Annotated in this window: 46 protein-coding genes, 1 tRNA gene, 1 other RNA gene and 5 pseudogenes (1 of these 53 running past the window's edge); 24 read left to right on the forward strand and 29 right to left on the reverse strand. The window is 66.8% G+C overall.

The window, feature by feature from the left end; translation table 11 throughout:
* The 4 genes in view from GSQ95_RS07415 to GSQ95_RS07430 are tightly spaced (at most 43 nt apart) and all read left to right on the forward strand, a layout consistent with a single transcriptional unit that may run on beyond the window.
* Positions 1–28: the 3' portion of a putative 2-dehydropantoate 2-reductase gene (locus GSQ95_RS07415; protein WP_158889434.1), read on the forward strand. It extends 887 nt beyond the left edge of the window; 28 of the gene's 915 nt are visible here — the last part of the coding sequence; its start codon lies beyond the left edge, outside the window; the stop codon is at positions 26–28.
* Between the two features lie 43 nt (positions 29–71).
* Positions 72–2,093, forward strand: a complete 2,022-nt coding sequence (locus GSQ95_RS07420) for a HAMP domain-containing sensor histidine kinase (RefSeq protein WP_158889432.1) — start codon at positions 72–74, stop codon at positions 2,091–2,093.
* A gap of 21 nt (positions 2,094–2,114) precedes the next feature.
* Positions 2,115–2,675: a cob(I)yrinic acid a,c-diamide adenosyltransferase gene (locus GSQ95_RS07425; protein ID WP_158889430.1), complete on the forward strand. Its 561-nt coding sequence runs from the start codon at positions 2,115–2,117 to the stop codon at positions 2,673–2,675.
* Positions 2,672–3,736 (forward strand): ion transporter, encoded by a 1,065-nt coding sequence (locus GSQ95_RS07430; RefSeq protein WP_158889428.1) that lies wholly within the window; start codon positions 2,672–2,674, stop codon positions 3,734–3,736. The genes GSQ95_RS07425 and GSQ95_RS07430 overlap by 4 nt, the downstream gene beginning before the upstream one ends.
* Here the strand turns inward: GSQ95_RS07430 and GSQ95_RS07435 are convergent.
* The 3 genes from GSQ95_RS07435 to GSQ95_RS07445 form a co-directional block, all read right to left on the reverse strand.
* Positions 3,717–4,571: an ATPase gene (locus GSQ95_RS07435; RefSeq protein WP_158889426.1), complete on the reverse strand. Its 855-nt coding sequence runs from the start codon at positions 4,569–4,571 to the stop codon at positions 3,717–3,719. The two genes, GSQ95_RS07430 and GSQ95_RS07435, sit on opposite strands and share 20 nt — an antisense overlap.
* A 173-nt stretch (positions 4,572–4,744) precedes the next feature.
* Complete coding sequence (locus tag GSQ95_RS07440; RefSeq protein WP_158889424.1) at positions 4,745–5,689, reverse strand: NAD(P)-dependent oxidoreductase; 945 nt, start codon at positions 5,687–5,689, stop codon at positions 4,745–4,747.
* Positions 5,690–5,770: 81 nt separating this feature from the next.
* Positions 5,771–6,658 carry a LysR family transcriptional regulator ArgP gene (locus GSQ95_RS07445; protein WP_158889422.1) on the reverse strand — a complete coding sequence of 296 codons (888 nt, stop codon included), beginning with the start codon at positions 6,656–6,658 and terminating at the stop codon, positions 5,771–5,773.
* 99 nt (positions 6,659–6,757) lie between these two features.
* On the opposite strand from GSQ95_RS07445, the gene GSQ95_RS07450 reads away from it, so the two are divergent.
* Positions 6,758–7,357, forward strand: coding sequence for a LysE/ArgO family amino acid transporter (locus GSQ95_RS07450; RefSeq protein WP_158889420.1), 600 nt, complete (start codon positions 6,758–6,760; stop codon positions 7,355–7,357).
* Between the two features lie 62 nt (positions 7,358–7,419).
* Complete coding sequence (locus GSQ95_RS07455; RefSeq protein WP_158889418.1) at positions 7,420–8,385, forward strand: HAMP domain-containing protein; 966 nt, start codon at positions 7,420–7,422, stop codon at positions 8,383–8,385.
* A gap of 9 nt (positions 8,386–8,394) precedes the next feature.
* On the opposite strand, the gene GSQ95_RS07460 is transcribed toward GSQ95_RS07455, so the two are convergent.
* Positions 8,395–9,009, reverse strand: a complete 615-nt coding sequence (locus tag GSQ95_RS07460) for a pseudouridine synthase (RefSeq protein WP_158889416.1) — start codon at positions 9,007–9,009, stop codon at positions 8,395–8,397.
* Positions 9,010–9,245: 236 nt separating this feature from the next.
* Between GSQ95_RS07460 and GSQ95_RS07465 the strand changes: the two genes are divergently transcribed.
* Complete coding sequence (locus tag GSQ95_RS07465) at positions 9,246–10,277, forward strand: MBL fold metallo-hydrolase (protein WP_158889414.1); 1,032 nt, start codon at positions 9,246–9,248, stop codon at positions 10,275–10,277.
* 2 nt (positions 10,278–10,279) lie between these two features.
* Here GSQ95_RS07465 and GSQ95_RS07470 read toward each other — a convergent pair whose 3' ends face one another.
* From GSQ95_RS07470 to GSQ95_RS07485, 4 genes are all read right to left on the reverse strand, one after another.
* A complete protein-coding gene (locus tag GSQ95_RS07470) occupies positions 10,280–10,741 on the reverse strand; it encodes a hypothetical protein (protein WP_158889412.1) in 462 nt (153 codons plus the stop codon).
* A complete protein-coding gene (locus GSQ95_RS07475) occupies positions 10,738–11,412 on the reverse strand; it encodes a SatD family protein (protein WP_256664495.1) in 675 nt (224 codons plus the stop codon). Before GSQ95_RS07475 ends, GSQ95_RS07470 begins: the two co-directional genes overlap by 4 nt.
* Before the next feature lie 163 nt (positions 11,413–11,575).
* Positions 11,576–11,911: a protealysin inhibitor emfourin gene (locus GSQ95_RS07480; RefSeq protein WP_158889410.1), complete on the reverse strand. Its 336-nt coding sequence runs from the start codon at positions 11,909–11,911 to the stop codon at positions 11,576–11,578.
* 12 nt (positions 11,912–11,923) lie between these two features.
* Positions 11,924–12,985: a M4 family metallopeptidase gene (locus GSQ95_RS07485; RefSeq protein ID WP_158889408.1), complete on the reverse strand. Its 1,062-nt coding sequence runs from the start codon at positions 12,983–12,985 to the stop codon at positions 11,924–11,926.
* Positions 12,986–13,119: 134 nt separating this feature from the next.
* Here GSQ95_RS07485 and GSQ95_RS07490 point away from each other — a divergent pair.
* Positions 13,120–13,193, forward strand: a tRNA-Gly gene (locus GSQ95_RS07490).
* Positions 13,194–13,287: 94 nt separating this feature from the next.
* Here GSQ95_RS07490 and GSQ95_RS07495 read toward each other — a convergent pair.
* Together GSQ95_RS07495 and GSQ95_RS27080 are read right to left on the reverse strand one after the other, a co-directional pair.
* A pseudogene (locus GSQ95_RS07495) lies at positions 13,288–14,976 on the reverse strand (ATP-binding protein); the annotation flags it as partial.
* Positions 14,977–15,054: 78 nt separating this feature from the next.
* Positions 15,055–15,372, reverse strand: a pseudogene (locus GSQ95_RS27080) (PAS domain-containing protein); the annotation flags it as partial.
* Between the two features lie 338 nt (positions 15,373–15,710).
* Between GSQ95_RS27080 and cycA the strand changes: the two are divergent.
* Positions 15,711–17,093 (forward strand): D-serine/D-alanine/glycine transporter, encoded by a 1,383-nt coding sequence (cycA, locus tag GSQ95_RS07500; RefSeq protein WP_158889404.1) that lies wholly within the window; start codon positions 15,711–15,713, stop codon positions 17,091–17,093.
* 15 nt (positions 17,094–17,108) lie between these two features.
* Here the strand turns inward: cycA and GSQ95_RS07505 are convergent.
* From GSQ95_RS07505 to GSQ95_RS27095, 5 genes and pseudogenes are all read right to left on the reverse strand, one after another.
* Positions 17,109–18,379, reverse strand: a pseudogene (locus tag GSQ95_RS07505) (Y-family DNA polymerase).
* Positions 18,372–18,803: a LexA family transcriptional regulator gene (locus GSQ95_RS07510; protein WP_158889402.1), complete on the reverse strand. Its 432-nt coding sequence runs from the start codon at positions 18,801–18,803 to the stop codon at positions 18,372–18,374. The pseudogene GSQ95_RS07505 and the gene GSQ95_RS07510 overlap by 8 nt, the downstream one beginning before the upstream one ends.
* Positions 18,804–18,899: 96 nt before the next feature.
* Complete coding sequence (locus tag GSQ95_RS27085; protein WP_372241634.1) at positions 18,900–19,769, reverse strand: methyl-accepting chemotaxis protein; 870 nt, start codon at positions 19,767–19,769, stop codon at positions 18,900–18,902.
* Positions 19,770–19,892, reverse strand: a pseudogene (locus GSQ95_RS27090) (HAMP domain-containing protein); the annotation flags it as partial.
* Between the two features lie 6 nt (positions 19,893–19,898).
* Positions 19,899–20,918 (reverse strand): hypothetical protein, encoded by a 1,020-nt coding sequence (locus GSQ95_RS27095; protein WP_372240032.1) that lies wholly within the window; start codon positions 20,916–20,918, stop codon positions 19,899–19,901.
* Between the two features lie 175 nt (positions 20,919–21,093).
* Between GSQ95_RS27095 and GSQ95_RS07520 the strand changes: the two genes are divergently transcribed.
* From GSQ95_RS07520 to GSQ95_RS07555, 8 genes are all read left to right on the forward strand, one after another.
* Positions 21,094–22,557 (forward strand): amidohydrolase family protein, encoded by a 1,464-nt coding sequence (locus GSQ95_RS07520; RefSeq protein ID WP_158889400.1) that lies wholly within the window; start codon positions 21,094–21,096, stop codon positions 22,555–22,557.
* Between the two features lie 265 nt (positions 22,558–22,822).
* Positions 22,823–23,602 (forward strand): transporter substrate-binding domain-containing protein, encoded by a 780-nt coding sequence (locus tag GSQ95_RS07525; protein WP_236712125.1) that lies wholly within the window; start codon positions 22,823–22,825, stop codon positions 23,600–23,602.
* Between the two features lie 48 nt (positions 23,603–23,650).
* On the forward strand, positions 23,651–24,313 hold the full coding sequence (locus tag GSQ95_RS07530) for an amino acid ABC transporter permease (RefSeq protein ID WP_133862070.1): 663 nt from the start codon (positions 23,651–23,653) through the stop codon (positions 24,311–24,313).
* Between the two features lie 10 nt (positions 24,314–24,323).
* Positions 24,324–24,986: an amino acid ABC transporter permease gene (locus GSQ95_RS07535; RefSeq protein WP_133862071.1), complete on the forward strand. Its 663-nt coding sequence runs from the start codon at positions 24,324–24,326 to the stop codon at positions 24,984–24,986.
* Positions 24,983–25,759: an amino acid ABC transporter ATP-binding protein gene (locus tag GSQ95_RS07540; RefSeq protein ID WP_158889395.1), complete on the forward strand. Its 777-nt coding sequence runs from the start codon at positions 24,983–24,985 to the stop codon at positions 25,757–25,759. The genes GSQ95_RS07535 and GSQ95_RS07540 overlap by 4 nt, the downstream gene beginning before the upstream one ends.
* A 28-nt stretch (positions 25,760–25,787) precedes the next feature.
* Positions 25,788–26,174, forward strand: a complete 387-nt coding sequence (locus tag GSQ95_RS07545; RefSeq protein WP_158889393.1) for a RidA family protein — start codon at positions 25,788–25,790, stop codon at positions 26,172–26,174.
* 14 nt (positions 26,175–26,188) lie between these two features.
* Positions 26,189–26,962, forward strand: coding sequence for an IclR family transcriptional regulator (locus GSQ95_RS07550; RefSeq protein WP_158889392.1), 774 nt, complete (start codon positions 26,189–26,191; stop codon positions 26,960–26,962).
* Complete coding sequence (locus GSQ95_RS07555) at positions 26,959–28,167, forward strand: amino acid deaminase (protein WP_158889390.1); 1,209 nt, start codon at positions 26,959–26,961, stop codon at positions 28,165–28,167. Before GSQ95_RS07550 ends, GSQ95_RS07555 begins: the two co-directional genes overlap by 4 nt.
* 4 nt (positions 28,168–28,171) lie before the next feature.
* Here GSQ95_RS07555 and GSQ95_RS07560 read toward each other — a convergent pair whose 3' ends face one another.
* The 3 genes from GSQ95_RS07560 to GSQ95_RS07570 form a co-directional block, all read right to left on the reverse strand.
* Entirely contained in the window at positions 28,172–28,600 is a 429-nt protein-coding gene (locus GSQ95_RS07560; RefSeq protein WP_158889388.1) for a pyridoxamine 5'-phosphate oxidase family protein, read from the reverse strand.
* A 112-nt stretch (positions 28,601–28,712) separates the two neighbouring features.
* Complete coding sequence (locus GSQ95_RS07565; protein WP_158889386.1) at positions 28,713–29,651, reverse strand: AraC family transcriptional regulator; 939 nt, start codon at positions 29,649–29,651, stop codon at positions 28,713–28,715.
* A gap of 12 nt (positions 29,652–29,663) precedes the next feature.
* Positions 29,664–30,494 carry an oxidoreductase gene (locus tag GSQ95_RS07570; protein WP_158889384.1) on the reverse strand — a complete coding sequence of 277 codons (831 nt, stop codon included), beginning with the start codon at positions 30,492–30,494 and terminating at the stop codon, positions 29,664–29,666.
* Positions 30,495–30,842: 348 nt separating this feature from the next.
* Here GSQ95_RS07570 and GSQ95_RS07575 point away from each other — a divergent pair, with 348 nt between their 5' ends.
* Positions 30,843–31,583, forward strand: coding sequence for an NPP1 family protein (locus GSQ95_RS07575; protein WP_158889382.1), 741 nt, complete (start codon positions 30,843–30,845; stop codon positions 31,581–31,583).
* Between the two features lie 83 nt (positions 31,584–31,666).
* On the opposite strand, the gene GSQ95_RS07580 is transcribed toward GSQ95_RS07575, so the two are convergent.
* A complete protein-coding gene (locus GSQ95_RS07580; RefSeq protein ID WP_158889380.1) occupies positions 31,667–32,602 on the reverse strand; it encodes a DMT family transporter in 936 nt (311 codons plus the stop codon).
* A gap of 138 nt (positions 32,603–32,740) precedes the next feature.
* Here GSQ95_RS07580 and GSQ95_RS07585 point away from each other — a divergent pair, with 138 nt between their 5' ends.
* Positions 32,741–33,244, forward strand: coding sequence for an Lrp/AsnC family transcriptional regulator (locus GSQ95_RS07585; RefSeq protein WP_133862081.1), 504 nt, complete (start codon positions 32,741–32,743; stop codon positions 33,242–33,244).
* 65 nt (positions 33,245–33,309) lie between these two features.
* Here the strand turns inward: GSQ95_RS07585 and hrpB are convergent, their stop codons facing one another.
* The gene (gene hrpB, locus GSQ95_RS07590) at positions 33,310–35,814 is read right to left on the reverse strand and encodes an ATP-dependent helicase HrpB (protein ID WP_158889378.1); all 2,505 of its coding nucleotides are present in this window, start codon (positions 35,812–35,814) and stop codon (positions 33,310–33,312) included.
* A 43-nt stretch (positions 35,815–35,857) separates the two neighbouring features.
* Positions 35,858–35,949, reverse strand: a non-coding RNA gene (locus GSQ95_RS07595) — sX9 sRNA.
* A 127-nt stretch (positions 35,950–36,076) separates the two neighbouring features.
* On the opposite strand from GSQ95_RS07595, the gene GSQ95_RS07600 reads away from it, so the two are divergent.
* From GSQ95_RS07600 to GSQ95_RS07610, 3 genes are all read left to right on the forward strand, one after another.
* Positions 36,077–36,502: a hypothetical protein gene (locus tag GSQ95_RS07600; protein WP_017639149.1), complete on the forward strand. Its 426-nt coding sequence runs from the start codon at positions 36,077–36,079 to the stop codon at positions 36,500–36,502.
* Positions 36,502–37,416, forward strand: a complete 915-nt coding sequence (locus GSQ95_RS07605; protein ID WP_158889376.1) for a cation diffusion facilitator family transporter — start codon at positions 36,502–36,504, stop codon at positions 37,414–37,416. Before GSQ95_RS07600 ends, GSQ95_RS07605 begins: the two co-directional genes overlap by 1 nt.
* A gap of 81 nt (positions 37,417–37,497) precedes the next feature.
* Positions 37,498–39,027 (forward strand): apoptosis inducing factor family protein, encoded by a 1,530-nt coding sequence (locus GSQ95_RS07610; RefSeq protein WP_158889374.1) that lies wholly within the window; start codon positions 37,498–37,500, stop codon positions 39,025–39,027.
* A gap of 58 nt (positions 39,028–39,085) precedes the next feature.
* Here GSQ95_RS07610 and GSQ95_RS07615 read toward each other — a convergent pair.
* Positions 39,086–39,331 (reverse strand): annotated as a pseudogene (locus GSQ95_RS07615) (glycine betaine ABC transporter substrate-binding protein); the annotation flags it as partial.
* A gap of 189 nt (positions 39,332–39,520) precedes the next feature.
* On the opposite strand from GSQ95_RS07615, the gene GSQ95_RS07620 reads away from it, so the two are divergent.
* Both GSQ95_RS07620 and GSQ95_RS07625 read left to right on the forward strand, forming a co-directional pair.
* The gene (locus GSQ95_RS07620; RefSeq protein WP_158889372.1) at positions 39,521–40,012 is read left to right on the forward strand and encodes a metallophosphoesterase family protein; all 492 of its coding nucleotides are present in this window, start codon (positions 39,521–39,523) and stop codon (positions 40,010–40,012) included.
* Positions 40,013–40,022: 10 nt separating this feature from the next.
* Positions 40,023–40,643, forward strand: coding sequence for a flavin reductase family protein (locus GSQ95_RS07625; protein ID WP_158889370.1), 621 nt, complete (start codon positions 40,023–40,025; stop codon positions 40,641–40,643).
* A 59-nt stretch (positions 40,644–40,702) separates the two neighbouring features.
* Here GSQ95_RS07625 and GSQ95_RS07630 read toward each other — a convergent pair whose 3' ends face one another.
* The 7 genes from GSQ95_RS07630 to GSQ95_RS07660 form a co-directional block, all read right to left on the reverse strand.
* The gene (locus tag GSQ95_RS07630) at positions 40,703–41,641 is read right to left on the reverse strand and encodes a glutathione S-transferase family protein (protein ID WP_158889368.1); all 939 of its coding nucleotides are present in this window, start codon (positions 41,639–41,641) and stop codon (positions 40,703–40,705) included.
* Positions 41,629–41,949: a GIY-YIG nuclease family protein gene (locus tag GSQ95_RS07635; protein ID WP_178118346.1), complete on the reverse strand. Its 321-nt coding sequence runs from the start codon at positions 41,947–41,949 to the stop codon at positions 41,629–41,631. Before GSQ95_RS07635 ends, GSQ95_RS07630 begins: the two co-directional genes overlap by 13 nt.
* 2 nt (positions 41,950–41,951) lie before the next feature.
* Complete coding sequence (pcsA, locus tag GSQ95_RS07640) at positions 41,952–42,644, reverse strand: phosphatidylcholine synthase (RefSeq protein WP_133862217.1); 693 nt, start codon at positions 42,642–42,644, stop codon at positions 41,952–41,954.
* Positions 42,645–42,908: 264 nt separating this feature from the next.
* Entirely contained in the window at positions 42,909–43,676 is a 768-nt protein-coding gene (locus GSQ95_RS07645; RefSeq protein ID WP_039976153.1) for an amino acid ABC transporter ATP-binding protein, read from the reverse strand.
* 10 nt (positions 43,677–43,686) lie between these two features.
* Complete coding sequence (locus GSQ95_RS07650; RefSeq protein WP_158889366.1) at positions 43,687–44,787, reverse strand: amino acid ABC transporter permease; 1,101 nt, start codon at positions 44,785–44,787, stop codon at positions 43,687–43,689.
* Positions 44,788–44,796: 9 nt separating this feature from the next.
* Positions 44,797–45,984 (reverse strand): amino acid ABC transporter permease, encoded by a 1,188-nt coding sequence (locus tag GSQ95_RS07655; protein ID WP_158889364.1) that lies wholly within the window; start codon positions 45,982–45,984, stop codon positions 44,797–44,799.
* 100 nt (positions 45,985–46,084) lie between these two features.
* Entirely contained in the window at positions 46,085–47,050 is a 966-nt protein-coding gene (locus GSQ95_RS07660) for an amino acid ABC transporter substrate-binding protein (RefSeq protein WP_372241633.1), read from the reverse strand.
* Positions 47,051–47,119: the final 69 nt, after the last annotated feature.

A 47,119-nucleotide genomic window follows, 5' to 3' on the forward strand; every position in this document is an offset into this window, starting at 1 on the left:
CGCGGAGCGCGGATTGCCCGAGGACTAGCTGCGGGCTACCCTGCCCGCTTCCCTGTTGCCGCGACTGCCTCATGATCCTCGCCAAACGCCTGAAGAATCTCCCGGTCGGCCGCAAGTTGCTGGCCGCCCTGCTGGTGATGATGATCGCGGTGCTGGTGGTGGCCAACGTGACCTTCATCAGTGCCGCCTACTGGATCTCCCAGGAAAGCGTGGCGCCCCAGGCGCTGCAGACCCTGGGCCGGCTGTTCGCCAGCCCGGTGCTCAGTCGCGAGGTGCTGGCCTCGCCGGAAGCGGCCCAGGTGCAGTTGCGCCAGCTGGATGGCTATGCGCCGCTGCGCCTGGCCGCGGTCTACGACAGCCAGGGCCAGCGCCTGGCCGAGTTGCACAACGGCGATCGCCTGCAGGTACCCGCGCGCTTCGAAGAGCTGCAGACCTGGCGCCTGCGGGAATTCCGTACCAACCTGCTGGTGGAACTGCCGCGCCCCGAGGGCCCGCCCGGGCATCTGCTGCTGGTGGCCAGCAGCGAACTGCCGGGCGCCTTCTACCGCGGTACCCTGACCGCCAGCCTGGCGATCCTGACCTTCAGCATCCTGCTCTGGCTGGTGGTGGCGCGGCAGATCAAGCGACTCATCACCCTGCCGATCCGCGAGCTGGAAGAACTTTCCCGCCAGGTGACCCGCGAGGAAAACTATTCGCTGCGCGCCAGCAAGGGCAGCGAGGACGAACTGGGTCGCCTGGCGGAATCCTTCAACACCATGCTCGGCCGCATCCAGGGCCGCGAGCAGCAACTCAAGCGCGCCCGCGACGACGCCCAGTACGCCGTGCTGCAGGCCCAGAGCCTGGCCGAGGAGACGCGCCGCTCCAACCGCAAGCTGGAACTGGAGGTGCAGGTCCGCGGCAAGATCGAGAAGAAGCTCACCGGCTTCCAGAACTACCTCAACAGCATCATCGACTCCATGCCCTCGGCGCTGATCGCGGTGGACGAGCAGTTCTACGTCACTCAGTGGAACCAGGAAGCCACCCACCTCTCCGGCACCCAGCTGGACGAAGCCCTGAACCAGCCGGTGTTTCTCGCCTTTCCCTCGCTCAAGCCGTTCCTGCCGCAACTGAGTCGCACCGCCGAATTGCTGCGAGTGGAAAAGGTGGAGCGGGTGACCTGGGCGCTGACCGACACCCCGCGCCACTACACCCTGACCTTCTACCCGCTGATGGGCGGCGCCGGGCGCGGCGTGGTGATCCGCATCGACGACATCACCCAGCGCCTCAACATGGAAGAGATGATGGTGCAGTCGGAAAAGATGCTCTCGGTGGGCGGCCTGGCCGCCGGCATGGCCCACGAGATCAACAATCCCCTGGGCGCCATCCTGCACAACGTGCAGAACATCCGCCGGCGGCTGTCGCCGGAGTTGCCGAAGAATCTCGAGCAGGCCGCCGAATCCGGCGTCGAGCTCAATGCGGTGAATTGCTACCTGGAAAGCCGGCAGATCCCGCGGCTGCTCGACGGCATCCACCAGGCCGGCAGCCGCGCGGCCAAGATCGTCAGCCACATGCTGGCCTTCAGCCGGCGCAGCAATCGCAAGATGGAAGCCAGCGAATTGCCGCCGCTGATCGACCAGGCCATCGAGATCGCCGGCAACGACTTCGACCTGGCCGAGGGCTTCGACTTCCGCACCCTGTCGATCATCCGCGAATTCGATCCGGCGCTGGGGCCGGTGCCGGTGATCGGCAACGAACTGGAGCAGGTGCTGCTCAACCTGCTGAAGAACGCCGCCCAAGCGATCCACCTGCGCGACGACGAGGAAGAAGGCGAATACGGCCGCATCACCTTGCGCACCAAGCTGCGCGGCGGCTGGGCGGAGATCCAGGTGGAAGACAACGGCATCGGTATCCCCGAAGACATCTGCAAGCGCATCTTCGAGCCCTTCTTTACCACCAAGGAAGTGGGCCAGGGCACCGGTCTGGGCCTGTCGGTGTCGTACTTCATCATCACCAACAACCACAAGGGGCAGATGGAGGTGCATTCCACGCCCGGCATAGGGACCTGCTTCACCCTGCGCCTGCCCCTTATCCAGGCCGACTTCGACGCGGCCTAGAACCTCATCAGGAGCTGCGCCATGGGTTTTCGCCTTACCGAGATCTACACCCGCCAGGGCGACGCCGGCGACACCGGCCTGGCCGACGGCAGCCGGGTACCCAAGGACCATCCGCGCATCGAGGCCATCGGCGCGGTCGATGAACTCAACAGTGCCCTGGGTCTGCTGCTCGCCGAGCTGGCCGAGGACGTCCGCCTGGCCGAGGTAGGCGACCTTCTGGCGCCCTGCCAGCACCGGCTGTTCGACCTCGGTGGCGAACTGGCCATGCCCAGCTATCGCGCCCTGCAGCCGGTGGAGATCGAGCGCCTGGAAGGTGCCATCGACCGCTGGAACGCCGAGCTGGGGCCGCTGGAGAATTTCATCCTGCCCGGCGGCTCGCGCGCCGTGGCCCAGGCCCATGTCTGCCGCACCCTGGCCCGCAGCGCCGAGCGGCGCTGCCGCAGCCTGCACGCGGTGGAGCCGCTGGAGGGCCAGGGCCTGCCCTATCTCAATCGGCTGTCCGATCTGCTGTTCGTCGCCGCCCGCATCGTCGCCCGGCGCCAGGGGGTGAGCGAGGTGCTCTGGCAGGCCGCACGGCCATGAGCGCGCCGGCCGCACCCGCCGCGCCACCACCGCGCCGCCACGAGGGCCTGCTGGCGCTGTGGGACGGCCTGATCCTGATCCTGGTCTGCGTGAACCTGGCGCTGATCCTGTTCGACAGCCTCTATGCCCTGGGACCGCTCAACCAGGCCCTGGCCGCCGTGCTGCCCGGCTTCCACGCCTTCTATGGCGAACGCATCCATGCCCACTTCACCCACATCGACCTGGTGTTCGTCGCCTTCTTCATCGCCGATGTGCTGCTGGGCTGGCTGGTGGCGGTGGTCGAGCGCCGCCATGCCCGGTGGTACCACTATCCCTTTATCCACTGGTACGACGTACTCGGCTGCATTCCCCTGGGCGGCTTCCGCCTGCTGCGGGCGCTGCGCATCGTCTCGCTGCTCCTGCGCCTGCAGCGCCTGGGGCTGATCGATATGCGCGGCTGGCGGCCCTATCGGCTGTTCAACCACTACTACCAGCTGCTCATGGAAGACCTGTCGGATCGGGTGATGATCAAGATCTGCGGCGAATTGCAGGACGAGCTCAATACCCGCGACGACTTCTCCCAGAGCGTGATCGACCGCGTCATCCGCCCGCGCAAGCAGCGGCTGATCGACGGCATGGCGCTGCGCATCCAGGCGATGGTGGAACAGGGCTACAGCCAGAATCGCGCCACCCTGGAACGCCTGGTCGGCGACGTGGTGCAGCGCGCCCTGGACGAGAATCCCGACCTGGCCCGGCTCAAGCGCCTGCCCATGGGTGAGCGCCTGGCCGACACCCTGGACGGGGTGCTCACCGATATCGTCAACGGCCTGGTCCGGGAAGCGGCGGCCAGTCTGCGTACCCGCGACTTCCGCGCCCTGGCCAGTCGCCTGGCCGATCACGGCTTCGATCAGAGTCTGCCCAGCGGCGCCCAGGACAATGCCCTGGACGAGGTGCTGGTGGAGATCCTCGAGGTGTTCAAGCAGAAGGTCCTGCAGCGCCGGCTCGATCAGCTCGATGGCGAACTCTGGCCGCAGGAATGGCAGCGCAGCGAGATCGATCCGATCAACGCGCCCCGGCGCTGATCTGCTGCTGCAGATTCTGCACCTGGGTCTGCAGGGTGGTGATGTTGCGGGTGGTCTGCAGGCGGAAGGCGTCGAATTCCTTGCTGTCCGGGCCCACCGGGCGGGCGTCCAGTTCGCTGCGCAATACCAGCAGGTCCTGCTGCATCTCGCCCAGGGCCTGGTTCTGGGCGCTGGGTTTCTTCAGCGCGGCGATGTCGGCCTGCAGCGCCTTGTTCTGCGCGGTGAGGTTGGCCACCTGCTCGCTCAGGCTGGCGGTCTGCGCCAGGCCGTTCTTCAGCGCGGCCTGCTCTTCGGCCAGGGCCTTGAGCCGGGTATCCACCTCGCCACTGCCGGTCTGCACCGTCTGCACCGCGGTGGAGAGCGTCTGCAGGCGGTTGTCCTGGGCCTGCTGGTTGTCCGTCACCCCCTGTTGCTGGCGGGTAAGTTCGGCGACCTTGGTCTGCAGCGTCTTGACCTGCAGCAGCAGGGCCTCGCGACTGGTGGTGCCGGAGGATTCGCTCTCCACCAGCTTGCCGGAGATATCCCTCAGCCGACCCTGGGCGTCTTCGCTGATGCGCGCGAAGTTTTCCTGGGTGGCCACCACCTGTTCCTGCATCAGCACCAGTTGCTGATGACTCCACCAGGCGACCCCGGCCAGGGCCAGGGTCAGGGCCGCGACCAGCACCCACAGCGGCGCGGTGGAGGGCCCCCGGCGTACCGCGCGGGAGTGACCGGCAGCGGGTTCGCGATAGACCTCTTCGGCTTCGACCGGACGCCGACTGCCGGGACGGCGATCGTCGCGCTCCGGGGTCAGACTCGGGACGTTATCCATTTCATCGAGAAGATCGTTGCGCATGGCAGACCTGTGAGCAGAGGCAGGAAGACGGAATCGCGGCCAGTATAACGGCCGTCGCCATGGACGCGAGGCAGCCGGCACGCGGATTGGCCCCGGGAGCGTGCGCCGAAGCGCAGTCTGCGTTGATAGCAAAGCGCCAGCATGCCATGCCCTGGGTACGCTGAGGATGGCCGCTAGACCGGTCCGCTATGGGCCTGGGGCGCCCGCGGGCGATATTCTTCCAGGGCGCTCCAGGAACTGGCCTCGGGCAGGTAGCCGAAGGCCTCCTGGGCGGCGCGGATGTCCAGGGTGAAGGCGCTGTCGAGCAACTCGGGCCAGCAGGATTCATGTCCCGGGGTGCGCAAGCGGGCATAGAGCCGCCGGGGATCGAAGGCCTTGCGCTCGACCACCGGCGGCAGCTCGAAGCGGCGCAGCAGGAAGTTGATCGCGTCCCAGCACACCAGGGGCTGGCCATCGCTGAGGTTTAAGACCTTGCCACGGGTGGCGGCCGGTTGCCTGAGCAGCAAGGTCACCAGGGCCTTGCGCAGGTTGCCGGCGCTGGTGAAGTCCCAGCGATTTAGACCGTTGCCGCTACGCCCCAGCTGCCTGGCCTTGGCTCTTTCCAGCAACCAGCGTGCCCAGTCGCGATCGGCCAGGCCGAGCACCTGGGCCGGCCGCAACACCGTGACCTGGGGGCCGAATTCACCGGCGGCCAGGGCCAGGCGCTCCAGTTGCAGACGGCGCTGGGCCTCGCGGCTCCTGGGCTTGGCCGGCACCTGGTCTTCCTTGAGCGCTTCGCCGCCCCTTTCATAGAGGCGCGCGGACGACACATAGACAAATTGCGCCACCTGCTGCTGCAGGGCGGCTTCGATCAGCACCTGACCATGATCCAGATCCGCGGCGCTCGGCACGCCGGCCACGTCGGTGCAGTGGGCGATGGCGTCGATGTCGTCGCACAGCGCCACCACCTGCGCCGGCTGGTCGAGCAAGGCCGGGTGGTAGTCGGCGCCGCGTTCGACCAGGGCGTCCAGGGTCGCGCCGGGGCGGCCGTGCACCCGCACCAGTTGGCCGCGGTCGAGCAGATCGCAGGCCAGACCCGCACCGAGCGCCTCGCTGGCGCCCGTGATCAAGATACGCATGTCGCTGGGATTCCCGAACCTGTCCGCGGTCGCCGAGGACGACCCAGGGACCAGTGTAACCAAAGCCTTCGACAGGCGCCGCTAGTCGCGCACCAGCCACTGGCCGGCGACGCCCTCCAGATGGCGGGTCAGCGCCTGCAGGGCGACACCGCCATTGCGCCAGTGATGCCAGAACAGCGGGACATCCACCCAGTGACCGGGCGCCAGATCCACCAGGGCACCACTGGCCAGGGCGGCCGCACTCTGGATATCGGGCAGCAGACCCCAACCGATACCGCTGAGGGCCATCTGTTGAAAGCCTTCGGCGGACGGGCAGAGATGGTAGTCGAAGGGCGCGGTGACACCGAGCTGCTCCAGGTAGCGGTGCTGCAGGCGGTCGTCCGGGCCGAAGACGATGGCGGGCGCGCGCACCAGGGCCTGGGCGATCGGCCGCCCGGTCAGCCAGCGGGCACAGAAGTCCGGACTGGCCACGGCGCGATAACGCATGGCGCCCAAGGATCGCACCCGGGCGCCCGCCAGGGGCTGACCGCTGGCGCAGAGGCAGGCCGCCACCTCGCCCGCGCGCATGCGCCGCAGCACCACGTCCTGATCCTCTACCACCAGATCCAGCAGCAGCCCCTGCGCCACCAGCCAGGGGCCAACCGCGGCCGGCCACCAGCTGGCCAGGCTGTCGGCGTTCAGGGCGATACGGAGCCGCTGCGGCACCTCTTCGGCCAGTCCCGGCACCTCGCTGCCCAGATCGGCTTCCAGCAGGCGGACCTGCTGGATATGGCGCAACAGCCGCAGCCCCGGCGCGGTGGGCTGGGGCGGTGTCTCCCGCACCAGCACCGCCTGGCCGACCCGGGCTTCGAGCAGCTTGATGCGCTGGGACACCGCCGATTGCGACAGACCCAGCCGGCGCGCCGCCCGCTCGAAGCCGCCCTCTTCCACCACCACCGCCAGGGCTTCCAGCAACTTGTAGTCGATCATCGATTCAGCTAATGCTGCATAAGGAATATTGGTTTTTCTTATACACCCAGACCCGGCAAGGTGGCAGCCATTCCCGGACCACAAGGCGATACCCTTGCAATGAACAGCTATTTCACCGGCCTCTTGACCATGGCCAGTCTCATCATGGCGCTGGGCGCCCAGAACACCTATCTGCTGGCTCAGGGGCTGCGCCGTGAGCACCATCTGGCCATCGCCGCCTTCTGCCTCACCTGCGACGTGATCCTGGTGGCAGCCGGCGTACTGGGCCTGGCCGCGCTGATCCAGCACAGCCCGCTGCTGGTGGACATCCTGCGCTGGGGCGGCGCGGCCTTTCTGCTCTGGTACGGCGCCCAGGCGCTACGCCGGGCCTGGCGGCCGGCGGCCATCGACAAGCTGGAGACCACGAGTCCGCGCAGTCGACGCCAGGCGTTGCTCGCCGCGGCCGCCGTCTCCCTGCTCAATCCCCATGTCTATCTGGACACGGTGCTGCTGGTGGGCTCCCTGGGCAGCCAGCAGGCCGCGCCCCTGGCCTATGTGTTCGGCGCCGCCACCGCCTCCATGCTGTGGTTTTTCGGACTCGCCCTGGGCGCGGCCTGGGCCGCACCCTACCTGGCCCGTCCGGGGGTGTGGCGACTGATCGATCTGCTGGTGGCCGGGGTGATGTTTGCCGTCGCGGTGCAATTGCTGGTCTCGACCTGAGGCTGGCCTTCGCCCGGCGAGCGCCCTAAGCTGCGGCTCTGCGTTTCCTGTCGAGAGTCCCTATGCCCTTCGCCCGCTCGCTCCGCAGCCAGAGCCTGCTCCTGTTCGGCGGCAGTCTGCTGCTGATGCTGCTGATCGCCCTGGCCGGCTTCGGCCTGCTTTCCCGCGAACTGCACCGCTACCAGCACCTGATCGAGGGCCCGCTGGAGCAGCTGGTGGAGATCGACGACACCCACCTCACCTTCAAGATCCAGGTGCAGGAGTGGAAGAACTTTCTGCTGCGCGGTGGCGATGCCGATACCGCCGAGCGCTATTGGCAGGCCTTTCTGACCCGCGAAGCCGAGGTCGATCAGCGGCTGCAACAGCTGGCCACCCGCGTCGACCCCGAATTGCAACCGCGGCTCCAGGCGCTGCGGACCCAGCACGGGCGTCTGGGCGAGCGCTATCGCGCCGGCCATGCCGCCTATCTCGCCCATGACCGCGATCCACGTCGCGGCGATGCCGAGGTCCGGGGTATCGACCGCGAGACCGCCGAGGGCTTCGCCGCCCTGGTCGATGAACTGCACGGCCGTACCGCCGCGCAGATCGCCGCCATCCGCGCCGAGGCCCAGCGCGACATCCTGCTCGCCGGCCTGGCCCTGCTGCTCTGCGGCGGCGGCCTGCTGTTCCTGGGGGTCAGACTGGTGGAGCGCCGGCTGGTGGACCCGCTGGTGACCTGCGCCCGGCAACTGGGGCTGCTGGCGCGCGGACGCTTCGGCGAGCGCCTGCCCGGCGGGCGCGATGACGAACTGGGTCGCCTGACCCTCAGCACCAACCTCCTGCGCGACGCCGCCGTCCAGCACACCCACGAGCTGCGTCATCAGGCCAGCGAGGTCAGCGCCCTGAGCGCCCTGCTGGCCAGTCAGCTGCTGACCGAACCGGGTCAGCCCGCGCGCGCGATCGATCCGCAGGTCCTGAAAGAGGTCAGCCGCCGCCTCGCCGACATCGCCGGCGATCTGCAGGAGGCCGCCAGCCAGCGGCAGGACTGAACTGCGGCGCTAGAGCTGCGCCGCTACCTCGCGCCATTGCCCCGGTGCCAGGTCGTCCAGCGTCCAGGGGCCGATGCGTACGCGCACCAGGCGCAGGGTCGGCAGACCCACCGCGGCGGCCATGCGCCGCACCTGGCGATTGCGCCCCTCACGGATGGTCAGCTCGATCCAGGCGGTCGGCACGCTCTTGCGAAAGCGCACTGGCGGATCGCGCTCCCAGAGCACCGGCGGCTCGGCCAGCAGACGGGCTTCGGCCGGCAGCGTGGGGCCGTCATTGAGTTCGATCCCCTGGCGCAGGCACTGCAATTGCGCTTCGCTGGGCGTGCCTTCCACCTGGGCCCAGTAGGTCTTGGGCAGCTTGTGCCGGGGATCGGCGATGCGCGCCTGCAGCTGGCCATCGTTGGTCAGCAGGAGCAGGCCTTCGCTGTCACGATCCAGCCGGCCAGCCGGATAGACGCCCGGCACCGCGACATAGGCCTTCAGCGTCGCGCGGCCATCGGCATCGGCGAACTGGGTGAGCACATCGAAGGGCTTGTTGAGCAGCAGCAACCGCGGCGTGACCGGCGGCGCCTTGGCCTGGCGACGGGGCCGCTGGCCGGGGGTGGAACGGGTATTTCGCGACATGGGGATCGACGGCGGCTAGTAAGGGCCTGTTCAAAGGCTCGCGAGCTAGAGCCAAACAAGGCGAAAATGTCTGAGGAAGCGGATCGTACTCGCGCTCGATTTTACAAAAGTAAATGAGCATTCCGACCGGGCTGGCGATCCAGGACCTTTTCAACGCCGTTTGGCCGACGCGCAGCAGACTCTGAATAGGCTCTTAGGGGTAATCTGGGCCATCCAGTCTATTCGTCCGAGGTCCCATGCGCATCTTTCGTCCGCTGTGGCTGATCCACCTGCTCACCCTGGCCGGTTGCGCCTCGTCGGCCTACGAAGGCCCACGCACCGACCACTTCGACGGCGAGCGCTTCCACAACCTGGCGCCGCGCGAGGACAAGAGTCTCCGGACGTTGCTGAAATGGCAGTTCACCCGCACCCGGCCGGAATGGACCTGGCAGGAAGGGCCGGCTGTGCCGACGCGGCCAGCAACGCGGGTCGAGGGCGGCGAATTGCGGGTGACCTTCGTCAACCATGCCACCCTGCTGATCCAGCATCAGGGCCTCAACATCCTCGCCGATCCGGTCTGGTCGGAGCGGGTCAGTCCCTTCAGCTTCATCGGCCCGCGGCGCTATCATGCCCCCGGCGTGGCCCTGGATGACCTGCCGCCGCTGGATCTGATTTTCGTCAGCCACAGCCACTACGACCATATGGATCTGGCGACCCTGAGGCGCCTGGCCGAGCGCGCGCCCCTGACGCCGGTGGTGACGCCCCTGGGCAACGCCGAGCTGATCCGCCGCGAGACCGGTTTCGTCACCGTCAGCGAACTGGACTGGTGGCAGAGTCTGCCGCTCAAGGATGACGTGCGCCTGCACCTGGTGCCAGGCCAGCACTGGTCGGCGCGCAGCCGCTTCGACACCAATCGCCGGCTATGGGGTGGCTTCGTGCTGGAAGCGCCGAGCGGACCGGTCTATTTCGCCGGCGATACCGGCTGGGGCCCGCACTTCGCGCAGATCCGCGAACGCCTGGGCGCGCCGCGCTTCGCCGCCCTGCCCATCGGCTCCTATGAACCGCGCTGGTTCATGCAGGACAGCCACCTGAATCCCGACGATGCGGTACGCGCTCATCAGGCCCTGGGCGCGGCCAGCAGCCTGGGCATCCACTTCGGCACCTTTTCCCTGAGCGACGAAGGGCAATTCGCCCCGCCCCGCGACCTGGCCCATGCCCGGGCCCTGCACGGCCTGGCGGACGCGGCGTTCCGGACACTGGCGCCGGGCGAGGTCTGGTCGGTGCCCTGAGGTCAGCCGCCGACCTTTGCTGTTTCGATCAAAGGCGGTAGAGAGGAAGCGCTGAGCCAATCCATCAGGGTAGCTCTCATAGCAATTCCCCAATGCTGGTCATAGAGGGTCCAGGCCCCAGTAATCACGATGGCCCAGAGAATGCTGAACAGCGAACCGACCAGAAAGTATTCGGCAAAGTCCCGCTGATCCAGCTCTTTGAAGCGAGCGACGGTTTTGAGCGCTATCACCGCCGCGAGGATTTCCCAGCTGTTGCTCAGCAGTCCCGCAGCCAACACCAGGCGTTCGAGCCAACCGATGAGGCGTCCCGCGGAAAAGGCACCATCGGCGGATGCATCTGGCACCCCTGGCCGTCGCATGCGGATGAGCATACTGCGACACAAGACATTGCCGAGCTCGGTCAACAGGACCAAGGCAAAGAGCGTATAGGCCAGTGTATGCAATCCTTGCAGTAACCCGTTCACTGGTCGACCTCCCTGCGATCCAGCTCTGTCAGTACCTCCAGCACGGCGTTCCACTGTTGGCTATAGGCGTCGAAGTGGCCGGAGGTGCGTACCTTGTAGATGCTATGGACCGATACCTGACGCTGCTCTGCCAGCTCTGCTGGCGACTGTCCGTGCAACAGTGCCGCGATATCGCTCAATTGACGTTGCGTCCAACTTTTCTCGATCACCGTCAAACCCACCCCTAGCGCATCGAGAGCGACCTCCAACAGCGGTTCCTGTGGCAGCGAGAACCCATAACGGCAGAGCGCGCGCTTTTCATTGAGCTTGTGCCGACTGCGACTGAGGCCAGGCCCCATCATGTTCCAGGCCTGCTCCGGATTTACCGCCGTTTCTATCTGGGCCAGCCCCAGGACGAAGCGGCAGTCGATATTGCGCTGCAGGAGATCCAGCCTGATGTCACGCAACAGCCGAGCGCCGGCATTCAAGGAGGTCACCAGACCCTGAAATTCGTCTCCAAGGGTGATGGTCAGCGGTGACGCCAAGACGTCGGCATAACGCCTGTTGTGCTGCACCACCGCTTCATTGAAAGCCTTGTGCAACTGCGCCACGTCGACAGCTTGCTCGCTATGCACCAGGTCACCCATTACCACAGCGAGCGTTTTGGCCGTCTTTACCTGCTTTAGGGTCATTTTCGCGATGTAACCATAAAAGGGTCAATCAGCTCTTTTTACCCAAAGATGGTATGACTCGCCTAGTGCTAAATACCTCTAATGACCAGCAGTCGAAGGCCAAGGCATTCAGGATCCTTGAGGTCACCTTCAACAGCTTGACATCCCTGTCTGGTGATTCAGGTCACTCCACCAACCCCTTATCCCAGAGCCGTACCAGCTCACTGGGCGCCCGGTCTTCGGGGATCAGCAGGGTCAGTTCGTCTTCCTGCTCGGCGGGTTGCGGGCGAAAGCGCAGCTCCACCTTGAAGTAGCGCTGATCGCCGCGCCCGACCTGGGCCGGTTCGCCGGATTCCGGCAGGCAGCGTTCCAGCACCGAGCAGATGCGCCCGCGCTGGGCACTGTCGTACCGGCCGAATTCGATCTCCCGCGGCTTGCTTAACGCATGCAGGGGCGCGAAGCCCCCCTGTCGCGAGAGTCGCACCACGGTGTCCTTGCCCAGCGGGGGAAGTTCGCGCATTGCCTTGCTCCTCTAGCTAAGGGTGACACCCACGCCAGCCCAGGCCTCCTCGACCGCACGGACCTCTGCCGACTCGGCGCCGAAGCGACGACCGGCGTTGGAGACGGTGAGGCGGGCGAAGGCGGCGAAATCCGCATCGTTGGCCAGGCGACTGTCGCAAAGGGTGTCGTACCAGATCGGCCCGGCCTTTTCCCAGGCGTGACCGCCCAGGGCCAGCGCGGCCAGGTAGAAGGCCCGGTTGGGAATGCCCGAATTGAGGTGGACACCGCCATTGTCTTCGCGGGTCTCGATGTAGTCGCGCATATGGCCAGGCTGGGGATCCTTGCCCAGGGTCGGATCGTCGTAGGCGGTGCCCGGCTCGGCCATCGACCTCAGGCCCTTGCCCTTGATCTTCTTGGTCAGCAGCCCGGCGCCGATGATCCAGTCCGCCTCGGCGGCGGTCTGCTTGAGCTGGTACTGCTTGACCAGGATGCCGAAGACATCGGACACCGACTCATTGAGCGCACCGGACTGGTTGAAGTACACCAGCCCCGCCTCGCTCTCGGTGACGCCGTGCACCAGCTCATGGGCAATGACGTCGAGGGCGATGGTGAATCGATTGAAGATCTCGCCGTCGCCATCACCGAACACCATCTGCTCGCCGTTCCAGAAGGCGTTCTGGTAGTCCTGGCCATAGTGGACTGTGCCGGCCAGCGGCAGGCCCTGGCCATCGATGGAATTGCGCCCGAAGACCTCGTTGAAGAAGGTGAAGGTGGCGCCCAGGTAGTCATAGGCTTCGTCCACCGCCACGTCGCTCAGGGCCGGCTGGCCTTCCTGGCGCACCAGGCGCCCGGGCAGCTGCATGGCATTGCCGGCATCGAAGATGCTGCGCTGCGGACTGGCGTCATCGGTACGCGGCAGCGGCCCGATCGGCGCCTGGCGCACCCCGGGCCGACCGGGATTGTGCAACAGACTCTGGACGTGGCTCAGGGTGGTCAGGGCGCAGGAACGCTGGTGTTCGTCGCCATGATCGATGATGCGGCCAAGAATGTAGGGGGGAATCACCCCCTGGTAGGTGCCCGGGTTACGAGACATGCGCGCCCTCCTCCTCTGGGGGACAAAGGTCCCCGATCACCGCAGCGTGCGGTCCTGTCCGTTGGACCACGAAACGACCAGACGACTCCCGCCTCTTCACCCGGAGGCAGGCTTCTGGTACAAAGGCACCCCACGCGGGCGTCGTATAATGGCATTACCTGAGCTTCCCAAGCTCATGACGAGGGTTCGATTCCCTTCGCCCGCTCCAGATTTCAGGCGGCCTCCAATCAGTCCTTGCGGACACGCTGATTGGGGGCCGTTGCGTTTTCAGGCTCTGCCCAGGGGTTTTGCGCGCGCGAAACCTACCCCGCCACCAGGCTCCTCACCCGCTGCGCCAGGGCCTCCACCGCGAAGGGCTTGGTGAGGATCGCCATGCCCGGTTCTAGGTGGCCGTCGCTGAGCAGCGAGGTTTCGGCGAAGCCGGTGATGAACAGCACCTTGAGCGCCGGACGCTGGACCCGGGCGGCGTCGGCTAACTGGCGGCCATTCATGCCGCCGGGCAGGCCGACGTCGGTGACCAGCAGATCGATGCGGGCATCGGAGTGCAGCACTTCCAGGCCGCCGGCGCCGTCGGCAGCCTCGATGATGACGTAGCCCAGTTCGCGCAGCAGATTGGTCACCAGCATGCGCACCGTGGGTTCGTCGTCGACCACCAGCACCGTGGCATGGGCGCCTTCCAGCGGGCAGGGTTGGCCTTCGGTAAGGGGCAGGGCGCACGGTCGCTCCACCGGTCGCAGGGGCAGGTAAAGGCAGACGGTGGTGCCTTCGCCTGGCGTCGAGCGCAGCCGCAGCTGGCCGCCCGACTGGCGGGCGAAGCCATAGATCATCGACAGGCCCAGACCGGTGCCCTGCCCTATGGGCTTGGTGGTGAAGAAGGGCTCGAAGGCCTTGGCGGCGACCTCCGGCGTCATGCCGCTGCCGGTGTCGGTCACGCTCAGGTGCAGATAGCGCCCGGGGGTCAGTTCGAAATCGCGGGTATCCGCTTCGCCGAGGGTGCGATGACTGGCGGCGATGAGGATACGTCCGCCCTTGGGCATGGCGTCGCGCGCGTTGATGCACAGATTGAGCAGGGCGTTTTCCAGCTGGGACTGGTCCACCAGCAAGGGCTGGTCGTCCGGCAGACTGGTGAAGTGCACCTGGATGGCCGGCCCCACGGTGCGCTGCACCAGATCGAGCATGCCGCCCACCAGCTGGTTTACGACGGTGGCCTCGGGGGCCAAGGTCTGGCGGCGGGCGAAGGCCAGCAGCCGGTGGGTCAGGGCCGCGGCGCGCTTGGCGCTACCCTGGGCGGCCAGCAGGTATTTTTCCAGTTCGGTGAAGCGCCCCTGGCCGATGCGCAGACTCATGAGGTCGAGGCTGCCGGAGATCCCCGCGAGCAGGTTGTTGAAATCATGGGCCAGGCCGCCGGTGAGCTGGCCGACCGCTTCCATCTTCTGCGACTGGCGCAGGGCCTCTTCCGAGCGGCGCAGTTCCTCGGTGCGCTCTTCGACGCGCTGCTCCAGGGTGGCGGTCAGGTCGCGCAACTCCGCCAGGGCACGATCGCGCTCATCGGCCAGGGCACGCCGGGCATCCACGTCCAGCAGCACGCCGGGAAAGCGCAGCGGGGTGCCGTCCGGAGCCAGTTCGACGTGGCCGTTGGCTTCCAGCCAGTAGTAGCGGCCGTCGCGCCGTCTTACCCGATACTGGTGGGCATAGCGGCCACCACGGTCGATCACCTCGGCAATGGCGGCGGCCAGACCGGCCTGGTCGTCCGGGTGCACGGTCGCCACCACCTGGGCCAGGCTCAGGCCGTCGCGCCCCAGCGCCGGATCGAGGCCGAAATTGAGCGCGAAGGCTTCGTCGACGGTGAATCTGTCGGTGGGCAGGTCCCAATACCAGGTGCCGATGATGGCGCCGGCAGCCAGGGCCAGTTGCACGCGCTCGGCAGCGGCCAGCACGCTGCTTTCCGCGGCGCGGGCGCTGTCGAGCTCGTCGATGCGCGCCGAGAGTTCCTGTTCGAGGGTCAGGTTGTGCCGGCGCAGGGCGGCCTCGGCCACATCACGCTGGTGATGGGCCTGGACACTGGCGGTGGTCTCGGTGGTGATGTTGAGCATGCCGACGATGGCCTCGCCGTCCCGCAGCGGGCTGTAGGAAAAGCTCCAGTAGGTGTCCTCGGGATAGCCATTGCGGGTCATCACGAAGTGCTTGTCGACGAAGTGCAGCGCCTCGCCGGACAGCGCCCGCTCGATCAGCGGCGCGATCTCGTCCCACAGTTCCGCCCAGATGTCCTGGATCGGCTGCCCCAGCGCCGCGGGATGGCGCGCGCCGAGAAAGGGGGCGTAGGCCTGGTTGTAGATCAGCGTCTGCTCCGCGCCCCAGGTGGCGCACATGGCGAAAGGCGAGGCCATCAGCAGGTCGTAGGTGGTCCGGAGGGCCACGGGCCAGCTGGCGCGCGCGCCCAGTGGCGTGGTTTCCCAGGCGAAACGTTCGAGATAGGACAAGGGACGACTCACAGGAAGAGGCACTGAGGGATCTCGTGGCCGTCCGGGTCCGCTGCAGGGGCCCGGATGGCCATGATAGGCAGGTAAGAGCCTGCCTGCCAGAGTTCCAGGTGACCGACGGCGCCGCCGCCCCCATCAGTGGCAGGCCGGCCCTGCGGCATGCTGTCCCGGTGAAACGACTGGCACCGTCGCCGTGCATCTCTTACCGTGTGGCCCCCGCTGTCGCTGTCAGGTATCCGCTCGTCATGTCCGCGTCTTCCACCCCGCCCGAGGGGCTGCAACGCAGCCTGTCCAATCGCCATCTGCAACTGATCGCCATCGGCGGCGCCATAGGCACCGGCCTGTTCATGGGCTCGGGCAAGACCATCGCCCTGGCCGGCCCCTCGATCCTGCTGGTCTATCTGATCATCGGCAGCGCCCTGTTCTTTGTCATGCGCGCCCTGGGCGAACTGCTGCTGTCGGACCTGGACTACAAGTCCTTCATCGACTTCTGCACCGATCTGCTCGGGCCCTGGGCCGGCTTCTTCTGCGGCTGGACCTACTGGTTCTGCTGGATCGTCACCGCCATCGCCGATGTCATCGCCATCGCCGCCTATGCCCAGTTCTGGTTTCCCGGCCTCGCCCCCTGGATCCCGGCGCTGCTCTGCGTGCTGCTCCTGCTGGGGCTCAACCTGGTCACCGTGCGGCTGTTCGGCGAACTGGAATTCTGGTTCGCGCTGATCAAGATCGTCGCCATCTGCGCGCTGATCGTCACCGGCTTCGGCCTGGTGCTCTGGGGCTTCCAGTCGCCCTCGGGCAACGTCGCCAGCCTGGCCAATCTGTGGAACGACGGCGGCGTCTTTCCCATGGGGCTGGGCGGTTTCTTCGCCGGTTTCCAGATCGCCGTCTTCGCCTTCGTCGGCATCGAACTGGTGGGCACCACCGCCGCCGAAACCGCCGATCCGCGACGCAACCTGCCGCGGGCGATCAATTCCATTCCGCTGCGCATCCTGGTGTTCTATGTGCTGGCGCTGGTGGTGATCATGGCGGTGACGCCCTGGCGCCAGGTGGTGCCGGACAAGAGTCCCTTCGTCGAACTCTTCGTGCTGGCCGGCGTGCCCATGGCCGCCAGCCTGATCAATTTCGTGGTGCTGACCTCGGCCACCTCCTCGGCCAACAGCGGCATCTTCTCCACCAGCCGGATGCTCTATGGCCTAGCCCGCGAAGGTCATGCGCCACGCGGCCTCACCCGCCTTTCGCGGGCGGCGGTGCCGGCGCGCGGGCTGGTGTTGTCCTGCCTGTGCCTGCTGCTGGGTACGGTGCTGATCTACCTGATCCCCAACCTAGTCACCGCCTTCACCCTGGTCACCACCCTGGCCGCGGTGCTGTTCATGTTCGTCTGGTCGCTGATCCTGCTGGCCTGGCTGGCGTACCGCCGCAACCGTCCGGAGCGCCATGCCGCCTCCGCCTTTCGCCTGCCCGGCGGGCGCTGGGTGTGCTACGGGGTGCTGACCTTCTTCGCCGCGGTGCTGGTGCTGCTGACCCTGCAGGACGACACCCGCCAGGCGCTGCTGGCCAGCCCGCTGTGGTTCCTGCTGCTGGGCATGGGCTACTGGTGGCGCGGGCAGCGGGCGGGACGCGCCGCCTAGACCGGCCCTGGGCGCTCAGCCTACCGTCCAGAGTTCATCGAGGCGGGTGGTGTAGCGCGGGCTGAGCAGGTCGCGGCGCATCTGCCAGGCGGGATCGCGCGGAATCCGCGCCGGTCTCAGGGTCTCGCGACCGAACCGGCCATTGATGGCGTCCAGGGTCGCCATCAGCCGGGCAGCGGCTGGATCCGGGGCGGTGGCGAAGAGATCCGCCGCCACCTCGCCACGGCCGCAGAGATCGAGCAGCAGCACCTCCGCCCTGGCATAGCCGAAGCCGTCGCGAAAGATCTCGCGCAAACCCGCCTGGGCCTGGTCGTTGAGCACCCGGGTGTCGTCGCTGGGCGCCGGCAGGTTGAGCAGGGCGGCATTGGCGTAGCGGCCCTCGTCGGCGCCGTGCATGCCGGTCTGGATACTGACCCTCAGGGTGCGGCAGAGAGAGCCCTGGGCGCGCAGCTTTTCCGCGGCGCGGGCGGTGTAGCTGGCCACCGCCTCGGCCAGGGCGCCGAACTGGTACTGGCGGCGACCGAACATGCGACTGCTGCAGATCGTCTGCCATGGCGCTTCCAGTTCCTCCAGGCTCAGGCAGGCCAGTCCGCGCAATTCCCGTGCGGTCTTTTCCAGCACCACGCTATAGCGCTGGCGCAGCGACCAGGCGTCCTGCCCGGCCAACTCCCAGGCCGTGCTGACGCCCTCCCCGCGCAGGCGCGCGACCAGGCGCCGGCCGCCCCCCAGACGTCTTCGATGGGCGAATGCTTGAGCACCCAGTCATGCACCGCCGGGTCGCGCAGATCCAGCACCCCGCCGGTACGCGCCGGCCAGCGCTTGGCGGCGGCATTGGCCAGCTTGGCCAGGGTCTTGGTGCCGGCGATGCCGACGCTGACCGGGATGCCCGTCCATTTCTGCACCCGCGCCTGCAGGCGCTGGCCGAGGGCGTCCAGGGGTTCGGGCAGGCCGGCCAGATCGGCGAATACCTCGTCGATGCTGTAGCGCTCCAGGCGCGGCACCAGGGTCGCCAGGGTGCGCATCACCCGATCGCTGAGATCGCCATAGAGGGCGTAGTTGGAACTGAAGGCCTCGACCTCGCCGCGCCGGGCCAGCTCGCGCACCTGGAACCAGGGCGCCGCCATGGCGATGCCCAGGCGCTTGGCCTCGGCCGAGCGGGCGATCACGCAGCCGTCGTTGTTCGACAGCACCACCACTGGCCGCTGCGCGAGATCGGGGCGGAAGACCCGCTCGCAACTGCAATAGAAGGCGTTGCAGTCGATCAGCGCCAGCACCGACTCAGCCATGGCCGAAGCGCCTCAGGCTGTGGGTGGCGACGCCCCAGACCTCGAAATCATCGCGCTCGCCGATGACCAGGGGCGCATAGGCCGGATTTTCCGCCAGCAGGACGAAATGGGCGCCGCGCCGGCCGAGGCGCTTGAGGGTGGGTTCGCGATCGCGCACCGCCACCACGATGTCGCCGACCCGTGCCGGCCGGGCGCGATCGACGATCACCAGATCGCCGGCGAAGATCCCGGCGCCGGTCATGCTGTCGCCACTGGCCTGGATGACATAGGTGTGCGGCGCGCGCAGGTCGACCAGTTCGTCCAGCGAGACCTGGCGCTCCAGATGATCCTGGGCCGGCGAGGGAAAGCCGCACGGCAGGCGAAAATCATAGAGCGGCAGCCGGGTCTCGGACGACTCCAGGCAACCCAGGACGGTAACGGACATGAAGAGGCGCTCCTGCGGATAACTGTATATTTATACAGTTATCCGCAGCCGCAAGGTTGTAAAGTCCGACCTAATTTCTGCCGATGAGCGGCGCCCTCAGGCGCTGAGGCGAAAGCGCGAAACGATGCCGCGCAGGTCCTGGGAGAGCCCGGCGAGACGCTCGGCGGTGCCGGCATCGGCCTCGATCCCGCCCAGGACCTGCAGGGTGCTGGCGCGGATGCCGGTGGTGTTGCGGTTGATGTCTTCGGAGACCGCGGCCTGCTGTTCCGCGGCGCTGGCGATCTGCACGTTGACGTCGACGATGCGTTCCACGGCGGCGCCGATGCTGGTCAGGCTGACGCTGGCCTGCTCGGCTGCCGCGACGCCGCTCAGGGCATGGCCGCGACTGGCCTGCATCTGGCCGACGGCCTCGCCGGTGGCGGCCTGCAACTGCTCGATGATGCGGCGGATTTCCTCGGTCGAGGTCTGGGTGCGCGAGGCCAGGGTGCGGACCTCGTCGGCCACCACGGCGAAGCCACGGCCCTGCTCACCGGCCCGAGCGGCCTCGATGGCGGCGTTGAGCGCCAGCAGGTTGGTCTGCTCGGCGATGGTACGGATCACCGCGATGACCCCGCCGATGGCCTGGCTGTGGCTTTCCAGGGCCGCGACCTTGGTGGCGCTGAGGTCCACCTCGGCGGCCAGGGCCTCGATGGCCTGTTGCGTCTGCCGCATCACCCGGGTGCCGTCCCGGGTGGCCTGATCGGCCTGCTGGGCGGCGGCCACGGCGCCTTCGGTGTTGTTGGCGACATCCGCCACGCTGGCGGTCATCTCGGTGATGGCGGTGGCCACCTGATCGGTCTCGCCCTGCTGCATCTGCATGGTCGCACGCGACTGGCCGATGGAGCCAGCCAGGGATCCCGAGGCCTCGGCCACCGCGTTGGAGGCCTGATCGACCTCGCGCAGCGAGCGACCGAAGGCCTCCAGCATCGCGTCCAGGCTACGGCCGATGTCGGCGATCTCGTCATGTCCGCGCAGGGCGGCGCGGCGACTCAAATCGCCCTGGGCGGCGGCGGCGGTCACCCCGACCAGTTCGGCGATCCCCAGGCGCAGGGCCCGTTAGATGCCGGCGAAGGTATAGATCAGCAGCAGCAGGGCACCCAGGATCAGGCCCACGACCAGATTGCGTAGCGTGGTCGCATGGACCAGTCGCTCGGCGAGCAACTGGGAGAGCTGGCCCTGCGCCTCGTCCTGCACCTTGTAGTAGCGGGCGACCACGGCATTGCCCTGGGTACCCAGGGCGCGCCCGGAAACCGCCCCCTCATTGGTCATGGCCGCCTGCATGCCCTGGCGGAAGTTGGCATAGTCGTCCGCCGCCTGGGCCAGGGAGCCCTTGAGGCGCTGGGCCAGCTCCGGTGCCTGACGCGCCAGAAGCTTGAGACCCTGCTCCAGTTCGTCGGCGCTCTGCCGTTCCTGGTTCACCACGCTGCGCGCCAGATTCAGACTGGCCGGATCGAATCTGTTGGTGGCGCTCAGGCCGAAGGCCAGGCCGCGCAGCTGGCCGATGAGGTTGATTTCCCGCAGCAGGCGTACGGAGGTGATGTCGATGAGAAAGAGGCTGGTGTAATCCGAATCCAGCGCCAGGCCGGAGGTGGCAGAAACGTAATAGAAGAGGTTCAGGGTCTGGGTCAGTTGCTCGTTCCAGGCCTCGAACACCTCCAGCGGGGTGCCGGTGGCCCCCTGCATCAGGCGTTCGGCGCCCCGCCGCAACTGGCTCAGGCGATCCCCGGTTTCCAGCTGGGTGCCGAGCTCGCGATCCAGCCGGCCCAGATCGTCATAGGCCTTGAGCAGGTTGTCACGGTTATTCTGCCAGTCCTGCTGGGCGGAGGCATCGCCATCCTGGAGCCGCTTGGTCAGGGCCCGCTGCAACATGCTCAGGCGGGCGACCGGGGTCAGTTGCGTCAGATAGCGCTGACCGTCGATTTCCTGGACCAGGCCGACCCGCTGTTCCTGGATATCCTGGTAGAGGTAGACACTGAGGAAGATCAGGGGCACCAGGACGATGGCCGCCAGGCAGGCGAATTTGGCGGGGAATCTCAGGCGATTCATCAGGCTTACGACAGGGGTCAACAGATTCATGGCGAGCTCACGGACGGCAGAAGGGGTCACTCAGGCTGTACCGCCCAATTTGTGACCTAATAGACAAAGCATTCTGTAACAGTTCTATCGCTATCGAGCTGCCGCTTCGCTTATATGGCCCTTTGCCACTCGACGGTCGAAAGACATCCCCCAACGGTCGCAAAAAGGCTCTAGCATGCATGATGTAGTGATTCTCAATGCCCTTGTGCTGGATGGTCGCGACCGTCCGGGCCGGGTACTCGACGTGGCCATCGCCGGCGAGCGCATCCAGGCGCTGGGCGAACTGGCCGGGCAACCGGCACGGGAGGTCCGCGACGGCAGCGGCCTGGTGCTGGCCCCCGGCTTCATCGATGTGCATACCCACGACGACACCATGGTCATCCGCCGACCGCAGCAGCTGCCCAAGCTCAGCCAGGGGGTCACCACCGTGGTGGTGGGCAACTGCGGCATCAGCGCCGCCCCGGTGCGGCTGCGCGGCGAACCGCCGGATCCGCTGAATCTGCTCGGCCCGGCCGCGGTCTTCGGCTATCCCACCTTTGTCGCCTACCGCGCGGCGGTGGAGCAGGCGCGGCCCGGCGTCAACGTGGCCGCCCTGGTCGGCCACACGGCGTTGCGCAGCAATCATCTGGACGATCTCCAGCGTGCCGCTACCCCCGCCGAAATCGCCGCCATGCGCCTCGAATTGCGTGAAAGCCTGGCGGCTGGCGCCCTGGGGCTTTCCAGCGGGCTGGCCTATGCCTCCGCCGCGGCGGCGCCGACCGCGGAGGTGGCCGAATTGGCCGCGGAGCTGGACGCCGTGGGCGGACTCTATGCCACCCACCTGCGCAGCGAATTCGCCGCGGTGCACGAGGCCCTGGACGAAGCCCTGGACATCGGTCGCCAGGCACGGGCGCCGGTGGTGGTCTCCCACTTCAAGTGCGCCGGGGTGGACAACTGGGGCCGCGCGCCGGAATTGCTCAACGCCCTGGAGTGGGCCGCCCACCGCCAGCCGGTCGGCTGCGACTGCTATCCCTATGCGGCCAGTTCCTCGACCCTGGATCTCAGACAGGTCACCGATCGCCACCGCATCACCATCACCTGGTCCACCCCGCATCCCGAGTGCGGCGGCCGCGACCTGGCCGCCATCGCCGCCGACTGGGGCCTGGATCTGCAGGAAGCCGCCCGTCGCCTGCAACCGGCGGGTGCCGTCTACTACGGCATGAGCGAGGCCGATGTGCGGCTGATCCTCGCCCATCCGCTGAGCATGATCGGTTCCGACGGCCTGCCTGAGGACCCCTTCCCCCATCCGCGGCTCTGGGGCGCCTTCCCGCGGGTGCTGGGGCATTTCAGTCGCGACCTCGGCCTCTTTCCGCTGCACACCGCCGTGCACAAGATGACCGGCCTGTCCGCCGCCCGCTTCGGCCTCAGCGGCCGCGGCCTGATCGAGCCGGGCGCCCAGGCCGACCTGGTGCTGTTCGATCCCCGGCGCATCCGCGACGTGGCCGACTTCAGCGACCCGCAACGGCCTGCCGAAGGCATCCACGCCGTCTGGGTGAATGGCCGCCTCGCCTACGCCCCGGATCAGGTCATTGGCGAGCGCCATGGGCGCTTCCTGCCACGCGCCGGCGATCTGCGGCACGGCTTCCCGCGCCCCACCTGAGCGCTACCGGGTAACGCCTCGCCCTGGTGCGCCTTCGTTACCTTCCGCCACCTCCCGGTGCCCCCTGGTGCACCGGAGGCAACCTTCGCTGCCTGCCACTCAAGCCAAGCCCGTGATTTGCAACGCCGGACGAATAGCTGGCACAGTCACTGCAACCTATTCCGTTGTTACGAACATACTTCCGCTATAACGGAAACGGAGAAACGCTATGACAGGCAAGACGAAGGGGTGGAAAACGCTGGCGCTGCTGGTCGGCCTGGTCGCCATGACCGGCGCCCAGGCGGCCAAGCTGGATGACGTACTCAAGCGCGGCCATCTGGTCGTGGGTACCGGCAGCACCAACGCCCCCTGGCACTTCCAGGGCGCCGACGGCAAGTTGCAGGGCTTCGATATCGATATCTCCAAGGTCATCGCCAAGGGCCTGTTCAACGATCCGGAAAAGGTCGAGTTCGTCGTGCAGGGTTCGGATGCGCGCATTCCCAACCTGCTCACCGACAAGGTCGACATTAGCTGCCAGTTCATCACCGTAACCGCCAGCCGCGCCCAGCAGGTGGCCTTCACCCTGCCCTACTACCGCGAGGGCGTGGCCCTGCTCCTGCCGGCCAACAGCCGCTACCAGCAGATCGATGACCTCAAGGCGGCCAAGAGCGACCTGACCGTGGCCGTGCTGCAGAACGTCTATGCCGAGGAACTGGTGCACCAGGCCTTGCCCGGCGCCAAGGTCGACCAGTACGACAGCGTCGACCTGCTCTACCAGGCCCTGGGCACCGGTCGCGCCGACGCCGTGGCCACCGACCAGTCCTCGGTCAAGTACCTGATGACCCAGAATCCCGGTCGCTACCGCTCGCCCGACTACGCCTGGAGTCCCCAGACCTACGCCTGCGCGGTCAAGCGCGGCGACCAGGACTGGCTGAACTTCGTCAACACCGCCCTGCACGAGGCCATGACCGGCGTGGAATTCCCCACCTACCAGGCCTCCTTCAAGAAGTGGTTCGGCGTCGAGCTGCCGTCCCCGGCGATCGGCTTCCCCGTCGAGTTCAAGTGATCCTGGCCCCGGCGCGGCCCGTCCGCGCCCTCTAGGTAGACGTCGAGCATGAACTACACCCTCAATTTCGCGCCCGTGTGGCAGAACCTGGACCACCTGCTGGCCGGGCTCGCCCTCGGCCTGCAGCTGGCGCTGGTGGGCATCGCCATCGGCTGTCTGATCGGCCTGGCCACGGCCTTCGCCCTGCTCTCGCCGGTGCGGGCGCTGCGCTGGCTGGCAGCGGGCTACGTCACCCTGGTGCGCAACACCCCGATCCTGGTGTTGATCCTGCTGCTGTACTTCGCCCTGCCCAGCATCGGCATCCGCCTGGACAAGCTCAGCTCCTTTCTCATCACCCTGGCGCTCTATGCCGGGGCCTACCTGGCCGAGGTGTTTCGCGGCGGCCTCATGGCCATTCCCAAGGGCCAGCGCGAGGCCGGTCTGGCCATCGGCCTGCGCGAATGGCAGATCAAGGCCTACGTCATCATTCCGGTGATGCTGCGCAACGTGCTGCCGTCGCTGTCCAACAGCTTCATCTCGCTGTTCAAGGACACCTCGCTGGCGGCGGCCATCGCCGTGCCGGAACTGACCTACCAGGCGCGCAAGATCAACCTGGAAAGCTACCGGGTCATCGAGACCTGGCTGGTGACCAGCGCCCTCTACATCCTCACCTGCTACGTCATCGCCCTGCTGCTGCGCCAGCTGGAGCGGCGGCTGAGCCTGACCCGCTAGGAGCCCGATCGTGTACGAAGCCCCCTCCTGGTTCCTGGAATTGTGGAACGCCCGCCAGACCCTGGCCGCCGGTTTCGCCACCACCCTGGCCTGCTCCGTGCTGGCGGTGCTGGGCGGCACCCTGCTGGGTACCCTTGGCGGCCTGGCGTTGACCTACGGGCGCTGGCCGTTGCGCCTGCCGTTCCGCGTCTATTCCGACCTGATCCGGGGTACCCCGGTGTTCGTGCTGGTGCTGGCCTGCTACTACATGGCACCGGCCCTGGGCCTGCGGCCCACGCCCTTCCAGGCCGGCACCGCGGCGCTGCTGCTGTTCTGCGGCTCCCATGTGGCGGAGATCGTCCGCGGCGCCCTGCAGGCCATTCCGCGTGGCCAGCACGAGGCGGCCAAGGCCATCGGCCTGACCTTCGCCCAGAGTCTCAAGGAGGTGCTCCTGCCCCAGGCGCTGCGCCAGATCCTGCCGACCTGGGTCAACGCCTCCACCGAGATCGTCAAGGCCTCCACCCTGCTCTCGGTGATCGGCGTGGCCGAGTTGCTCCTGAGCAGCCAGCAGGTCATCGCCCGCACCTTCATGACCCTGCAGTTCTATCTGTTCGCCGGGCTGCTGTTCTTTCTCATCAACTTCGCCATCGAGCGGCTCGGCCGCTATCTGGAAAAACGGGTGACCCTGCCATGACCGATTCCAATGTCCCCCTGCTGAGCATCAACGACCTGCACAAGAGCTTTGGCGCCGTGGAGGTGCTCAAGGGCATCGACCTGTCCCTGGATCGCGGCGACGTGGTCACCCTGATCGGCTCCAGCGGCTCGGGCAAGACCACCCTGCTGCGTTGCGTCAACCTGCTGGAAGACTTCCAGGGCGGCAGCATCCGGCTGGCCGGCGAGGCCATCGGCTATCGCGAGGAAGGCGGTCGCCGCCAGCGCCTGCCGGAACGGGAGATCGCCCGCCAGCGCTCGCTCACCGGCATGGCCTTCCAGCAATTCAATCTGTTTCCCCACCTCACCGCTCTGGAAAACGTCACCCTCGGCCTGCGCAAGGTCAAGAAGCTGGGCAAGGACGAAGCCGTGGCCATCGGCGAGCAGTGGCTGCGCCGGGTCGGCCTGATCGAGCGCCGCGATTATCATCCCGGCCAGCTTTCCGGCGGGCAGCAGCAGCGGGTGGCCATCGCCCGCGCCATCGCCATGAATCCCAGTCTGATGCTGTTCGACGAACCCACCTCGGCGCTGGACCCTGAGCTGGTCGGCGAGGTGCTGGCGGTGATCAAGGACCTGGCCCAGGACGGCATGACCATGCTGCTGGTGACCCACGAGATGAGGTTCGCCTACGAGGTGTCCGATCGCATCGTCTTCATGAGCCAGGGCCGCATCGAGGAGCAGGGTCCGCCCCGCGAGCTGTTCGAGCGGCCGCGCTCCACCCGTCTCGCCGAATTCCTCGGCCGGACCTCTTTCTGAATCCTTCCCCCGTAACAGGAGCACCCTTATGAGCATCACTCGATACGGCGCCGGCGAACGCGGCGCAGGTGGTCAACTCCTGCCCTTCGCCCGCGCGGTGGAAGCCGATGGCTGGCTGCACGTCTCCGGCCAGGTGGCCATGGAGCATGGCGAGATCATCGACGGCGGCATCGTCGCCCAGACCCACAAGACCATGCAGAATCTGATCGCCATCCTCCACGAAGCCGGCTACGGTCTGGAGCACGTGGTGCGTGCCGGCGTCTGGCTGGACGATCCGCGCGACTTCTGGAGCTTCAACAAGGTGTTCGCCGAGTACTTCGCCGGCAACGCCCCGGCGCGCGCCTGCGTGCAATCCTCCATGATGGTGGACTGCAAGGTCGAGATCGACTGCATCGCCTACAAACCCAAGAGCTGAGACAACCCGGAGCCATGACCGAACCTACCCGCCAGCGCGCCCGCGGCCTGGACCGCGCCTTCGATATCCTCGATCACCTCAAGCGGGTGGGTCGGCCGCTGCGACCCAATGAGGTCGCCGCCGGTCTGGGCATTCCCAAGTCCACCGTCTACGACCTGGTCGGCCTGTTGCTGGAGCGGCACATGCTCGATGCCGTGGGCCGCGACGGCCAGGTCTACCTGGGCCGCGAGCTGTACTTTCTCGGCCAGGCGCACCTGCGCCACTTCGACCTGGCCCGCGAGGCCGGGCTGCTCTTGGACGACATCGTCGCCCAGACCCGCGAGACCGCCCAGCTGTGCCAGCTCAACGGCCGCAAGTACACCGTCTCGCTGATGAAGGAAGGCGCCCGCGCCTTTCGTATCTCCTCCAATGTCGGCGAGGACGCGCCCATTCCCTGGACCGCGTCCGGGCGGCTGCTGCTCGGTCATCTGAGCGATGCCGAGATCCTCGCCCTGATCGATCCGGACGACTTCATCCTGCCCGATGGCAGCCGCCTGGCCCCGGCGACCTTTATCGCCGAGATCCGCAGCGCCTGCGCCGCAGGCTTCTTTTCCTTCGACAGCATCGCCGACACCTACACCCACTGCTTCGCCGCCCCGGTGCAGGACGCCAGCGGCCTGAGCATCGCCACCCTGTGCATCGTGGCGCCCCGCGCCGACGCCCAGGCCCACCATGCCGAGTACCGCCAGGTACTGGTCGACAGCGCCCGCCGCCTGTCCCAGCGCCTGGGCGGCCAGGAGAATCCATGACCCCCCTCAACGCTCCCGAGAAAGGCGCCGCCAGTCCTGGCGCCAGCCTGCTCAGCGACATCGCCCTGCCCGCCCTGGTCATCCACCAGGACGCCCTCGACCACAACATCGCCTGGATGCAGGCCTTCGCCAGCGAGCGCGGCGCCGAACTGGCGCCCCACGGCAAGACCAGCATGGCGCCGGCGCTGTTCCAGCGACAGCTGGCCGCGGGCGCCTGGGGCATGACCCTGGCCACCGCCGTGCAGACCCGCGCCGCCCAGGCCCACGGCGTGCGCCGGGTACTGATGGCCAATCAGCTGGTGGGCGCGCCGAACATGGCGCTGATCGCCGAATTGCTCACCGCCGAGCCGGACTTCGACTTCCATTGCCTGGTGGATCATCCCGATCAGGTCACCGCCCTGGGTGCCTTCTTTGGCGCACGCGGCCTGGCGCTGCAGGTGATGATCGAATACGGCGTACCCGGCGGCCGTTGCGGTTGCCGCAGCGAAGCCGAGGTGCGTGAACTGGCCCGCGCCATCGCCGGACAACCGGCGCTGCGCCTGACCGGCATCGAAGGCTACGAGGGGGTGATCCATGGCGCCGAAGCGGTCACCGACATCCGCGCCTTCGCCGATTCCCTGGTGCGCCTGGCGGAGGAATTGCGCGGCCAGGGCGCCTTCGCCCTCGACCGCCCCATCGTCACCGCATCGGGTTCGGCCTGGTACGACCTGATCGCCGCCGCCTTCGACCAGCTGGACGTGCGCGAGCGCTTTCTCGCCGTCATGCGTCCCGGCAGCTATGTGGTCCATGACCACGGGATCTATCGCGAGGCCCAGTGTGGCGTCCTGGCCCGCACCGGTCTGAACGAAGGCCTGCAACCGGCGCTGGAGGTCTGGGCGCATGTGCAGTCCATGCCCGAACCCGGTTTCGCCATCCTGGCGCTGGGCAAGCGCGACATCGCCCACGATGCCGGCCTGCCGTTGCCGCTGCGCCGCTACCGTCCCGGCCAGACCCCTGCCGACACCGTCGACGTCAGCGGCTGCACGGTCACGGCCATCATGGACCAGCACGCCTTCATGGTCGTGGCCCCGGGGACCGCACTGGCCATCGGCGACATCATCGCCCTGGGCACCTCCCACCCCTGCCTGACCTTCGACAAGTGGCGCCAGGGCTGCATCGTCGACGAAGGTCTGCAGGTCGTGGAGACCTTCGCGACCTGCTTCTAGGAACTCAGGGGCGCAGCTCGCCCTGTTCCTCCCCATCCCAGTAACGCACGCGCTCGGCATGCACCTTGATGAGGATCATGCCGGGCGTGTCGGTACCCTGGGGAAACCAGCGGTCCAGACTCTTGGTCCAGTGCGCCTCGAATTGCGCCTTGTCGCGGATCAGCTCGGCATGCCCTTCGATGCCGATGAAGAGGCCGGGCTTGCCGAGCAGACTCTTGCCTTCGCTGAAGCTCAGTCCCACCGCCGGATCCTGCTCGATGTCGCAGATCTTGGCCGAGTCCTCGTAGGCATAGAACCAGGAGTCCCCGTCGTATTCGACGTCGCCGTTGTTGCTCATCGGCCGGCTGGTCAAACGCCCGGTGCCGGTGGTCAGCATGCAGAAATCCAGATCGCGCATCGCTTTGGAAAGGTCGTGCAGGGTCTTGTCGGCCATGGGGGTCGCTCCGGTTGGGCGGGCAGGCAGTGCCCGTCTGCATTCAGACCGAAGACGGCTGCCGCTTGGTTCCGGCGCGGCGGCCGCGACCGGGCTTTTCGGACGGAGGGCCCTAGTGGGAAGAGACATAGAGCGCCGTCGCAGGCGGTGCCGGCAACGCATAGGTGGCCTTCATCCAGTCGATCTCCGCCAGCGGTGTCCGGCCGAACAGCCGCTTGAATTCGCGACTGAACTGGGAGGCGCTCTCGTAGCCTACGGCAAAGGCCGCGTTCGCCGCCGGGAGGGCGTCGCGCAGCATTAACAGCCGCGCCTGGTGCAGACGGGTCGACTTCAGATACTGCATGGGCGTGGTCCCCGTGACGTCGCGGAAGTGGCGATGGAAGCTGGGCTGACTCATGCGCGCTTCCTGCGCCAGCGCGGCGACGTCCAGGCGCTCGGCATAGCGGGCGTGCAGGGTGCGCAACGACCGGGCGATGCGGCCGAAACGACCCTGGCGATCCAGAGCCGCACGCAGTGATCCGCCCTGGGCGCCGGTGAGGATCCGATAGTAGAGTTCGCGCAGCAGCGCCGGCCCCAGCAGCCGGGCGTCCGTCGGCACGCTCAAGGCTTCCAGCAAGCGCAGCGTCGAGGCGCGCAGCGGTTCATCGATCGGCGAGGCATAGAGCCCGCGGGGCGCCTCCCGCGCCGGTCCCAGTTCGCTGTCGAGCTGCAACACCAGGTCCCCGAGCAGCCCGAAATCCAGCCTTAGATAGATGGCCAGCAGCGGTGCCTCCGGACTGGCATCGGTCTCCATGGTGAAGGGCACGGGCACGGAGACCACCAGGTAGTGCTGGGCATCGTACTGATAGACGCGCTCACCGAAGTAGCCGCGCTTGCCACCCTGGCAGACGATGACGACCCCGGGATCATAGAGCACGGGTACGCCGGTCAGCGGACGATCCGAACGCAGGAAGCGTACATCCTCCAGGGCGCTGAGGTTGTAGCCTTCCTGGGGCGCCAGCCTGCCCAGCAGCGCCACCAGACGCCTGGCAAGGGGATCGCTCGGATTCATGGGGCCTCCGCGTCAGCCATCGGTGGAAAGGGTCAGGGCCTCCCAGCGCTCGATCTCCCGGCTGGCCGTGGCCAGACGTTCGCGCACCAGCTGCAAGGCATGGCTCCCCAGCAGCAACTGTGCAGGCGGGGCCGGCAGGGCGATGAGCTGCAGCAGGGCCTGGGCCGCCTTGCGCGGATCGCCGGGCTGCTTGCCGCTCTTGGCCTCCCGCGCCGCCCGGATCGGCGTGAACTGCTCATCGTAGTCGGCGATGCCGCGGGCGCTGCGACGCATCGAGCGGCCCGCCCAGTCGGTGCGAAAGGAGCCGGGTGCCACGGCGGTGACCCATATGCCGAACGGTGCCAACTCCTGGCCCAGCGCCGCGGAGATGCCTTCGAGGGCAAACTTGCTGCCGCAATAGTAGGAGATACCCGGCAGGGTGATGGTGCCACCCATCGAGGTGATGTTGATGATATGACCGCGGCGCCGCTCGCGGAAGGACGGCAGGAAGGCCTTGGTCACGGCGACCGCCGCGAAGACATTGACCTCGAACTGCTGGCGCAACTCGTCCAGCGGCGATTCTTCGAGAATGCCCTCATGGCCGTAGCCGGCGTTATTGACCAGGACATCCACCGGCCCGTGGGCGGCCTGAACCTCGGTCACCACCGTTGCCAGGCGAGCATGGTCCGTGACATCCAGCAGCACGCCATGGGCCCGGTCCGACAAGGCGGCGAAGGCCTGAAGATCGGCGTCCCGGCGCACGGTGCCGATGACCCGGTGGCCGGCCGCGAGGGCTTCCTGCGCCAGGGCGTTGCCCAGGCCGCTGCTCACCCCAGTAATGAAAAGGGTCTTGTGCTCGTTCATGGTCGACTCCCATCGTTGGAAGCAGCCATGCTAGCGCCGGTGCCTGGCGCCTTCGTTGCCGGATGGTCTGGAGGTCTTGCCTAATCCTCTCGATCTGTACATTCCTGGCCAGGGCTTCGAGGACCTGCACTCATTCAGATCGGTTATCCCCCTGTCGCCTTAGGCCAAGGCTCCCTTTCTTCGGCCGCACCTGCCATTCAAGTGTCACCGCGGTTAAATAAAACCAACAAGCGCGCCAGGGAAAATCCCAGTGGACCAAGTTCGACTTGGTTGCCGATACAGTAACTTTCGGCAAGCACTACGCCTTCGAATAAACGCCAGCCCTACTACTTAGCGGAGAGATTCTTCATGAGCAGTAAGATCTCGCTATTGATGGTATCCACGACCCTCTGCCTGACGTCACCGGTATTCGCCGCCGTGATCAACCACGATCAGGTACAACAGATCCGTGCCGACGCCACCGCCGTCGAATACTACTATCAGCCGATGATTGCCGACGGTCCGGACTCCTGCAACAACTATCCGGCGGTGGATTCCGCGGGCAATGTCAGTGGCGGCCTGCATCCTTCGGGCGCTCCGGATGGGCATTGTCGCGGCACCAATGGCCAGGTCTATTCGCGCATGGCCGAATACTTCAAACACTGCGCGATCATGTATTCCTGGTATTTCCCCAAGGATCAGCCGCCGAACTATCTGGGCGCCGCCGGCGGCCATCGCCATGACTGGGAAGATATCGTCGTCTGGACCAGTGAGTGCAAAGTCGGCTCGCCCATATTGAAGATAGACTATTCCACCCACGGCAAATACCAGGTGAACTTCAATCCGCCCGCCTGGCGCGGCCGCAGCGGCTATCTCACCCAGGGCGTCCATCCCAAGGTCACCTATCATGCGACCTACAAGGGCTTCGCCGACCACTCTCCCGATGCCACCAACGACATGGGGCGCAGCCAGCCGCTGATCAGCTGGAGCCGGATGCCGGTACCCGCCAAGAACACCCTGAACAGCTATGACTTCGGCGCGGCAAACGTACCCTTCAAGGATGGCGGGGCCTTCTGGTCCAACCTGCAAAAGGCCTGGCAGACCCAGTGACCCGGTGGGGTAGCTGGGGCTCCCTGGCTGCGTGGCCGCAGGCGTCCAGCCAAGGATGTGCTGGCGACTGCGGAGACACCCCGCTAGCGACGCCCGGTCCGCGTAGCCAGGGCCGAGACCCCGACCCCCAGGATCACCAGACCGAGCCCGGCGAGAAACAGCGAGGAGACGGTCGCGCCAAACGCCAGACAGGAGAAGGCGGTACCCACGAGCGGCACCCCCAGGGTGAAATTCGACATGCCGAAGGTGGAGATCCTCCGCCCATGTTCCGCCGAGATGACGAAGCAGGCCGACGTCGCGATCGGACCGATGAACAACAGCGCCTCGACCAGCGTTCGATCCCAGACGATGGCGATCGGCGGTCCCTCGACGAGGTAGGCGGCAATCGCCAGGGGGATGGTGGCCAACAGCATCTGCCAGGGCGCCAGGAGCAGGGCCGGGGTCACCCAGCGGTGGCGCTTCACATGCAGGATGACGAACGCCCAGCTCACCGCCGCCAGCAGCAGGAAGGCCGCCCCCACGAGGGTGTCCGGCTGCGTCCAGTCGAGCTCTCCAGGAGAGCAGACCGCGACGACGCCCGCCATCCCCACCAGCAGCCCGGCAAGCTGCAGCCGGGTCGGCACTTCACGAAACAGCACCCAGGCCACGACCACGCACCACAGCGGCGTGGTGTAGGCCAGGAGCACGGCCTTGCTGGTGTCGACATGCACCATCGCCACCATGCCGAGTCCGGTGAAGGTCATCATCTGCAACAGGCCCACGCTGGCGACGATGGGCAGGTCCTGCCGGGTGGGCCGCCTGAGTTGCCCGCGCACGCCGAGATAGGCGAACAGGCAGAGCGCGGCGCTGGCGAATCTGAGGGTCGCCAGCCAGAGCGGCGGCACGCTGTGCAGGGCCAGCTTCGTCACCGGCCAGCTACTGCCCCACAGCAGCACCATGAGTCCCAGGCACAGGTAGGTGGAGGAGATGCCCAGGCCCTTGATGCGGCTTTTCGCCAGATGCTGGATTGAAACGCTCATGGTGCCACCCTGTCGCAAGCAGATTGCCTAGGGTCATGATGCGGCGACACCAGCGAAAAAACGCACCTATCTGTTCCTCTAAAAATAGAAGATGGGTAAGTTCTACCCACAAAATAAATAGTATAGGAAAATCTCACCATGAGCCGAGCGACGCTCGATGAGGCCAGCTTGCGTATCCTCGATGCGCTTCAGGAAAATGCGGAGCTCAGCAATGCGGAGCTGGCCGACATCGTGGGCCTTTCCGCTTCACCCTGCTGGCGACGCGTCGCGGAAATGAAGGAGCGTGGCGTCTTGCGCGGCGCCGTGACACTGGTCGATCCGGCAGCGCTCAACCTGGCCATCAACGTCTTCGTGCATGTGTCGCTCAAGCTTCAGGACAAGCAGTCCCTGGAGATCTTCACCAATGCGATCAAGGAACGCCCGGAAGTGATGGAGTGCTACCTCATGAGCGGCGAGGCGGACTTCATGTTGCGGGTGGTGAGCGAAGACCTGAGCAAATACCAGACGCTCCTGCTCGACTGCCTGACGTCGATCCCCGTCGTGGCCAGCATCAGATCGAGCTTTGCCCTGAGCCAGGTGAAATACACCACGGCCCTGCCCACCAATCATCTGCGAAAGCGTCCGGCCGGCAGCAACGGTTGAGCGTGCGGAGCGCCAGGCCAGCCAGGCGGCTGCGCCCCACGTTCTTGCCCGCGCCGGGATTTCGTTCACGTCCCCCGCGGCTTGGCTCGCGCCGTGGGTTCGGCGATCAAGGGATCGTCCGGCCAGTAGTGCTTGGGATAGCGGCCCTTGAGATCCTTCTTCACCTCGCCGTAGGTATTGGCCCAGAAACTGGCCAGGTCCTGGGTGACCTGCACCGGTCGCCGCGCGGGCGAGAGCAGGTGCAGCTTGACCGCCAGTCGTCCACCGGCGAGGCGCGGGGTGTCGGCCAGGCCGAACAGCTCCTGTAGCCGTACCGCCAGCACCGGCGGCTGCTCGCTGTAGTCCAGGCGGATGCTGGAACCGGAGGGCACCGCCAGGCTGCGCGGCGCCAGCTCGTCCAGCTGGCGTGGCAATGGCCAGGGCAGCAGGCCCTGCAGCATGGCGGCCAGGTCCAGAGTGGCGAAGTGGGCCAGCCGGGTGACGCGCTCCAGATAGGGCAGCAGCCAGACTTCCAGGCTGACCAGCAGGGCGGCGTCGCTCACCTCCGGCCAGTCGCTCGTCGGCTGCTGCTGCAGGTCCAGCTGGCGCAGCAGCGCCACCCGCGCCTGCCACTGGCGCAATTCCGGCGTCCAGGGCAGCAACTCCAGCCCCTTGCGCCGCACCAGCCCGAGCAGCGCCCGGCTGCGGGCGGCGGCGTCCAGATTCTTCAGCGGCTCGCGACTCAGCACCAGTTGGCCGATCCGCCGCTGGCGTTCGGCACGCAGCACCTTCTCGCGTTCGTCCCAGTCCAGTTCGTCGTGACTCACCACCTGCTCGGCCAGCGGCCCTTCGAACAGCGCTGGATCCAGTTCGGCGGCGAGGTAGATGCGCTCTTCGCGCTGCCCCTGGCGACTGCCCAGGTCGGCCACCACCAGCCAGGGCGATTTCATCAGCCCATCCGGCTCGCCAAAGCTGGCGGCCCGGCCATTGGCCAGGCGATAGTCCTGACCGCCGGTCTTGCGCTGCTGGGCGATGCGATCCGGATAGGCGCAGGCTAGCAAAGCGCCGGTCCAGCGCGGATGCTCGGGATCGGCCACCGGCTGCCCGGCCGGGCCGCGCAACAGGCCGCGATACTGGCGGATCAGCTGACGAATGCGCGCCACGCCACCGCGCGGACCCCGGCCTTCGCCCGCCAGCAGCAGGAGACGGGTGTGCAGATCGGCGCCCTGCCCCGGGGTCAGGTCGCGCTCGCCCAGCAGCGCGGCGATCTCGCAGGCGCGCTCGGCCAGGCCCCAGGCCTGACCGCGCAACAGCAGGTGGGCCAGCCGCGGATGGGCCGGCAGGCCGCTCATGGCCTGGCCGTGAGGCGTGAGCACGCCCTGGTCGTCCAGGGCGCCCAGCCGCAGCAGCAGATCGCGCGCCTGGGCCAGGGCGGCAGCGGGCGGCGGATCGAGCCAGGCCAGCTCCTCGGCGTTCATGCCCCAGCGCGCCAGTTGCAGGGCCAGACCAGCCAGATCGGCCTGGAGGATCTCGGCGCTGTCATAGGCCGGCAGCTGCTGATGCAGCTCTTCCGACCAGAGTCGATAGCAGACCCCCGGTTCCAGGCGGCCGGCGCGGCCCTGGCGCTGGGTCGCCGAGGCACGGGAGATGCGGCGGGTGGTCAGGCGGGTCATGCCGCTGCCGGGATCGAAGGCCGGCACGCGCGCCAGGCCCGCGTCCACCACCACCCGCACCCCTTCGATGGTCAGGCTGGTCTCGGCGATGTTGGTGGCCAGCACCACCTTGCGGCTACCCGCCGGCGCCGGCTCGATGGCCGCACGCTGGGCGGCCAGTTCCAGCTCGCCGTGCAGCGGACAGAGCAATACCCCCGCGGGCAGTTGCTCCGCCAGGCGCTCGGCGGTGCGGCGGATCTCCGCCTGGCCGGGCAGAAAGACCAGCAGGCTGCCGGCCTCCTCGTCCAGTGCCTGCAGCACCGTGGCGGCCACCCGCGTCTCCAGGCGCTCGTCCTGGCCGAGCGGCCGGCTCCAGCGGGTCGTCACCGGAAACATGCGCCCCTCGCTGCGCACCACCGGCGCTCCGCCCAGCAAGGCAGCCAGGCGTTCGCCTTCCAGGGTGGCCGACATCACCAGCAGCTTGAGCGGGGTGTCACGCAGCAGTTCGCGGCCGCTCAGGGTCAGCGCCAGGGCCAGGTCGGCGTCCAGGCTGCGCTCGTGGAATTCGTCGAAGATCACCAGGCCGATGCCCTCCAGCGCCGGATCGTCCTGCAGGCGGCGGGTGAGGATGCCCTCGGTGACCACCTCGATACGGGTGCGCGGCCCGACCCGGCTCTCCAGGCGGATGCGATAGCCCACCGTCTCGCCGACGCCTTCGCCCAGCTCCGCGGCCAGGCGCTCGGCGGCGGCGCGCGCCGCCAGCCGGCGCGGCTCCAGCAGCAGGATGCGCTGGCCGGCCAGCCAGGGTTCCTGCAACAGCGCCAGGGGCACCCGGGTGGTCTTGCCGGCGCCGGGCGGCGCTTCCAGCACGCAGTCATCGCGGTGGGCGAGGGCCTGGCGCAGCTCGGGCAGGACAACATCGATGGGCAAGGGCGTCATTGGGCACGGCCGGTGGTCTCAACGGGGCGGGCAGTATAAGAGCGGCTAACAAAATGTAGCGAGCGGCTGTCAGGCAGGTGCGCGCGGCGCGCAGGAAGCGCGCCGGGCTCGCGTTCGAGTGTACGAGTGGTACATGAGGATTCCGAGCACTGCACGCGCCTGTATGGCAGACGCGCAGTAGTTTTGTTTGTCGCTCTAAAGCGTCTCGCCCGCCGTGATTCCGGCCGCTATAGTGGCGGCCTCATCCAACCGGAGGTTGTCTATGTCGATGCGTACCCGCGCGGTGTGTGGCGTCCTCGCCGCCGCCCTGTTCACCCAGCTGACCGCTTGCGGTTCGCTGTTCTATCCCGAGCGCCGCGGCCAAATCACCGGCAGTGGCCGGATCGATCCGGGCATCGTCGCCCTCGATGCCATCGGTCTGCTGTTCTACATCATTCCCGGCCTGATCGCCTTTGGCGTGGACTTCGCCACCGGCGCCATCTACCTGCCCGACAACAAGCGCGCCGAGGTTGATCCCAGCGAGCTGAACAAGGCGGTCAACCCGGATGGCAGCGTTGATCGCGCGCGCCTCAAGGCCATCATCCAGCAGGCCACCGGCCACAACCTGCCGCTGGACGATCCGCGCCTGCTGCAGCGCAGCGGCAGCAACGAGCAGCTCGCCAGCCTGGGTCTCGCCCCGCGCGCCTGATGAGCGACCCGCACGGCACCGAGCGGCTCCTGCGTCGCGCCACCGCCGCCTCGGTGGCGGTGGCGACGACGCTGATCCTGGCCAAGGCCGTGGCCTGGTGGTTCAGTGGCTCGGTCAGTCTGCTCGCCGGCCTGACCGACTCGCTGCTCGATGGCCTGGCCTCGATCTTCAACCTGCTGGCAGTGCACTACGCCCTCAAGCCGGCGGACGACGACCACCGCTATGGCCATGGCAAGGCCGAGTCCCTGGCCGGCATCGCCCAGGCGGTCTTCATCGGCGTCAGCGCCGTGCTCATCGCCTGGCAGGCCATCGGGCGGCTGCAGCAACCCGAACCCTTGGGCGCCCATGCCCTGGGCATCGCCGTCACCCTGTTTTCCCTGGCCCTGACCGCCGTACTGGTGGCCTATCAGCAGCACGTCATCCGCCTCACCGACTCCACGGTGGTCCGCGCCGACGCCCTGCACTATCGCTCCGATCTGCTGCTCAATGTCGGCATCCTGATCGCCCTGGCACTGACCGGCTTCGGCTGGTACTGGCTGGATCCGCTGTTCGGCCTGGCCATCGCCCTCTACATCCTCTGGAGCGCATACGGCATCGCCCGCGATTCCTTTGGCGTGCTGATGGACCAGGAACTGCCCGCCGACATCAGCGAGCACATGCTGCAGCTGGCCTGCCAGGTCCCGGGGGTGGAAGGTGCCCACGACCTGCGCACCCGCCTCTCCGGCAATCACTGGTTCGTGCAACTGCACCTGGAGCTGCCGGGCGAGATGAGCCTGTCCCGTGCCCATGTGCTGTGCGACGAGGTGGAAGCCGCCATCCGCGCCGAGTATCCCCAGGCCGAGGTGCTGGTCCACGCCGATCCGTTGGACGCACCCGACGTTCCGCACCGTCATCCGCTGCCGCCCGCCCCCTGAGCGGAACCCGGCGCCGCTGCGCTCTCTCGAATCTGCTGAGCCTGTTTCGAGAGAGCGCCCCAGACGGCGCCGGAGTCCACCATGAAAACCATGCACCCGGTCGCGCATCTTGCCGACCTGCGCGAAGACCGCGGTACCGCGGTCGAGATCGAAGGCACCGCAATCCTGCTGCTGCGCGTCGGTGACGAGGTACGCGCCTTCCAGGCGCAGTGCCCCCACGCCGGGGCGCCGCTGGCCGAGGGTGCGGTCTGCCAGGGCCGCCTGGTCTGTCCCTGGCACAAGGCGAGTTTCGCCGTCGACGATGGCCGCCTCTGCGAACCACCGGCACTGGATGCCTTGCAACGCTATCCGGTGGACGTGCGCGACGGCGAGGTGCTGGTCGGAACCGAGCCCCTGCCCGCGCAGACGGCGGAGCCCCAGTCCGACGATCGCCTGTTCATCGTCGTCGGTGCGGGCGCCGCGGGCACCGCCGCAGCGGCGGCCCTGCGCGAATTCGGTTTTGGCGGCCGCCTGCTGTTGATCGGCCGCGAACCGGATGAGCCCTATGACCGGACCGCCCTGTCCAAATTCGTCCTCCAGGGCGACAAGGCCCCCGATGAAGCCCCACCGCTGCGCGAGGCCGACTTCTTCCGCCAGCAGCGCATCGAACGCCTGCACGCCGAGGTGGCGCGCCTGGATCCCCAGCTCCGCCAGCTGGAACTCGCCAACGGCCAGACCCTGAACTACGACGGCTGCGTGCTCGCCACCGGTGGCGAACCCAGGCCCCTTGACGTGCCCGGTGCCGAGCTCAGGGGCGTCCACCTGCTGCGGACCCGCGCCGACGCGGCCGCCATCCTGGCCAATCTGCCTGAAGAAGGCCGCGTGGTGATCGTCGGCGCCAGCTTCATCGGTCTGGAAGCCGCCTCCGCTCTGCGCAAGCAGGGCCTGGCGGTGGACGTGGTTTCCCCCGTTTCCCTGCCCTTCATCAAGCAGATGGGCGAGACCCTCGGCCAGCATTTCAAGACCCTGCACGAAGCCAATGGCGTGACCTTCCATGCTCCCAACGAGGTGGTGGGCTTTGCCGGCGACGACCAGGTGCGCCAGGTCAGCCTCAAGGACGGCACCCACCTGTCCGCCGACCTGGTCCTGGTGGGTACCGGCATCGCCCCGGCGACCGCCTTCCTGGCCAACCTGCCTCTGGCCGAAGACGGCAGCGTCCCGGTGGATACCCAGCTCCAGGCGACCGCGGACCTCTACGCCGTTGGCGATCTGGCCACCTTTCCCCATGCCGGCCAACCCGCCCGCATCGAACACTGGCGGCTGGCCCAGCAACACGGCCGCCTGGCGGCGCGCAATCTGCTCGGCCACGCCGAGAGCTACGCGGACGTGCCCTTCTTCTGGACCCTGCATCACGGCAAGCGCTACGAATACCTCGGTCATCCCCGCCAGTGGGACGACATGCACCTCGACGGCAGCCTGGGCGACCAGACCTTCGTCGCCCTGCTGCTGGCCGAAGACCGGGTGGTCGGCGTCGTGGCTTGCCAGCGGGAGCGCGCCACCGCGGTGCTGAGCCAGCTGATGCGCCAGCCACTGTCGCGCGCCCGCGCCCTGGACGTCCTGGCAACGTCCTGAGCGGGAACGACCCGGACGCACCTGCGGGACAGAGGCGTTCCGGTAGGTCCGTGGCGTCTCAGTTCTTTGCGTTGAACATGTCGGCAAACAGCTGCCTGTGGGCCGCGTAGTAATCGGCCACGACCTTGTCGGCAGAACTGTCACGCGCCTGAGGCATCAGCTGCTGCAGGTCGCCGGCCGGCAGGTGGTAGTGGGCGAAGAAGGTAGCGACCTGCGGGTACTCGGCAGGGAATTCCTTGCGCGCCATGGCATGTATCTGCTCCGCCGTACCGAAGACCCCCTTGGGATCGTCGCGATAGCGCAGCCTTTTGCCCAGCCGGGCGCCACGGCGCGCTAGGCACGGGAGGACAGCCGCTCCTCGAATCGCGCGGACCACCGCCCAGCGTTTCGCTTCCGCGTAGAACTCCTGGGGGTCCGGACACCTCTCAACTGAAGCGTCAGCCCCGTGATCGATGGCGATCCCGCTGAAGGTCTTGAGAGACACCGAGCCCCCATGAATGCCCCCCTAGCCACCGCACCTCGCCCCTATCGCATCGGCCTGATCGCCGATACCCACGGCCTGCTCCGGCCCCAGGCCCTGGAAGCCCTGGCCAGCAGCGACTTCATCCTGCACGCCGGAGACATCGGCAAGCCCGAGATCCTCGACGCCCTGCGCGAGCTGGCGCCGCTGGTGGTGGTCCGCGGCAACAACGACGACCTGCCCTGGGCCGACGACATCCCGGAGCGCGTCACCCTGACCCTGGCCGGCGTCGACATCCACATGCTGCATATCCTGCCCGAGCTGGATCTGGCGGCCGCCGGCGCCATGGTGCGGGTGGTGGTCAGCGGGCACTCGCACAAGCCGCTGATCGAAGAGCGCGCTGGCGTACTCTACATAAACCCCGGCAGCGCTGGCCCACGGCGCTTTCGGCTGCCGATCAGCGTTGGCCGCCTGACCCTGAATGCCGGCCAGATCCAGGCCGAGATCCTGGAACTCACCCCCTGAAGGAATCCCGATGAGCATCGATTACCACTTCTACGAACCCAGCCAGGGCCACGGCCTGCCCCATGACCCCTTCAACGCCATCATCGCACCCCGTCCCATCGGCTGGATCTCCTCCCATAGCGAAAGCGGCGTTCTCAACCTGGCGCCCTACAGCTTCTTCAATGCCTTCAACTACAAGCCCCCGCTGATCGGCTTTTCCAGCCAGGGCTACAAGGACAGCGTGGCCAATATCGAGCGCACCGGCGAGTTCGTCTGGAATCTGGCCACCCGTGAACTGGCCGAGGAGATGAACACCAGCAGCGCCATGGTCGGGCCCGAGGTGGACGAATTCGCCCTGGCTGGCCTCGAACCCGCCCCCTCCATTGTCGTCAAGGTGCCGCGGGTCGCCCGCGCCCAGGTGGCCTTCGAATGCAGGCTGAGCCAGGTCGTCCGCCTCAAGACCGCTGCCGGGGACGAACTGGATCAGTGGCTGGTGCTGGGCGAGGTGGTCGCCGCCCATATCGACAAGCGCCTGCTCAAGGACGGCATCTACCAGACTGCCGCGGCTCGTCCCATCGTCCGTGGCGGTGGCCCCGCCGACTATTTCGAGATCACCGAGGCCGCACTGTTCCGCATGCGTCGTCCCGACTGAGCGATCGGCCCTGGAATGCAAAACGGCGCCCTGGGGCGCCGTTTTGCATTCCAGGCTCACTAGCCCGCGGCGCTGACGCGAAAATTCAGTCGCGGGAAATGCACCTGGAGCGCCCCCAGCTGCGCGTCGTGGCGACGGATCACCAGAGCTTCGCTGTCGGCATGCACCAGTTCGCCCACGACGGGATCCACCCCATAGTCGGTCGCCGCCACGCTCACCCGGTCACCCCAGGCGAAGCCTTCCACGGCAACGGCCTGGTCGCGCGGCAAGGCCAGCGGCCCCGCGGCCCTGGCGATCTCCAGCGCCTCGGCGGCGCAGAGTTCCTCATGGGTACCATGCCCGAAACCCAGCACCCGGGCGAACCAGGCGGCGATCTCGGGACGCTCGTCGATCAGGGGCGCCAGTTGTGGTGTGCTCTTGAGAAACCAGAAGTTGTGCGCCAGGGCGATGTCGGCCAGCGAAGGCGCGCCGAAGAGGAATTCGCCAGCGCTGCGCTTGAGCTGGGTTTCCAGTCGAGTCAACAGGGTCGGCAGCTGTTGCCGGGCCTGCTCGGGTGTCAGACGACTCAGGCTGCCACCACTGAACAGCGCCTTGCGGTCATTCATGAAGGCCTGGGCCTGCTCCGGCGGCAGACTGGCCAGGCGCGGTCCCATGATCTCCGGCTGGAACATCAGCGCCACCGCATGCTGGAACAGTACCGAATCCGCCCAGCCGGCAAAGGCGGCCACGACCGCTTCCTGACCTTCCGGAAACAGCGCCGGCACCGCCTTCTCTGCCTCCAGCCGGCGGGCGATCAGCGCCGTGTCGCAATAGACATCGGCCCCCACCTGCAGCACCGGGGTCTTGCGATAGCCGCCGGTGAGCGCCACCAGCTCGGGCTTGGGCAGCATCCGCGGAATGATCACCGACCGCCAGGCCAGCCCCTTGAAACCCAGCAGCAGGCGCGCCTTCTCGGCGAAGGGCGATTGCCAATAGTGATGCAGAATCAGCTCGGACATGACAGCACTCCTGAATCAGCCACGGGCGAGGTGCCGGACGGGGCCAGCACCAGGGCTTCCTTGGCTCGTTTGGGTAGCTTCTTGATCTGGATTTCGCGGCGCAGGGCGGCCGACTTGTCGCCGCAGGCTTCCACATAGACCAGTGCCTGGGCCGGGCTGGAAGCGAAGAAGCGGGCACCGCGGCCACTGCGGTGCTGGGCGAAACGACGCTCGGGATCATCGCTGATGCCGCAATAGAGCGCCTGATTCTCGGCGCGCACCAGGTAGACATACCAGGTGCGCGCGGGTGGCAGGGGGTCGTCGCTCACCGTCAGGCGAACCACTCCCGGGCGGTACGCCAGACGCACACGCCGACGAAGTAGATGCCGCTGGCGAACCAGAGAACCATCAGCCACAGCGGCTTGTCGGGATGCACGAACACCATCATGGCGCTGCTGAGTAGCCAGATGGAGGTCACGGCGATGTTCAAGGCCATCAGCTGACGCACGCGGAAGGGATGCAGGAACTTGACCCGGGTCAGGGTCAGGGCGGCCAGCACCAGCACCACCGCCATGCTGAACCAGGGCGCCAGATCCAGCACGTAGAAATACAGCGCCACCACGTTCCAGGCCGCAGGAAAGCCGACGAAATAGTTGTCGGCACTCTTCATGTTCACATTGCAGAAACAGAACAGCGACGACAATAGGATGATGCCCACCGCCACCAGCTCGAAGTGCGGCGGCAAGGGAACGAAGCGATAGATGAAGATCGCCGGAATGAACACATAGGTCAGGTAGTCGACCACCAGGTCCAGCGCGGAGCCGTCGAAATGGGGCAGGACCCGCTTGACTTCGAACTTGCGCGCCAGGGTGCCGTCGAGCCCGTCGACGAGTAGGGCGATGCCGAGCCACATCAGGCAACCCTTGGGTTGACCGTCGACCAGAGCGAGCAGCGCCAGAAGCGCGAGGATCACGCCACTGGAGGTCACCGCATGGGCGCCCCAGGCCTTGGCTTTTGTCAGCATGAGCGGATGGGAAATGGAGTTCACGGGCGTCTCTCTATGATGACGGCTTCGACTGTCTAGCGCACCGCCTGTTCTGGCAATACGCTACGAAATCGACAATGAAGCCGGTGAACGGCAAGGCGGGCCTTGACCGCCGACCCCGGAAACCGGGCGCCAAACATCGAGGATACCGCGCCTTGCCGTCCTTTGCCCGCCTTCCCGCCGAACGCCCGTGACTGGGTTCGCAGGACGACCGGGGCGGAGCACGTCCGCCCCGGTCGCTTCCTAGTGCAGGATCTGGCCGAGGAAGAGCCGTGTGCGCTCGTTCTGCGGGTTGTCGAAGAACTGGTCCGGCGCGGCCTGTTCGACGATCTCGCCCTTGTCCATGAAGATCACCCGATTGGCCACGGTGCGGGCAAAGCCCATCTCGTGGGTCACGCAGAGCATGGTCATGCCGTCCTGGGCCAGACCGATCATGGTGTCCAGCACCTCCTTCACCATTTCCGGATCGAGCGCCGAGGTCGGCTCATCGAACAGCATGATGCGCGGCTGCATGCACAGCGCCCGGGCGATGGCCACGCGCTGTTGCTGGCCGCCGGACAGCTGGCCCGGAAACTTGTTGGCCTGCTCGGGAATGCGCACCCGCTGCAGGTAGTGCATGGCGATCTCTTCGGCCTGCTTCTTCGGCAGCTTGCGCACCCACATGGGCGCCAGGGTGCAGTTCTGCAGCACTGTCAGGTGCGGGAAGAGGTTGAAGTGCTGGAACACCATGCCGACTTCGCTGCGAATGGTCTCGATCTGCTTGAGATCGTTGGTCAGCTCGGTACCGTCGACGATGATCTGCCCCTTCTGGTGCTCTTCCAGGCGATTGATGCAGCGGATGGTGGTGGACTTGCCCGAGCCGGACGGTCCGCACAGCACGATGCGCTCGCCCTGGGTAACGGTCAGGTTGATGTCCTTGAGCACGTGGAACTGGCCGTACCACTTGTTCACGTCCTTGAGCTGGATCATGACCTTGCTGCTGTCGACCGGCTGCTTGTTGCTTACATTCATCTATTGACTCCTAACGCTTGTGGCCGGTGTTCAGCTTGCGCTCCAGACGGGCGGAGTAGCTGGACATGGCGAAACAGAAGATCCAGAAGACCAGGGCGGCGAACACATAGCCTTCGGTGGACAGACCAGGCCAGGCCGGGTCGGAGGTGGCGCGCTTGATGCTGTTGAGCAGGTCGAACAGGCCGATGATGACCACCAGGCTCGAATCCTTGAACAGCGCGATGAAGGTGTTGACGATGCCCGGGATCACCAGCTTGAGCGCCTGCGGCAGGATCACCAGGCCGGTGGTCCGCCAGTAGCCCAGGCCCATGGCGGCGGCGGCTTCGTACTGCCCCTTGGGAATGGCCTGCATGCCACCTCGTACCACCTCGGCGATATAGGCCGCCTCGAAGATGATCACCATGACGATGGCGCGCAGCAGCTTGTCCAGGTTCATGCCATCGGGCAGGAACAGCGGCAGCATCACCGACGACAGGAACAGCACCGTGATCAGCGGGATCCCCCGCCAGAACTCGATCATGGTCACGCAGATGACCTTGATCGCCGGCAGCTTGGAACGCCGCCCCAGGGCCAGCAGGATGCCCAGCGGCAAGGCGCCGACGATCCCCACCGCGGCGATCACCACGGTCAGCATCAGGCCGCCCCACTCGCTGGAGGGCACCACGCGCAGACCGAAGCCGCCATACAGCAGCCAGAAGGCCACCAGCGGATAGATCACCAGCAGCGCCAGGCCGTAACGGGCCTTGTGCTTGAAGCTGTCGAGGAACAGCGGGATGGCGCCGACCACGGCGATCACCACGGTCAGATCCACGCGCCAGCGCTGATCACCGGGGTAGAAGCCGTACATGAACTGGCCGAAGCGCTCCTTGATGAACACCCAGCAGGCACCACCTGGCACGCAATCGGCACGGGTGCTGCCGCTCCAGGTGGCATTGATGAAGGCCCAGTTCACCACCGGCGGCACGATCAGCCAGACGAGGTAGAGACCGAACAGGGTCAGGAGGGTATTGCCGATGCTGGAAAACAGGTTGCCCCGAATCCAGGCCAGGACACCGACGCTGGAAGGCGGCGGCGGCAGGTCCGGTTTGAAAGTATGGGTCTGGTTACTCATACGCGCTCCTTAACGCTCGATCAGCGCGATGCGCTTGTTGTACCAGTTCATCAGGATGCTGATGCTGATGCTGATGGCCAGGTACACGCTCATGGTGATGGCCATGGTCTCGATGGCCTGACCGGTCTGGTTCAGAACGGTGCCGGCGAACAGCGCCACCATCTCCGGATAGCCGACGGCGGCACCCAGCGACGAGTTCTTCATCAGGTTCAGATACTGGTTGGTCAGCGGCGGAATGATCACCCGCAAGGCCTGGGGAATGATCACCAGCCGCAGGGTCAGACCCGGACGCAGCCCCAGCGAACTGGCCGCCTCGGTCTGACCGTGGCTGACCGCCTGGATGCCGCCGCGCACCGTCTCGCCGATGAAGGCCGCGGTGTAGACCGACAGGGCCAGCGCCAGGGACACCAGCTCGGGAATGATCACCCAGCCGCCGCGCAGGTTGAAGCCCTGCAGTTCCGGCACCTCCCAGTGCAACGGCCGGCCGAAGATCAGGGCTGCCAGCAGCGGGATCCCGATCAGCAGCGCCAGTACGGTCCACAGCACCGGGAAGCGCTGGCCCGTGGCATGTCGCCGCTTGCGCGCCCAGCGCACCACCACCACGCTGGCGACGATGGCGATCAGCAGCGCGATCAAGCCGGGCAGGAACCCGGCATCGGCGATCGGCGCGGGCATGTACAGACCGCGATTGTTGACGAAGAAGGCTTCGCCCAGGCTCAGACTCTGGCGCGGACCTGGCAGGGGCGCGAGCACGGCGAAATAGAAGAAGAAGATCAGCAGCAGCGGGGGAATGTTGCGGAAGGTCTCGATGTAGACCGTGGCGACCTTGCGCAGCAGCCAGTTGTTCGACAGCCGCGCCACACCCACGGTGAAACCGATGATGGTCGCCAGGAAGATACCGATGACCGACACCAGCAGGGTGTTGAGCAGTCCGACCAGGAAGACCCGCCCGTAGGTGTCGCCTTCGCTGTAGGGAATCAGGTGCTGGGGAATGCCGAAGCCGGCGGTATTGTTCAGGAAGCCGAAGCCGGAGGTGATACCCCGGTTGGCGAGATTGGCCTGGGTGTTGGTGAACAGGAACCAGCCGAAGGCCACGACGGCGACCACGGCCACGATCTGGAACAGCCAGGAGCGTGCCTGCGGATCGGTGAGCAGAGACCCACGGACCGGCGAGGACGGTTTGCTAACGTTTTGCATCTACTAGAAGCCTCATTAAATTCTCGCCCCACAGCGCGAGGAACGCTGCAGGGCGAGAATCTGCACATCCGGAAGGTGGTCGGCGACTAAGGCGCCGAGATCAACGGACCGGCGGGGCGTACTGCAGACCGCCTGCATTCCACAGGGCGTTGAGGCCACGCTTGATCTTCAGATCGCTGCCCATGCCGACGTTGCGCTCGAAGACTTCGCCGTAGTTGCCGACCTGCTTGACGATTTGCACCGCCCAGTCTTTCGGCAGCTTCAGATCCTTGCCGAATTCGCCATCGGCACCCAGCAGACGCCGTACGTCAGGGTTCTTGGAGTCCTTGGCCTGGGCCTCGACGTTGGCGGCGGTCAGACCCAGCTCTTCGGCGTTGACCAGGGCGAACAGCGACCACTTGACCACGGTCAGCCAGTCCTCGTCACCACGACGGACGGCCGGTGCCAGGGGCTCCTTGGAGATCACTTCGGGCAGCACGACATAGTCGTCGGGCTTGGACAGCTTGTTGCGCTGGGCGTACAGCTGCGACTGGTCGGAGGTCAGGACGTCACAACGACCCGCTTCCAGCGATTTGGCGCTCTCGTCCGAGGTGCTGTAGGTGATAGGGGTGAACTTCATGCCGTTGGAACGGAAGTAGTCGGCCAGGTTGAGTTCGGTGGTGGTACCGGCCTGGATGCACACGGTGGCGCCGTCCAGTTCCTTGGCGCTCTTCACGCCCAGCTTCTTGTTCACCAGGAAGCCCTGGCCGTCATAGTAGGTGACGCCGGCGAAGATCAGGCCCATGCCGCCATCGCGGGAGCTGGTCCAGGTGGTGTTGCGCGACAGCACGTCGATCTCGCCGGATTGCAGCGCGGTGAAGCGCTCCTTGGCGGTCAGGGGAGTGAAACGAACCTTGGTGGAGTCACCGAAGACCGCAGCGGCCACGGCGCGGCAGACGTCGACGTCGATGCCTTTGTAGTCACCCTTGGAATCGGTGTAGGAGAAGCCCGGCAGGCCATCGCTGACGCCGCATTGCACGAAACCTTTGTTCTTCACCGCATCCAGGGTAGCGCCTGCGTGAGCCATGCCGGACAGGCCAAAAGCAGCGGCGGTGGTCAGAATTGCCAGGGTAGACTCTGTCTCTTATACACATCT

It is taken from the genome of Pseudomonas sp. BAV 4579 (assembly GCF_009765395.1).
Taxonomy (GTDB): domain Bacteria; phylum Pseudomonadota; class Gammaproteobacteria; order Pseudomonadales; family Pseudomonadaceae; genus Chryseomonas; species Chryseomonas aestiva.

Excerpts from the sequence above, each read along its gene's own strand:
- GSQ95_RS07420 (WP_158889432.1), top strand. The coding sequence starts at position 72 with ATGATCCTCGCCAAACGCCTGAAGAATCTCCCGGTCGGCCGCAAGTTG.
- GSQ95_RS07425 (WP_158889430.1), top strand. The coding sequence starts at position 2,115 with ATGGGTTTTCGCCTTACCGAGATCTACACCCGCCAGGGCGACGCCGGC.
- GSQ95_RS07430 (WP_158889428.1), top strand. The coding sequence starts at position 2,672 with ATGAGCGCGCCGGCCGCACCCGCCGCGCCACCACCGCGCCGCCACGAG.
- GSQ95_RS07435 (WP_158889426.1), bottom strand. The coding sequence starts at position 4,571 with ATGCGCAACGATCTTCTCGATGAAATGGATAACGTCCCGAGTCTGACC.
- GSQ95_RS07440 (WP_158889424.1), bottom strand. The coding sequence starts at position 5,689 with ATGCGTATCTTGATCACGGGCGCCAGCGAGGCGCTCGGTGCGGGTCTG.
- GSQ95_RS07445 (WP_158889422.1), bottom strand. The coding sequence starts at position 6,658 with ATGATCGACTACAAGTTGCTGGAAGCCCTGGCGGTGGTGGTGGAAGAG.
- GSQ95_RS07450 (WP_158889420.1), top strand. The coding sequence starts at position 6,758 with ATGAACAGCTATTTCACCGGCCTCTTGACCATGGCCAGTCTCATCATG.
- GSQ95_RS07455 (WP_158889418.1), top strand. The coding sequence starts at position 7,420 with ATGCCCTTCGCCCGCTCGCTCCGCAGCCAGAGCCTGCTCCTGTTCGGC.
- GSQ95_RS07460 (WP_158889416.1), bottom strand. The coding sequence starts at position 9,009 with ATGTCGCGAAATACCCGTTCCACCCCCGGCCAGCGGCCCCGTCGCCAG.
- GSQ95_RS07465 (WP_158889414.1), top strand. The coding sequence starts at position 9,246 with ATGCGCATCTTTCGTCCGCTGTGGCTGATCCACCTGCTCACCCTGGCC.
- GSQ95_RS07475 (WP_256664495.1), bottom strand. The coding sequence starts at position 11,412 with ATGACCCTAAAGCAGGTAAAGACGGCCAAAACGCTCGCTGTGGTAATG.
- GSQ95_RS07480 (WP_158889410.1), bottom strand. The coding sequence starts at position 11,911 with ATGCGCGAACTTCCCCCGCTGGGCAAGGACACCGTGGTGCGACTCTCG.
- GSQ95_RS07485 (WP_158889408.1), bottom strand. The coding sequence starts at position 12,985 with ATGTCTCGTAACCCGGGCACCTACCAGGGGGTGATTCCCCCCTACATT.
- cycA (WP_158889404.1), top strand. The coding sequence starts at position 15,711 with ATGTCCGCGTCTTCCACCCCGCCCGAGGGGCTGCAACGCAGCCTGTCC.
- GSQ95_RS07510 (WP_158889402.1), bottom strand. The coding sequence starts at position 18,803 with ATGTCCGTTACCGTCCTGGGTTGCCTGGAGTCGTCCGAGACCCGGCTG.
- GSQ95_RS27085 (WP_372241634.1), bottom strand. The coding sequence starts at position 19,769 with ATGCTGGAGGCCTTCGGTCGCTCGCTGCGCGAGGTCGATCAGGCCTCC.
- GSQ95_RS27095 (WP_372240032.1), bottom strand. The coding sequence starts at position 20,918 with ATGAATCTGTTGACCCCTGTCGTAAGCCTGATGAATCGCCTGAGATTC.
- GSQ95_RS07520 (WP_158889400.1), top strand. The coding sequence starts at position 21,094 with ATGCATGATGTAGTGATTCTCAATGCCCTTGTGCTGGATGGTCGCGAC.
- GSQ95_RS07525 (WP_236712125.1), top strand. The coding sequence starts at position 22,823 with ATGACCGGCGCCCAGGCGGCCAAGCTGGATGACGTACTCAAGCGCGGC.
- GSQ95_RS07530 (WP_133862070.1), top strand. The coding sequence starts at position 23,651 with ATGAACTACACCCTCAATTTCGCGCCCGTGTGGCAGAACCTGGACCAC.
- GSQ95_RS07540 (WP_158889395.1), top strand. The coding sequence starts at position 24,983 with ATGACCGATTCCAATGTCCCCCTGCTGAGCATCAACGACCTGCACAAG.
- GSQ95_RS07545 (WP_158889393.1), top strand. The coding sequence starts at position 25,788 with ATGAGCATCACTCGATACGGCGCCGGCGAACGCGGCGCAGGTGGTCAA.
- GSQ95_RS07550 (WP_158889392.1), top strand. The coding sequence starts at position 26,189 with ATGACCGAACCTACCCGCCAGCGCGCCCGCGGCCTGGACCGCGCCTTC.
- GSQ95_RS07555 (WP_158889390.1), top strand. The coding sequence starts at position 26,959 with ATGACCCCCCTCAACGCTCCCGAGAAAGGCGCCGCCAGTCCTGGCGCC.
- GSQ95_RS07560 (WP_158889388.1), bottom strand. The coding sequence starts at position 28,600 with ATGGCCGACAAGACCCTGCACGACCTTTCCAAAGCGATGCGCGATCTG.
- GSQ95_RS07565 (WP_158889386.1), bottom strand. The coding sequence starts at position 29,651 with ATGAATCCGAGCGATCCCCTTGCCAGGCGTCTGGTGGCGCTGCTGGGC.
- GSQ95_RS07570 (WP_158889384.1), bottom strand. The coding sequence starts at position 30,494 with ATGAACGAGCACAAGACCCTTTTCATTACTGGGGTGAGCAGCGGCCTG.
- GSQ95_RS07575 (WP_158889382.1), top strand. The coding sequence starts at position 30,843 with ATGAGCAGTAAGATCTCGCTATTGATGGTATCCACGACCCTCTGCCTG.
- GSQ95_RS07580 (WP_158889380.1), bottom strand. The coding sequence starts at position 32,602 with ATGAGCGTTTCAATCCAGCATCTGGCGAAAAGCCGCATCAAGGGCCTG.
- GSQ95_RS07585 (WP_133862081.1), top strand. The coding sequence starts at position 32,741 with ATGAGCCGAGCGACGCTCGATGAGGCCAGCTTGCGTATCCTCGATGCG.
- hrpB (WP_158889378.1), bottom strand. The coding sequence starts at position 35,814 with ATGACGCCCTTGCCCATCGATGTTGTCCTGCCCGAGCTGCGCCAGGCC.
- GSQ95_RS07600 (WP_017639149.1), top strand. The coding sequence starts at position 36,077 with ATGTCGATGCGTACCCGCGCGGTGTGTGGCGTCCTCGCCGCCGCCCTG.
- GSQ95_RS07605 (WP_158889376.1), top strand. The coding sequence starts at position 36,502 with ATGAGCGACCCGCACGGCACCGAGCGGCTCCTGCGTCGCGCCACCGCC.
- GSQ95_RS07610 (WP_158889374.1), top strand. The coding sequence starts at position 37,498 with ATGAAAACCATGCACCCGGTCGCGCATCTTGCCGACCTGCGCGAAGAC.
- GSQ95_RS07620 (WP_158889372.1), top strand. The coding sequence starts at position 39,521 with ATGAATGCCCCCCTAGCCACCGCACCTCGCCCCTATCGCATCGGCCTG.
- GSQ95_RS07625 (WP_158889370.1), top strand. The coding sequence starts at position 40,023 with ATGAGCATCGATTACCACTTCTACGAACCCAGCCAGGGCCACGGCCTG.
- GSQ95_RS07630 (WP_158889368.1), bottom strand. The coding sequence starts at position 41,641 with ATGTCCGAGCTGATTCTGCATCACTATTGGCAATCGCCCTTCGCCGAG.
- pcsA (WP_133862217.1), bottom strand. The coding sequence starts at position 42,644 with ATGCTGACAAAAGCCAAGGCCTGGGGCGCCCATGCGGTGACCTCCAGT.
- GSQ95_RS07645 (WP_039976153.1), bottom strand. The coding sequence starts at position 43,676 with ATGAATGTAAGCAACAAGCAGCCGGTCGACAGCAGCAAGGTCATGATC.
- GSQ95_RS07650 (WP_158889366.1), bottom strand. The coding sequence starts at position 44,787 with ATGAGTAACCAGACCCATACTTTCAAACCGGACCTGCCGCCGCCGCCT.
- GSQ95_RS07655 (WP_158889364.1), bottom strand. The coding sequence starts at position 45,984 with ATGCAAAACGTTAGCAAACCGTCCTCGCCGGTCCGTGGGTCTCTGCTC.
- GSQ95_RS07660 (WP_372241633.1), bottom strand. The coding sequence starts at position 47,050 with ATGGCTCACGCAGGCGCTACCCTGGATGCGGTGAAGAACAAAGGTTTC.